The following is a 48,828-nucleotide window of genomic DNA, read 5'->3' on the forward strand; positions in this document are numbered from 1 at the left end:
GGCCGGCCTCCCACGCTTGCACAGATGCCAACTATGTCGCGAGACAGCTGCCCACTATGTCGTGAAATCAGACACTGCACCTGCCACTCTCTGTTCTGAGGCGGTCCAATCCGTCGTCTGCACTGAATGCAGCTATGCGCATCGGCGGCGGAGGCCGATCGATCATCGCCGGGTGATCGCGCGGCTGACCACCTCGGCCACTTCCTCTTCGGTCAGCGCGCTGCCCTCGATCAGCGTGTGGGACAGAACCGTCCGCACGACGACTTCGGCGGCGGCGACTGGGGTCAGCGCAAGTTGGTCCGAACTCGGTATCGCCTGGGCGACCATCGCCGCCACCGTCTGCACCAGGTTCAATCGGTCATTGCCGACAGGCAGCCCGGCATGCAGCAGCCAGTGCGGTTCGTGGTCGCGAATGTAGACGAAAGCCTTGTGATTGCGGAGATACCGCAGCGTGGTGGTGACGACAGCCGCCGTCTGCGCGGCGGGGTCGGCCTGAGCGTCAAAGGCGGCGAGCGTCGCGGCGATCATCGCGCCGATCTCCTGTTCAGCGATCGCGCCCAGCAGCCCATCTTTGTCGCCGAACTCGCGGTAGGCGGTGGCCCGCGAAACGCCGGCCCGCTCGGCGACCTGGCTCAAGGTCAACCGATCGAGGCCGCCCTCGGCGATCAGGTCCAGCGCGGCACGCACCAGTTGTGCCGACGAACGAGTCCTGGCCACGACTCTTTCTACCGCAGCACCATTGCTTCCCAACCCAAACTGAGACTAGATTGCCGATTAGTCTCAGCAGAGGAGTGTCCGTTGACCCAGACTCCGATCATCGCGACCGATGGGCCCGCACTGCCCGAACTCGATCGGTACCTCGCATCGCTTCCGGTCAGCGAGCGCGACCAGCTGATGGCCCAGCTCGCGACGCTCAGCGATGCCGACGTGCGAAGCCTCGGCGTCAGCGAACCCCAGCTGGCCGAGTACGGTTACCCAGTCGACGACATCGACGGAACTATTCCGCCCGGTCTCGACGGCACCCTGTACCGCAACGGACCCGGCCGCTGGCAGGACCACAGCGGTCGCCCTCTGCACCACCTCTTCGACGGCGACGGCATGCTCTCGGCCTTCACCATCGCCGACGGCACGGTCCACTACAAGAACCGCTACGTGCGGACCAACCACTACCTCGGCAGGACCGGGCTGAACCACATGGGCACCGCCGCGCCCGGTGGAGTCAAGTCCAACATCGGGCGTCTTCCACCGAATCTGGCCAACACCAACGTCGTTGAGCACGCGGGTCGGCTGTTCGCGCTGTGGGAAGGTGGGCCACCGCACGAAATCGACCCGCAGACATTGGAAACCATCGGTGTCCGCCGGTTCGGTGGTGAATTGCGTTGGGTGGGCTCGTACTCGGCGCATCCGTGCTTCTGCCCGCGAACCCGCGAGATGTTCAACTTCGGCGTCGAGTTCATCCCGCGACCGCATTTGCGGATTTATCGCACCGACCCGACGGGCCGCCTGAAGCACTTCCGCTCCGCGCGACTGCCCTACGTCGCCATGGTGCACGATTTCGCGCTGACGGAAAGCCATCTGGTGTTCGTGGTGTCACCGATCATCCCGGCGGCCCTGCCGGTTCTGTTGGGGCTCAAGCCGATGGGCGACGCCATGCGGTACCGGCCCGAGCGGGGCAGCGTGTTCGTCTTGGTGCCGCGGGACGGCGGCGAGATTCGCACCATCGAATACGACGCCGTCTTGATGTTCCACCTCAGCAACGCCTACGACGACGAGGGCGACACCGTCATCGACGCGATCACCTACGACGACGGGCGACTCTTGGGGCGCCTCAACCGATTCCACGTCGCGCCCCTCGATGACGCGCCCTCGACGTTCATGCGATACCGCATCACGCGTTCGGGACGTGTCCTTGCCGAACCGCTCTCCGGTCTGCCCTGCGAATTCCCCCGGCACAACGACGCATTCGAGGGCCGCAACCACCGCTACGCCTACCTCAACACGCGCCACCGTCTCGTTTCGTTCTACGACTCGATCACCAGGCTCGATCTGAGCGACAACTCCGCGGCGACGTACACCACGCCCGAGGCCGGAAACAGCTTCTGCGAACCGGTATTCGCCGCCAAACCCAACGCCACTGCCGAGGACGACGGATGGGTGCTCTCGGTCGAGTACCAATCGCGGACGCATACATCGCGGCTGGTGATCTTCGACGCGGCAGATGTCGCAGCCGGCCCGATCGCCGCCGCGAATTTGCGCCACCACATTCCGCAGGGCTTCCACGGCAACTTCGTCCCGCGACCTCGGTGACGGGGTGGGGTTTCGGGCGGTTCTGATGAACCGGTTATGACGCCGATCGGCGGTCGGGACGCCGCGGGACGGCGACCTTGGCGACCGACTCCATGGCCACCGCAAACCGCGGATAGATGACGGCCGGACCCACCCAGCGCGCGAGGAAGGTTCGCAGTTCGGCGCCCGTAGCGTGCTTCTTGTTGGTGTCGACGAGATACGAGTAGAGGATCCGCAGCAAGAACTCGGCGAGCTCGCCGAGTGCCTCCTCGTCGAACCCGTTTGCGCCCCAGTCCACCTCGTAGCGGTGCAGCATCGCGCGGCTGAAGGCCAGCGCAGTATCGGACGACAACGACGGTGTGAGCTCACCGCGCGACCTTCTGCTCAGGATGTAGATGATGCGATCGTCGCGGGACAGGTTCTCGATCGCGAATGCCAGCCCCTCGACCACGGCGGTGACGGCGTCGGTTTCGTCGCCCACGTGGTTGGCCAATTGGTCAAGGAAGCCGTCGCCGGAGCGCATCACGGTGGCCAGCAACAGCGCCTCGGTGCCCGGGAAGTAGCGGTAGACCGTCTGGCGGGTCACCCCCAGCGACCGCGCGACGTCGGCGATCCGCATCGCCGACCCGCGCTCGGCGATGATCTCGTCGGCGGCGTCGAGGATGCGGTTGATCGCCTCCTCGTCAGAGGCCGGTGTATTGCCCGACCAGCCGTGGCGCCGTGCCACTAGTCGCCCGCCTCCGCACCCTGCATGTGGCGATCCTATCGGCGGTGTTCGCCGCTACCCGGCTACGCCGACCGAGTACCACCGGGCGGCGCTTCTGGGCTCGTCGTCGAATCTGTCACACCAGCGTTCCGCGAACGGCGGAAGATTCTCGTGAGTCGGGTCATGGTTCGGCCCCTGTGATCGGACCAGGCCGGTCAGCATTGCGATCATCTCCTTCCTCGGGACGCCGGCGTAGGTGCCCTGCCCGGGCCCGGTCAGCTGTCGGGCGGCACGGGCCGCGGCGAGCAACGCTCGCGGAGTCATTCGGTCGGGCAGCAGGCGTCCGTAGTGGCCGCCGTCGGCTTCCGGCACATGCCTCTGGAAACCCCGGGCGGCGATTCCGGCGATCTCTCCGAGGTGCACGGCGACGGGGCCGATCGTCCTGGCGCGATAGAGAAAGTCGCCGTGCACGGCGTTGTACACCATCAGCGCGGAGCTGCGATGTTCGATCTCTTCGACGAAATGCCAGAGAAACAGCGATGCGACGCGTTCGTCGCCCGGCGCGAACAGCTTGTCCTCGTGGTCGAGGAACACCTTGAAGTAAGGCGTGAAGGTGTTCTCGATCACGGCGGTGTAGGCCAGCCGCCACGCCAAAGGTTTTGTGGCAGTGAGCCGATCGTAGGAGGCGAGCACCTCGTCCATCGTCTCCTGCAGCCCCGGCCACCGTCGGGCCAGCGCACGGAAGTGGCTCATGTGTGCCGCCGAGTGCTGTGCCTCCTGCCGCAGGTAAGCGTTCGCCTCCTCGGCTTGTCGCGGATCACGCATCAGCGGGATCGCTTCGCGGGTCGCGTCGACGATGAACTTCTCGAAGCCCGGCGCGAAGAAGGTGATCAAGTTGCACTGCATCGCGAACGCCGGTCGTTGCGGGTTCCAGTTGAAGGGCACGTCGTCGCCGCCGAGATCGAATCGGATGCGCCGCATCTTCAGGTTGGACATCGTCGACGGACTCCTCTCACCGAGTGGGTCGACCTATTCAGACCATACGTCTTGCAAATTGTGTATTCTTCGCGAATGGGCGGATTGGCAGAATGTGATGCTCTGCTCGGCCGGCCCTTCGACGATCCGGACGACGTGATCCGGGCTGCCGTCGCCGACGCGAGCGTGCCGGCCCTGCTGATGTCGATGGTCCACATGACCGGCGACATGGGCATGCTCGACGAAATGCCCGGCCCGTATGCGCTCATCGCGATGGACCTGCAGGGTGCCATGAGCGAACCCGACAAGCAGAAGGTGCGCGACCGTGCCGTCGAGGTGATCTGCGACTACCGCGACCGCGGATGCCCCGCGCCGTTCGTCCCGGACGCCGAGCAGATGCGGGCGATGCTGAATGTGATCTCGGCGGGGACGGTGACCGAGGAGTTCGTCGATTACGTCGCCGCGGACCTGCGTTTCACCGACGCCGACCAGTGTGGGCCGGTGCTGGCATCGACCGCGCAGCAGCGTCGCGACTTTCCGGTCGTCGTCATCGGCTGCGGTGAAGCCGGGCTGCTGGCCGGCATCAAACTCAAGGCCGCCGGTGTGCCGTTCACGATCATCGAGAAACGGTCCGCGGTCGGCGGCACCTGGCTGGCCAACCGGTATCCGGGCTGCCGTGTGGACATCGCCAGCCAGTACTACACCTATTCGTTCGAACCGACCGACCACTGGCGGCACTACTACGCCGAACAACCCGAGATCCTGCAGTATCTGCAGAACGTCGCCGACAAGTACGACATCGTGCCGCACGTGCGCTTCGACACCGCGGTCACCGGCGCGACGTGGGACGAGAACTCGGCAACCTGGCGGGTCACCGTCCGTGGCGCCGACGGGCGAACCGACGAACTGACCTCACGCGCCGTGATCTGCGCTGTCGGCCAGTTCAGCAACCCGGTGATCCCAAACATCAAGGGTGCCCGCACCTTCCGCGGACCGTCCTTTCACACCGCCGACTGGCATGACGACGTCGATCTGCGTGGCAAACGGGTCGCCGTCATCGGCGCCGGCGCCAGCGGGTTCCAGCTCGTGCCCGCCATCGCGGACCTGACCGAGCACGTCGATGTCTACCAGCGCACCCCGCAGTGGATGGCGCCCAACCCGATGTACCACGACGTCGTTCCCGACGGGGCCCGGTGGGCGATGCGGCACCTGCCGTATTACGCGCGGTGGCTGCGGTTCGTGTCGTGGTGGCCGATCGCCGACGCGCTCGACGAACAGGTCCGCATCGACCCGCACTGGGACAACGGCGGCTTGTCGTGCAACGCGTCCAACCACGCCATCCGCGAGATGTTCATCGCGTGGATGCGCAATTTCTGCACCGATGAGGACCTGCTCGAGAAGGTCACACCCAAATACCCGCCGATGGGCAAACGAACGTTGCAGGACAACGGAACCTGGCTCACCACGCTGCAGCGCGACGATGTCGAGTTGATCACCGACGGCATCGCCGAGATCACGCCCGACGGCGTCATCACCGTCGACGGCGTGCACCGCCGCGCCGATGTGTTGGTGTGGGCCACCGGTTTCGACGTCAACCATCAGCTCGGCCCGGTCAACGTGCGCGGTCTCGACGGGCTTGCACTCAACACCGCCTGGGGCGATTCGGCGTACGCGTACCTGGGCGTCACGGTGCCGGGATTCCCGAACTTCTACTGCATGTACGGCCCAGGCACCAACGGCGTCAACGGCGCCAGCATCATCTACAACTCGGAGTGCCAGATGCGCTACATCATGGGCTGCATCGACATGACGCTGGCCGGTGGGTACGACTCGGCGATGCCGCGTGCGGATGTGTGCGCCGACTACGACCGTTGCAACCAGGAACGCTTGAGCCAGATGGTCTACAGCCACCCTGCGATCTCGAGCAGCTACTACAAGAACTCGTCGGGTGGGTTGCCCACTCTGTACGGGTTCCGCATCTTCGACTACTGGCGATGGACGAGCCACCCCGATCCAGACGACTACGAACTGCGGAGCTCGGACAGGACCGCTGAACTCAGCCGACCTTGAGGTACTCGAGGATGGCGCTGCCGACCACTCGGGGCTGATCGACCTGCAAGAAGTGTCCGGCACCGGGAATCGTGCGCACCCGGCTACCCGGCGGGAGCGCGTCGATGACCCCGTCGAAGTAACCGGGCTGGACCGCGCCGTCCTGTTCACCTTGGAGTACGAGCAGCGGATGGCTGGGCAGCCTGAACCGGAACCGGTGCAGGCTCGCGTATCGCGCTGCGGGACGGGTGAATCGAACCATGGACCGGTAGTACGACACCGCTGCCTTGCGATGTACGAGCGAGGGCAGCGCGTCCAACGTCGCTGCGACACCGTCGCGCACGTCCACCCCTGGTGGCGACCAGTCCTTCCAGAGTCGGGGGATCACCCGGTGCAGCACCCGCTCCGGTATGAACGGCAGCTGGAAGAACAGCACGTACCAGCTGCGGCGCAGTTGGATCGCGGCCATCCGCAGATTCTGGGCGAGTCCGCGCCGCGAGTTGTCCATCGCCGCGAGCGGGGGTACCGACATCACGACATGCGCGGCGAACGGGGACCCCGGGTAGGCGGCGAGCCCGCTGGCGGTGAACGCGCCCCAATCGTGGCCGATCAGCACCGCGTCGGCCGGGCGGCCGAGGTGCGCGTGCAGGTCGACCATGTCGCACATCAGCGCGCCCAGGTGGTAGTCACCGTCGGGGGCCGGGCCCGTCGGGGCGTAGCCACGGGTGAACGGGGCGATCACGCGAAACCCGTTGTCCACCAGGATCGGTGCGAGCGTCCTCCAGCTGTGCGCGCTGTCCGGAAAGCCGTGCACGCAGATGGCCGGCCTTCCGTCCTCGGGTCCCCAGCTGAGCGCGCTCATCCGCAGCCGCGGGAGATCGAACTCGATGAGTTCCGGATCGGCCATTTCGTGACCATACATTAATTAGCATATGTATCGTGTGGTCACACGATCGGTGATGAGGAGCACAGGCTCGATGAGCTTCGACGTGGTGATCAGGAACGGCCGGTACTTCGACGGAACAGCGGGTCCGTCGGGGATCCGCAACGTGGGCATCCACGTCGCCGCGGACACCGACGAACCGATCGACGGCGTCGGGGAGATCGACGCTCTCCGGAAAGTGGCCAAGGCGGTAGCGGCCAATGGGTGACATCGACTACACGCAGGTCGACCCGGAACTGCGACGCGTCGCGCGGATCCTGCCGAAAGGTTATGCGCTGCACCGAGGTTTGGCGGTGCCGCGCGCATTGATGGCGCTCGCCGGGTGCACCGGGCGGATGCGTGGCGTCGAAGTGGCCCGCGTGAACAGCGACGTCGCCGTCCGTGTTCACCGTCCGCGCGGTAGCGCGCCGCCCGCTCCGGCGATGTTGTGGATCCACGGCGGCGGTACCGTGATGGGCTCTGCGGCGCAGGAGGATCGGTTCTGCCGGAAGCTGGCCAACTTCACCGACGTGGCGGTCGTCGCCGTGGATCACCGGCTCGCGCCGGAGCATCCATACCCCGCGCCGCTCGACGACTGTTACGCCGCACTGCAATGGCTCTCGGGGCAGCCGTGGGTGGATCCGGCGCGGGTCGCCGTCGGCGGAGTCAGCGCGGGCGGTGGGTTCGCCGCGGCGGTGGCGCAGCGCGCCCATGATCGCGGCGACGTCGAACTCGCACTGCAGATGCTGGTCTACCCGATGCTCGATGATCGGACTCCTGCGGAGTCCCGGCGCCGGGTGATGTGGACGGCGCGCGACAACCGCGCCGCCTGGCAGTGGTACCTCGCCGGTGCCGACCTCGAGGCGGCGGTCCCGGCGCGCCGCGCCGACCTGTCCGGGCTGGCCCCGGCGTGGATCGGCGTCGGGACCCTCGACCTCTTCCACGACGAATGCCGAGCCTACGCGCAGCGGTTGCGGGACGCCGGTGTCGCCGTCCGCGAGGAGGTCGCCGAGGGCGCCTTCCACGCTTTCGATCTGATCGCGCCGAATGCCTCTGTGTCGCAGCGCTTCTTCGCCAGTCAGGTCCGCGCGCTGCGCGCATCCCTTGTCGACGATCCCGTCCGTTACTGAGGTAATCCCGTGCCACGACAAGAAGCTCTCGAGCTCACCCGCCGCGTCCTGAAGCACTTCGAGAACGACAGCCTTGACATCGCCGATCGGGTGTGGCGCGAGCCGCGCAGCGCGTACGTCGACGGCGACCGTTTCGAGGCCGACGTCCGGATGCTGCGCAGCATGCAGCACGTGATCGGCTGGGGAGGCGAGGTCGCCGCCCCCGGCTCGTATGTGACGAAGGATGTGATGGGCACACCCGTTCTGGTGACACGGGCGCAGGACGGTGCGCTGCGCGCGTTCATCAATGGCTGCGCACATCGAGGTGCGCAGGTGGCCGACGGCTGCGGTGTAACGCGAACGCTCACCTGTCCCTATCACGGCTGGACCTACGGCCTGGACGGTCGGCTCAAGGGGGCGCCCGCCCGCACGATGTTCGCGGGAGCAGACCTCGAAGACCGCGGCCTGATCTCGTTGCCCATCAGCATGCAGGGTGGACTCCTGGTCGTGGGACTCTCGGCCGACGTCGATGTGTCGACGGCGCTGGACGGTATCGCGACGCCGTTGTCGGACTACGACTTTGACCGGGTGTTCCACGTGGAGACCCGGCGCTACGACATCGCATGTAATTGGAAGCTCGCTGTCGACGTGAACTTCGAGGGTTACCACTTTCCCTTCGTGCATGCCGACACCTTGGACCCGTTGGCGTCGAACAATTCGGTCTACGACATCTATGACCGAAATATCCGCTGGGCCTTCCCGTTCCGCGACATCGTGCAGTACCGAGATCTTTCAGAGGCCGACTGGCCCGACCAGTTCTTCGGCACCGTGGTGTACGGGCTGTTTCCCAGCTGCGTGCTGATCGAGGCGCCGGGCACGTCGCAGATGCTGCGCGCCTACCCGGGCAGGAGCCCGGACGAGACCGTGGTCTACCTGTCCATCTCGGCACCCGCGGAACCGGTCACCGACGACGAACGCGCCTGGTACAAGATGGGACTCGATGGCGCCGCCCAGGTTCTCGAAGGACAGGACTTTCCCATGGCAGAGGCGTGCCAGCGCGGTCTGACGGCCGGCGTCGACCACGTCGTCTTCGGCCGCAACGAAGCGCTGCTGCACCACCTCGCCGCCATGCGGAACCAAGCGCTGCTGATCTGAGGGAGCCAACCAGTGGGATTCTTGAAAGGCGACTCGCCGGAGCTCGACTACCCGTCGTGGCGCCACGGCAGTCGATCCGAGCGGCTCAAACCGCTGGTGCGGCACATTGCGGAGCGGGGAATGGGCAACCCCGACGTGCTCTACCTCGTGTACACCGTGAAGATCGCGCTCTTCGTGCTGGGCGGCATGTGTTTCGCGTTGGCCACCAACGGAATCGACGGGTGGACCAACCTCAGCTCGTGGTGGAGCGAGCCGATCGTCTTCCAGAAGGTCGTGCTGTGGGCATTGCTGTTCGAGGTGCTGGGACTCGGCTGCGGGTTCGGGCCGCTGACGGGCAAGATCAACCCGCCGATGGGCTCGGTGCTGTACTGGTTGCGGACCGGGACCATCCGGCTGCCCCCGTGGCCGGGTCGGGTGCCGTTGACCGGCGGCGACCGCCGCACCCCGTGCGATGTGGGGTTGTACGCCGCGCTGCTGATCGCGACGACCTACGCGCTGCTGTCGGACGGTACCGGACCCGTTGCGGCGCTGGACACCTCGGTCGGGCTGCTGCCGATGTGGAAGATCGCGGTCATCGTTATGCTGCTGCTGGTCGCCGGCCTGCGCGACAAGCTCATCTTCCTCGCCGCGCGCGGCGAGGTGTATGGCGCGTTGACGGTGACGTTCCTGCTGCCGGGTGCGGACATGATCGTCGCCGCGAAGCTGGTGATGGTCGCCATCTGGATGGGGGCGGCGATCTCGAAGCTGAACAAGCACTTCCCCTACGTCGTCGCAACGATGATCGGCAACAGCCCGCTGCTGCGGTCAAAACGGTTGCGCACAAAGCTCTATCGCGGCTACCCGGACGACATCCGGCCGAGCGGGATCCCGCGCCTGCTGGCCCACGGTGGCACCGTCATCGAGCTGGCCGTGCCGCTGGCGTTGTTCTTCTCGCATGGCGGAGCGCTCACCACCGCCGCAGCGACGGTGATGGTGATCTTCCATCTGGTGATCCTGACGTCGATTCCGCTCGGGGTGCCGCTGGAGTGGAACGTGTTCATGATCTTCGGTGTCGGCTCGCTGTTCGTCGCGCACGACGGCCTCGGGCTCGGCGACCTTCAGCATCCGTGGGTGGTGGCGGCGTTGTTGGCGGTGCTGGTCGCCGCCATCGCCGTCGGCAACCTCGACCCGACGAAGGTGTCCTTTCTGCCGGGGATGCGCTACTACGCAGGCAACTGGGACATCTCGACGTGGTGTCTGACCGCGTCGGCGACCGAGAAGATCCACGCGCATACCGCCGGGCTGGGCCTGCTGCAGCACAAGCAGCTCGAGCGGCTCGTCGGCCCGGAGAACGCGGAGATAACCATGCACCGCGGCCTGGCCTTCCGGGCGATGTACGCGCACGGCCGCGCGGTGGTGACGCTGCTGAACCGCGTCATTCCCCCGGGCCGCGAGGACGACTACGCCGTGGTGGAAGGGGAGATGGTCGCCGCATACGCGCTGGGCTGGAGTTTCGGCGACGGACATCTGCACAACGAAAGCCTGGTGCGGGCGCTGCACGCGCGCTGCCGTTTCGAGCCGGGTGAGGTGCGGGTGATCATGATTGATGGTCAGCCGATCCATCGGCAGCGCCAGCAGTATCGCCTGATCGACGCTGCGACAGGGGAATTCGAGCGCGGCACGTTCGAAATAGCCGATCTGGTCGTTCGCCAGCCCTGGCAGGACGATGTTCCACTGCGGGCGGTGAGCGCCCGCTCATCGGCGTAGGGCATCGCCAACAGCGCCGCGGGGTGCCACGAAAGTCGGTATGTCCTTGACCAGTGCCCGCGCAAGGTCCAGTGTTTGCATAGGCCAACCGACAGGGGAGGGCTGCTGATGAGCATCGACGACGAGCCCGTCACCACACTGGACGACCTGCGGGGCGACCTGGCGCGCCGGTACAAGTGGACACCGACCGGCGGCGCCTCGGTCGACCCGGCCATCGTCGACGCCGACATGGCGGCCCTCGACCGCGACGGCTACCTCATCTGGGAGAACCTGCTCAGCGCCGACGAGTGCGCGCAGATCAAGGAGACGGTCGCGCCGTGGCTCTCGCACACCGGGCGCAATGCATTCGAGGGGCGGCACACGCAGCGCGTCTACAGCCTGCTGAGCAGGACGCGGGTCTGCGACCGGCTGGTGGATCACCCGCGGGTCCTGGCAGTCCTCGACCGGCTGCTGATGGACAACTACCTGCTGTCGGCCCTGCAGGCCATCAACATCCAGCCCGGCGAGTCCGCGCAGATGCCGCACCACGACGACGGCTTCTACCCGATCCCGCGGCCACGCGAACCCCTTGCCGCCGCGACCATCTGGGCGATCGACGACTTCACCGCCGACAACGGCGCCACGGTTCTCTACCCTGGCAGTCACCGCTGGGGCAGGCGTCGCCCCGAACCAGACGACCCCGAGATACCGGTCGTGATGCCCGCCGGTTCCTGCGTCTTCTTCGTCGGGACCCTCTGGCACGGCGGCGGCGCGAACTCCGCCGGCAACGCGCGGCTGGCCGTCACCGCCCAGTACTGCCAGCCGTGGCTGCGGCCGATGGAGGCGTTCACGTTATCGATATCCCGCGATACGGCGCGCGAGGTTTCCGACGACATCCGCCGCATGATCGGCTACAGCATCCATCCGCCGTTCGTCGGCGCCGTCGACGGCCTGCACCCCCTGCGGCTGTTGGAGCAGCCGTAGGCGAAACCGCAGCCAGGGCTGTTCGTTGACCGGATCAACGACCCTGTGTGCAGTCTGGACGCTAGGACGCAATCCGGGTACCGGAAGTGGGCCCGGCGGCTCCCAGCGCTTCGGCCGGAAACAGCTGGTCTGCCAGGGCGAGCCAATCCACGGTCTGGTGTTCGGCGGGTTGGATCGCTTCCAGCATCGTCGGCTCCTGGTCGAGTTCTGGGGACCGCCGCTTCGGCGGTGTCTGTACTCAATGGTCGCGATGAAGCGGCGTCCGCGTAATGACAGCCGGGCCAGTTTTCGCTGCGCGAGCGAAAGCCTTTCCTATCCGCGAGGTAAGGGGCCGCCACTCAGAACGCGTCGGGGTCACCAGGCTCGGTCTCGAGCACCTCACGGTTGAAGATCATCATCTTGGCGAAGTAAAGCCCGCCCGCCGACACGACGCCGAGGACGATCAGGTCGGGGACCAGGGAGTCCGAGGGTGACATCAGCGCCACCAACGAGAACACCACCCAGACGATGGCGGCAATCGCGACCGGCACCTCGAAGCGCCCCAGCCCGAACGCACCCTCCCTGCTGCCCAACCGCTTTCGCACCGTCAGGTACAGCACGGTGATGGCTCCATAGATCAGCGCCGGCAGGATCGTCGACCCGACGATCAGCTGCAGCAGCGCCTGACCCGGCAGCGCCACCATGAGGGCGACACCCACGACGAACATCAGCACGGTCGCCGGAATCGGTGTCCGTGTTTTCGGGTTGACCCGCCGGAACAGGGTATGGCCGGGAAAGCGTGAATCGCGCGCCATGGCGAAAACGATGCGTGAGCACGACGCCAGCATCACCATCGCCGCACCGAACATCGCGAACGCGATACCCGACAACAGGATTCGCTCTGTGACGGGCCCCAGCTGATCGCGAATGATCGTTGCGACGGGTGATTCGCTGGTGCTGACCTCGGGGACGCTCTTGATCGCGACGGTGAGAATGAAGATGAAGATGAAGCCCAGGACAGCCGACGCGATCACCGAGGAGACGATCGCCCGGGGGACACTGCGGTACGGATCCTTGGCCTCCTCGGCCAGATTGGCCGCCGAGTCGAAGCCGACCAGCGTCACCAGTCCCATCACCATCCCCGCCATCAAGCCGCCACCGAGCGCGAAGTAGTCGGATGCGCCGGCGGCGACACCCCGCGAAACGACATTGTCGACGGTTCCGCTGCCGCTGTGCACCATCACCGCCGCCAAGACGATCACCAGCACGACGACGATCGTCAGCTCGAGTGCGACCGCGGTCGAAGTGACCACGCCGAGCAACCTGGTCGATGCGATGACGAGCACGGTTTGCATCGCCAGCAGCGCCAGCGTGATCAGCCGGGCGACATCCTCATCCGGTGCGATGCCCAGCAGCGGCATGAGCGCTTGACTGGCGAGCGCGTTGTCCATCGCCACCACTCCGATGGCAAGAAACCAGAACGTCAACCACCCGAAGAACCAGCCGACCTTCGGGTTCGCCAATCTCGACGCCCACTGGTAGGAGGACCCGCTGAGCGCGATGCGGGCGGCGAACTGGGCGACGACGAGCGCCACCAGTGTCTGCCCGATCGCCGCGACCAACCACAGCCAGATGCCGACGGGTCCCGAACTCTGAAGGACGGCACCATAACTGGCGAAGACACCGACGGCGACCGAGATGAACGCGAACGAGATCGCGAACACTTGGAACGAGCCGAGGCTCCGCTTCAGTTCGGGTGTGTAGCCGCATTCCCGAGACTCGTCCTCGGCGGACCGCCCATGAACAACGCCCTCTGCCGTCATCCGTTCTCCCTTCTGGATAGGTGAACAGTAAGGCACTCAATATTTCGCAGGCGTGAATTTCTGCGATTGGTCTCATCGCGGATCTGTACGTTCCGAAGAACGGTCCTCAGCCTCCGAAAGGTCGATGCTCATGACGGAGGTGGTAGCGGGTGCTGTACCTGGCCACGCTGCGCAGGTTCGAACGCGGTGCTCGATACCGAACCCGGAGAGATCTGAATGCTCTGCGTCGGTCGGCGTTTCGGTCATCCGGGTGTCAACCGCACCGCGGCGAGGCCTTCCCGCCGTACCGCCTCCGTGAACTCCTCGACGGACGGAATGCCCCCATCGCGAAACTTCAGGCCCATGGTCGTCTGCGCACGCTTGGGGCCGTAGGACTGTGCGAGCCGGTGCGCCAAACCGGCCACCTGCGCCGGATCGGTGATCAGATCGCCACGCATCTTCCGCGTCTTGCCTCCGTGCACCACCTCCGCGTCGGCGCCGTCCCGGAAATTGACTTTCCATGCGGCGTTGGCAAGCGCGTAGAGTCCGCCGTCGATGTGGTGCGCGGTCACCGGAATCGAGAAGTGCCGCCCGGATTTTCGGCCCCTGAAGTTGAGCACCATGAACTGGTTGCGCAACGGGCCCGCCAGCGGAGTGCGCAACAGGAACCGCAGCGACGGGTTGAGTACACGCATCAGCGCCTCGGGCGGATGCCCGGTGCTCACTGCCGGTATCTGGTCTGTCATTCGCTCACGGTATGACGAACCGAGCGATCACCGACCGGAATGCTCGCGTTGGCCGCCCGCTGCGGTCACGACTTCCACTTATTGGGGGACTAGAGCGATCCGAGGTCGTCGGGTACGTCGACGGCGTGCTCGCGCAGCGCCTCGAGCGAGATGATCTCGAGCGTGCGCTCATGCGTCGACGCCAGCACCACCGGCGCGGCGAAGCCGTCCTGGTAGGCCTTCAACCAATTCACCGCCGTGACGCACCAGCGGTCACCGGGCCGCAGGCCGGGAAAACGGTACTCGGGTCGCGGGGTGGACAGGTCGTTGCCGATCGACCGTTGGTGCTGCAGGAACTCCGCCGTCACCACCGCGCAGATGGTGTGGCTGCCGAGATCCTCCGGGCCGGTCGAGCAGCACCCGTCCCGGTAGAAGCCGGTCAATGGGTCAGAACTGCACGGCTCCAGCGGCTCGCCGAGCACATTGAGTTCAGCCACAAGTCGTCCGTCGTTTCGGAGGGTCTTAATATTCAGTACTACCCGAACATATTCGAGTGGACGAGGAGCATCCGGCATGGCCGCGCTCAGGACTGGCGACGGATTTCCCGACATCGTCGTGACCGCTGTGGCCTCGACGACAGCGCTGGCCACCGACGCCGAAGAGGCGTGGCGGCTGCTTCAGCAGGGCCGAAGCGGTATCCGCACGCTCGACAAGTGGTTCGTCGGCGAGTTCGACTCCCCGGTCCGGATCGGGGGTGCGATCCTCGAGAATCTCGACGAGCAACTGGACCGCGTCGAACGGCGCCGGACGTCGTACATGCAGAAAATGTCGACCGTGCTCAGCCGCAGGCTCTGGGAGATCGCGGGCAATCCCGACGTCGACACCCGGAGGCTGGCGGTGTCGGTCGGCCTCGCACTCGGCAGCACCGAGGAGATCCCGCTCCAGCACGATCTCTGGCGGCAGAAGGGCCTGCGTGCCGTGTCGCCGCTGACCATCCAGATGTACATGCCCAACGGAGCGGCCGCCGCGGTGGGGCTGGACCGAAAGGCGAAGGCGGGCATCATCTCGCCGGTGATGGCCGACGCATCCGGGGCCGCGGCCATCGCCCAGGGCTGGCGACACCTCGTCCTCGGCGAGGCCGACATGGTGATCTGCGGCGGGGTCGAGACCCACATCGAGGCCGTGCCCATCGCGGCATTCAGCCTGCAGGGGCTGTTGTCGACCAACAACGACGACCCCGCGGGCGCCTGCCGCCCCTTCGACAAGGACCGCGACGGCATGGTGTTCGGCGAGGGCGGCGCGTTGATGCTGATCGAAACCGAGGAGCACGCCAAGGCGCGCGGTGCGAAACCGCTGGCCCGGCTGATGGGCGCGGGCATGACGTCGGACGCCTATGACTTCACCGAGCCCGATCCCGACGGTGAGCGCGCCAGCGACGCGATCACCCGGGCGATCGAACTGGCCGGCCTGACGGCCACCGACATCGACCACATCAACGCGCACGCCACCGGGACCGTTCACGGTGATCTGGCCGAGGCCAGGGCCATCCGCAGGGCGCTCGGCGACCACTCGCCCGCGGTGTACGCGCCGAAGGCGGCGTTGGGGCATTCGCTGGGGTCGGCCGGCGCGATCGAGGCCGTGTTGACGGTCCAGGCGCTGCGCGACGGGGTCGTTCCGCCCACGCTCAACCTCAAGGACCTCGACCCGCAGATCGACCTCGATGTGGTCTCCGAGAGCCCGCGCCGCGGCGACTACCGCTACGCGGTCACCAACTCGTTCGGGCTCGGCGGCTACAACGTCTCGCTGGTGTTCGGCGCCTACTAGCGGCTATTTGGTCAGCGTGAACTGGCCGACGTAGCTGACGTTGCGCGAGAAGAAGTCCGAGCAGCCGCGCAGGTACTTCATGTAGCGGTCGTAGACCTCCTGCGACGTCGCCTCGATCGCCCGGTCCTTGGCGGCCTCCAGCTTCTCGGCCCAGGTATCCAGGGTTCGCACGTAGTGCGGGGTCATGTCGTCGAAGTCGGCGACGGTGAACCCGGCGTTCCCCGCGAACTCGTAGACGTCCTCGTCGCACGGCACGGCTCCGCCGGGGAAGATCTCCTTGGCGATGAACCGCATGAACTTCAGGTCAGACATCACGATCGGAATGCCCAACTCGGGCCACCGCTTGAGCGGGTGGCCCATGATCGTCTGCAGCACCATCCGGCCGTCGGCGGGCATGACGCGGTAGCAGGTGTCGAAGAAGGCCTTGTACTTGGTCTTCGGCCACGCCTCGAACGCCTCGATGGACACGATGCGGTCGACGGGCTCGTCGAACTCCTCCCAGCCCTTGAGCAGCACCCGCCGGGAGCGGTCCGTCTCGACCGCGTCGAGGATCTGCTGGCCCAGCGCATGCTGGTTGCGGCTCAGCGTCAATCCGACGACGTTGACGTCGTAGGTCTCGACCGCGCGCTTCATCACCGACGCCCAGCCGCAGCCGACGTCGAGCAGCGTCATTCCGGGTTGCAGATCGAGCTTGCCGAGCGCGCGGTCGATCTTGGCGTACTGCGCCTCCTCGAGCGACATGTCGTCACGCTCGTAGAACGCACAGCTGTAGGTCCGCGTCGGATCCTGAAACAGGCCAAAGAAGTCGTTCGAGAGGTCGTAGTGGGCTTGAACGTCCTCATACGCGACCTTCATCGTCGTCCCCGAACCATCCGACATGTTCCTTTGGCCTCCTATGCGGTTACGCGACCCCGACGACCCCGTAACGACCAAGCTTTATATCGCACTTTTCGTAAACTGACTAAGCAGCCGCCTTCTCGCAGGTGAACTGAGCGACGTCGGTGTAGCCGTCGCGGAAAAGGTCGGCACATCCGGTCAGGTATTTGCGGAAGCGCTCGTAGATCTGCTCGGAGGTGATCTCGATGGCCTCGTCCTTCTTCGCCTCGAGGTTCGCTGCCCAGGTATCGAGCGTCTTGACGTAGTGCGACTGCAGGTGCTGCTCACGGGTGACCGTGTAGCCGGCCTTGTTTGCGTGCTCGCGCACCATCGAGGCCAGTGGCAAACGTCCGCCGGGGTAGATCTCATCCATGATGAACTTGATGAATCTCACCCGGGACATGGTCAGCGGCAGGCCTTTTGCCTTGATCTCCTCGTCCTCGGGAATGATGATCGTGTGTAGCATCATCACGCCGTCGTCGGGCATCCAGTTGAAGGTCTTCTTGAAGTAGTCGTCGTACTTGTTGAAGCCGAAGTGCTCGAACGCACCGATCGACACGATCCGGTCGACCCGGCCCTCGAATTCCTCCCACGGCTGCAGCCGGACTTCCATCTTGCGGTCGCTCTTGATGTTGGCGAACCGGTTCTCCTCGATGTGGCGCTTCTGATTCTCCGAGAGCGTCAGGCCGATGACGTTGACGTCGTACTTCTCCACGGCCCGCTGGATCGTCGAACCCCAACCGCAGCCGATGTCGAGCAGCGTCATTCCGGGTTGCAGGCCCAGCTTGCCCAGCGACAGGTCGACCTTCGCGAGCTGCGCCTGCTCCAGCGTGTAGTCGTCCTTCTCGAAGTAGGCGCAGCTGTAGGTCTGCGACGGGTCCTGCCAGAGCTTGAAGAACTCGTTGGAGATGTCGTAGTGGAACTGGACTTCGTCCTTGTCCGACCCCCGGGTCTGCGCCGCGGATTTGGACAACCACTTCGACTGCGCCTGGTCTGTCGAGCTCTGCTGTGTATCTGAAGTTCCCACCACGGTCCACCCTTAGAAACTGATTGAGGGACGAATATTCGACTATCGCGCAGTTTTCTTCGACACGATGGTCAAACAGTACCTCCGAGGGTTGCGGTACCGGGCGGTGGCACCACGACATCGGGGTCTAGATTTTCGAATTCCTCGTCATCCAGCGCATCACCTGCCACCCGACGAACACGGGCAGCCAGATTGTCACCACTCGATAGAGAAGAACCGACGGCACGGCGACGGCGGCGGGCATGCCGAACGCCGCCAGGCCGCCGATCAGCGCCGCCTCCACCGCACCGATCCCGCCCGGTGTCGGTGCGGCCGAGGCCAGCGTGCCGCCGACCATCGTCACGACGGTGACCGTGATGAACGAGGTGTCACCGCCGAAGGCCTCGATCGCCGCCCACAGCGCGAACGCGTTACCCAGCGTCGTCGCCGCGCAGCCGGCCATGATGATCGCCAGCCGTCGCGGTTCCCGGGCCAGCGCGATGAGGTGGCCGATGACCTCCTCCAGCCGCGGCCGTACCGCCGTCGCCAGCCATCGCCGCAGCTTCGGCACCAGCAAGAACGTGCCGACCAGGCCGAGCAGCACGCCGCCGATCAGGTACAGCAGCGTCACGTTCGGGACGAACCGCGACAGGTCCGCCGACACGCCGGCGGCAGTGGAGAAGAAGATGAGCAGCCCCAGGTGGGTGATGACCTGGACCGACTGCTGCAGCGCGACGGCGGTGGTGGCGCGAATCGGGCTCACGCCGCCCTTCTGCAGATACCGCGCCGACAGCGCCAGCCCGCCCACTCCCGCCGGCGTCGTCGTGGCGGCGAACTTGTTGGCCACCTGCATGACGATCAGACCCCACAGGCTGACCAGACCATCGGCGCAGGCCCAAAGTGCCGCTGCCGCACCGAGATACGTCAGGCTCGTGGCGGCAAGGCCGAGTAACGCCCACCACCAGTTCGCGGTGCGCAGTTCGGTGACGAACGTCGGCACCGAGGACAGGAACGGATACGCGACGTAGACCAGCGCGGCCAGCAGGACCAGCTGGATCACCTGGCTGCGGGTGAACCGCGTGACGGTCTCGGTGCGGATCTCGTCCACGCGGGTCTGTCGTTTCACCTCGTCGCGGACGGCGGAGATGACGGCCTTGGGAGCGGTCACCGAATTGCGGATGCGCATCGGCATCGCCGCCATGGTCAAGCGCCGCGACGCGGTCAGGACCGTGTCGTTGCCGAACGCATCGATCGCGGCGCGCACCGCCGAACCCGCGTCGTAGAGATGCGTCGTCGTCACCAGCAGCTGGGCGATGTCGCTGCGCAACTGGGCGTCGGTGGCGCCGTACTCGGCGTTGTCGAATCCGCCGAACAGCACGGCGTCACCGTCGACGGTGATCTCGCTGCTGCGCAGGTCGCCGTGGGAGATCTGGCAGTCGTGCAGTTCGCGCAGCGACTCCCACACCCGGCCGACGGATATCGAGTCCACACATTCGCTGATCGGAATCCCGCGGGGTGGGGTGTGGGCGTACAGCGTCCAGCCCCGGTCCAGCGCGGCGACGGCGATCGTCGACGCGTTGGCGATCTTGAGCTCGCCGATCGCGATGGCCATCAATGCGCGGTGTTCGACGAGGCGGCGCATCGAGGCGTGCAGCGGTGCGGTCTCCCGGTCTCGTAGCCGCACTTTGCGCCACAGCTGCAGCAGCACACCGCCGCCGCGCTGGTGGGGCCCGTACAGTTCCATCACCGCCGCGGCCTGTTGGTCTTGGCAGGTGGCGGTGAGCACGAGCGGTCCGGCGCCGGCCGGGCGCACCACCCGCAAGCCGGTGACGATGCAGCCGCGCCGGGCCATCGCCCGCACGGCGCCGTCCAGCGGCACCTCCAAACCGGGGGTTCCGACCACCAGCACCACCAGGGCCCCGACAAACCAGCCGGCCGCCAGCCCGACGAGCGAGCGAGCCGGTACCACCGCGCTGACCACCAGGTGGATCGGCACGAACGCCAGCAGCAACGTCCACCACCACCGTCGCCATCGGGCGGGCAGCCAGGGCCCGGAGACGGTGAGCACCGCGGCGAGCATCGCGATCCAGCGCGGGTCGTCGACGAATTGGGAGGCGAACGTGTCGAGGCGTCCGGACAGGTCGAAGTGCCAGCGCGGCGCCGTCAGCCCCAGGCCGCTGATCGACAACGCGGATCCGGCGATGACCGCGGCCGCGGCGTAGGCGCCGAGCAGCTTCCACTGTCGCGACAGGATCAGGCTGACCAGGATGACGAACGGCAGCGCGACGATCGCGATGCCGTAGACGAGGTAGACGAGGTTGGCCTGGGTCGGGGTCAGGACCGCGACGATCTCGGAGATCGAGCGTTCAAGCGCCACCCACTCGTTGCGGGTGATCAGCGAGCCGGTGATGACGACCGCGAGGAACAGCGCGGCCAGCACGACGCGGACGATGTCGTTGGTCCGCCTCGTCAAAGGCTGCAGCAGGCTGCCGGAGACGGCGATGTCCCGTCCGTCAACGCGCATGTATCAACGATCTTCTCCGGTCGGGGGCCACGTCGGTAGCGACCCGCCGTCAACTTAGCCGCTGACCCGTGGAAAGCGACTCATTGGCGACCGGGGGCTCCGACGTCAGATCGCGTACTGCCTTGGCTCGTGCTGCACGGAGATCCAGTGCTCGGTGGTGAACTCGTCGACGGCCCACTGGCCGCCGAAGCGACCGATTCCGGACGCTTTCTCCCCGCCGAACGCGGTGTTGGCGTCGTCGTTGACCGGGGCGTCGTTGACGTGGGTCATCCCGGTGTCGATGCGGCGGGCGAAGCGCACCGCGCGCTCGACGTCGCGGCTGAACACCGCCGATGACAGGCCGTACTCGGTGGCGTTGGCCAGCCGCAGCGCGTCCTCGTCGCCGTCGGCCCGGATTACCGTCATCACCGGCCCAAACACCTCCTCGCGGGCGGTCGCCACGTCGTTCGACCCCGTGAGGATGTGCGGTGGCAGACACTGGCCGGTCGGGCCGAAGGGGTCGCCGCCGATCAGCAGCGAGGCGCCGTCGCCGCGGGCGCGCTCGAGCTTGTCCTGGACCGACTCCAGCTGCGAGGAGTTGATGATCGGCCCCAGCTGGGTCTCCGGATCGCGCGGGTCGCCGACGCGCAGTTGTTTGGTCCGGTCGACGAAGCGGTCGAGGAACTCGTCGAAGACGCGGCCGTCGACGATCGTGCGGTTGCCGATCATGCAGATCTGACCCTGGTGGAAGAACGAGCCGAACACCGCTGCCCGTGCGGCGAGGTCCAGATCGGCGTCCTCCAGCACGACGATGGGGCCGTTGCCGCCGAGTTCGAGCGCGGTGCGTTTGATCCCCGCCTTGGCCGCGATGCCCTCACCGACGGGCGTGGAGCCGGTGAACGAGACGACGCGCGGCACCGGATGCTGCACGATCGCGTCGCCGATGTCCGAGCCCGAGCCGATGACCACCGACAACAGGCCCGGGGGCAGGCCGGCCTCCTCGAAGATCCGCGCGAGCAGCAGTCCACCGGTGATCGGGGTGTCGCCCGCGGGTTTGAGCACCACCGCGTTACCGACCGCCAGCGCGGGCGCCACCGAGCGGTTCGACAGCTGCATCGGAAAGTTCCACGGCGAGATCACCGCGACCACGCCGACGGGCTCGCGGTAGATGCGGCTCTCCTTGCCCGGGATGTCCGACGGCATGATCTTGCCCTCGACGTGGTGGGGCATCGACGCGGCTTCCCACAGCACCGAGCGCACGAGGTTCCATTCGAGTTCGGCCTTGGCGACCGTCCCGCCGGACTCGCGGATCAGCCAGCCGGTGATCTCGTCCTTGCGCTTGCTCATCACGTCGGCGGCGTCGCGCATCACCTGGGCGCGGGCCATGGGCGGTTGTGCGGCCCAATCGCGTTGTGCGTCAAGGGCGCTGGTGTATGCCTCGTCGAGGTCGTCGGCGTCGGCCTGCGGAATCTCGGTCAGCACGTCGCCGGTGTAGGGGTCGGTGTCCTGCCGGGTCTTGCCGGACGAACCGGCGCGCCAGTGCTTGCCGATCGGCATCGTGTCGAAGGCGGGATAGGTGCTCATGGGCACTGCCTACCCAATACGGGTGGCGTTACTCGGGTCGCTGCGCTCGCCGCTTTTGCACCCGGGGGCGTGAATCGGCGACGAGCACAGCCGTAGACGCGAAATCGGCTGTTCCCAATCGCGCGTCCCGCTCGTACTCTATTAGGCATGAGTACAACAACAGCGTCGGCGCTGCCGCCGGGACCCCGGCTCCCGTCGTTCGCGATCCTGTTGCTGATGATGCGGTGGTGGCCGCAGATCGTGTCGCTCTGCCAACGCCGCTACGGCAGCGTTTTCACCTTGACGAACTCCATGGTCGGCTCGATGGTTTATCTCTCCGACCCGGTCGACATCAAGACGGTCTTCGCCGGCGACCCGCGGATTTACCATGCCGGCGAGGCGAATTCGATGTTGGCTGGACTGCTGGGGGACAGTTCGGTGCTCGTCGTCGACGATGAGGTGCACCGCGAACGCCGCCGGCTGATGATGGCGCCGTTCCACCGTGACGCGGTGGCGCGCCAAGCGGACGTGATGGCCGAGATCGCGGCGGAAAACATCGCCGGCTGGCCGGTGGGCGAGCCGTTCGCGGTGGCGCCGAAGATGTCGGAGATCACCCTCGAGGTGATTCTGCGGACGGTGATCGGCGCCAGCGACCCGGATCGGTTGGCCGCGTTGCGCGAGGTGATGCCGCAGCTGTTGAACGTCGGGCCGTGGGCGTCGGTGGCCATCGCCAAGCCGAAGCTGTTGCGACATCGACTCTGGCAACGGTTGCGGCGCAACATGGATCGCGCCGACGAACTCCTGTATGCCGAGATCGCGGACCGTCGCGCCGACCCGAACCTCGTTGAGCGCACCGACGCGTTGGCGATGCTGGTGCGCGCCGGGGTCGGCGACGGTGCCGGGATGACCGATCGCGAGCTGCGCGATCAACTGATCACGCTGCTGGTCGCCGGGCATGACACCACCGCGACCGGGTTGTCCTGGGCGCTGGAGCGGTTGACCCGAACACCCGATGTGTTGGCAAAGGCCGTGCGGGCGGCCGAATCCGGCGACGACGAGTATCTGGACGCGATTGCCAAGGAGACGCTGCGGATTCGCCCGGTCGTTCCCGATGTCGGCCGAATCCTCACCGAGCCGGTGCAGATCGCCGGCTACCGGCTGCCGGCGGGGGTGATGGTGGTTCCGAGCATCACGCTGGTGCACGACGACGCGGGCATCTATCCCGACCCCGGCCGTTTCGATCCGGATCGCATGGTCGGCGCGACGCTGAGCCCGACGACGTGGTTGCCGTTCGGTGGCGGCAATCGTCGTTGTCTCGGTGCGGGTTTCGCGATGGTGGAGATGCGCGTGGTGCTGCGTGAGGTGCTTTCACGCGTCGAGCTGGCGACAACCACGGCTGCGGGCGAACGGCAGAAGCTCAAGCACGTGATCATGACGCCGCACCGTGGTGCGCGAATCACGGTGTCGGCGAGAAAGAGTGGCGTGTCGACGGCAGCGGATCAAGCTGCATCAAGATCCGCCACCGCCGACACGTCATCCGCGGCGCAGAACTGATCAGGGGATGTCGGTGGCGGGCACGCTGCCGCAGCCGACCCCGGGAATGCAACCGGCGGCGCCCTGCGGTCCCGCCGCGCCGGACGGTCCGCCGGGAATGGCGCCGGCGGCGCCCTCCGGTCCGGCCGTGCCGCCCGGTCCACCCGGGATGGCGCCCGTCGCGCCTTGCGGTCCGGCCGCCCCCGCGGGGCCGCCGGGAATCGCGCCCGCCGCGCCTTCGGGTCCGGCGACGCCGGCCGGTCCGCCGGGGATCGCACCCGCCGCGCCCTCGGGTCCGGCCACGCCGGCCGGTCCGCCCGGAACAGCGCCCGCCACTGGCGGAGCACCGGGAGGCGGCGGCGGTGTCCACACACCCGGCGCGGGTGCGGGCGCCGGCGCGACCGCGCAGCCCGTGCCGGCGGGGTCGACGCAGCCCGAAGGGCCACCGGTCGGGAGGAACGTCGGCGAAGCAAAGCCTGCAGGCGCGGCAGCGATCGCGGCAGCTGCCGCACCGGCCACCAAGAGCGGTGAAAACTTCTTCAGGTTGGTCAACATGCCGGTGCTTTTACCACTGTCCGCAGAGCTCAAACCTCCAACTGCCGCGAGCGTCCGTGTCTGTGCAGTGACACGCCGCGCTCGGACGTACAAGGGCGGTCGCTCGCGGGGGTTGACTGACCGCGCGGGTTGGATGACCGCGGCGCGTTGACTGGCCGCGGCGGGTTGACTGGCCGCAGCGGGTTGTCCGCGGTGCTCGCGTGCGAACGGTCAGGGGCGGCGGTTCGCCGTCCCGCCGTCGGCGAGGCTGGCGATCTCGCGGTCCCATGCCGCGTAGCGCACCCGCCGCAGACATGGGCGCACGCCGAGGACCACCATCGCCGCCGCTGCCGTCACCGCAAGCCAGAACGAGATCGCCGCGACCGAGGCGTCGACCCCGGCGCGCCACCACGGATCCAGTGGCTGCGCCCGCCGACCGTCCGGGTTGACCGAGATGTCGATGGTCTGGCCCACTCTGACAATCTGGTCCCACTGGAAACGCTCGGTGTGCTGGACACCCGCGAACCGCCAATTCGCCTGTACGACAGAGACGTCGGTGTTCCGAAGCGGCGCGGTTGTCGCGGTGACGGTGGCGGTGACCGGGTAGCGATGCTGGGCCTCTGCCACGTATGCGCGGCCGCGTTCCTCGTGAATGGCCGTCGCCATCGCCCCGGCGACCGGTATGGCGATCAGCGAGGCCGCCACCGCCATCACGATCACGAGGGTCTCGATGCGATCGGTCATCCGCACGAGCGGATTTCGACCGAGCGCGTGGGTCATCCGCCAGTGCCACCACCCTCGTTGGACCGTCTGCATGACGCCTCCTCGGTCGTCCGAGGAATTGACCGCGGCCGCCTATCCAAACCTCCTTTCGCCCACTCCGCGAGCGCGCGCGTCGGCACACGACACGCCGCGAAAAATCAGCACTTCGCGCATGTTCGCACGGCGCCGGAGACCGGCGGGTCACCGGCAGCAACCTGTCCCACCGACCCACGCCACCCCGTCGGGGACACCGCCACGGCAGGCCCGAGGCCGCCTGCCGAGAACGGCGGAGAATATTAAGAGATTCTGGCAAACATGATGTAACTTCAATCGACACACCGATGCGGGGTTGGCCGCTGTCGAGGGGTTAATAGAGACGGTGGACGCGACACCATTCGGGCACTACCAGCTGCAGGAATTGATCGGCCGCGGCGGTATGGGCGAGGTCTATCGCGCCTACGACACAAAGACCGACCGCATCGTGGCGCTGAAGGTGTTGCCGCCCAGCATGGCCGCCGACGAGATCTTCCAGCAGCGCTTCCGGCGTGAGTCGCAGGCCGCCGCCGGGCTCAACGACCCGCACGTCGTGCCGATCCACGGGTTCGGCGAGATCGACGGCCGTCTCTACCTCGACATGCGCCTCATCGAGGGCCGCAACCTCGGCGCCATCCTCAGCGACGCCGGTAAACGCCCGCTCGACACCACGCTTGCGGTCAAGATCGTCGAACAGGTGGCGATGGCACTGGACGCCGCGCACGCCAGCGGGCTGATCCACCGCGACATCAAACCGTCGAACATCCTGGTCACCGAACGCCAATTCGTGTACCTCATCGACTTCGGGTTGGCCCGCAGCGCAGGAGAGAAGGGTCTGACCACCGCGGGCAGCACGCTCGGGACCATGGCGTACATGGCCCCCGAACGCTTCGAGGGCAAACCGGTCGACCAGACCGCCGATATCTACGCGCTGGCCTGCGTGCTCTACGAGTGTCTGACCGGCGTGCGCCCCTATCCCGCCGACAGCCTCGAGCAGCAGATCGCCGGCCACATGAACAAGGATGTGCCGAAGCCCTCAGCGGTCGATCCGCGGTTGGCGGCCTTCGACGAGGTCATCGCCAAAGGCATGGCCAAGACGCCGGCCAAGCGCTACCAGAAGGCCGGCGACCTGGCCGACGCCGCACGCCGAGCGCTCACCGCCCCGGTGCGCACCGCGGGTAGCGGCAGGCATCAGGCGCGACGGGCACCGGCAACGGCACGCGTCACGCGGGTGCCGCGCCGCGCGCTGGCGGTCGCCGCGTCCGTCGTGCTGGTCGCGGCGCTGGGCACGTTCGGCGTGCTGCAGTGGCGCAGCGGCCAGGACGGCAGCGCCAGACCGGCCAGCATCGAGGAGACCACGACGCCGCCGCCCGCCGCCGATGGCGCGGTGGCATCCATCGCGGCGACGGTGCCCGAGGACATCCGGTCGACGGGCAAGCTCGTCATCGGTGTCAACACCCCTTATGCGCCAAACGAATTCAAGGATGCCGACGGTCAGATCGTCGGCTTCGACGTCGATCTGATGAACGCGATCGCCCGGACGCTGGGCCTGGTTCCCGAATACCGCGAAACCGCGTTCGAGGCGATCCTGCCGTCGGTGCGGGCCGGCGACTTCAACGTCGGCATGTCATCGGTCACCGACACCAAGGAGCGCGAGGAGTCGGTCGACTTCGTCACCTACTTCCAGGCGGGCACGCTGTGGGCGCAGCGGGCCGGGTCCGCGTTCACCCCGGCCGAGGCATGCGGACTTCGAATCGGCGTGGCGTACGCGACCCTTCAGGAGACCGAGGAGGTTCCGGCGAAGAGCGAGGAGTGTGTGGCCGCCGGGTCGGCACCCGTCGACAAAGTCGTCTACGTGACGCAGGACGACCTGACCAAGGCGCTGATCAACGGCGAGGTCGACGTCATGGCCACCGATTCACCGGTCGCGGGGTTCGCGATCAAGACCTCGGGCGGCGCGCTGGAGGCCGCCGGGGACGTCTTCAACACCGCGCCCTACGGCTGGCCGGTGGCCCAGGGTTCCGGGCTGGCCGAGTCGCTGCGCCAGGCGTTGGCGCATCTGATCTCCACCGGCGAGTACCGCACCATCGCCCTGATGTGGGGCGTCGAGAAGGGCATGATCTCCACGCCGCAGATCAACGGCGCGACCCGTTGATCACGCGCTTCCAGCCGCACGTGTAACCTGGAGGCAGCCGTCTCCGGTCAGCAGCCATCTTTTGAACGCGATGGAACTGCGCTTTGACACCGCGCGCCACCTTCGACATCGGCCGCTGCGGAACGTAACGAAGGACTTGCTACATGCAGTCGAACGACCTGTTTTCACACCCTCAGAAGCCCGAGTTCGTCTCGAGCGAAGACCACTCCACCGAACCCGTCACCAATCCGGTGTTCTCCGACCGCCCAGAGCGCGGTCCGTCCACACCCTCGGCGTGAACGGCCTTACGGGCACGCGGCGGCTCGCCCGACCCGTCCGCCTCGTGCTCGCGCGCAAACTCGGCTCCGACATCGACGGCGCCTGGTGGCCGCACACCGGTTCGGTCGCCGGTGAGCTCCCCGAGCTGATCGAAACCCTGCACAAGACGCTCGGCGAAATCATCGACATTCGGGTGAATTGGGCGGCCACAGAGGGCACCCTGGACTTCAACTCGATCCTGTCGAGCACCCGTACCAAGAATTCCGGCCCGCGCCGGCCCCATCGACTGATGGCCGTCGCCGGACGCTCGGCCTCCGTGAAACTCCTTGTGATACCGCATATGACGACGCCCGCGCTCGGTGCGATGGTCATGCGGTGCGCGGTCGGCAAAGCGAACACCGGCTCACCGGACTGCGAGCAGTGGAGCGAAGCCGCGGGCACGGTCATCCGGGATGCGCGGTCCGACAGCGTGGCGTGGATGGCCCAGAGCTGACCTTTCAGCGCACGACGATCGTGTGCTCGCCACGCGGCACCAGTTCGCCGATCACCGGCGCGCCCGGAATCTCCCCGGCGATCAGCAGACCACCCGAGGTCTGCGCGTCAGCCAGCAGCAGCGCCTCATCTTCGTCGATGGCGGTCAGATCGACATGCGGTGACACCCAGTCCAGGTTGCGGCGAGTTCCGCCGCTGACATAGCCCTGCGCCAACGCATCTCGCGCGCCGTCGATGTAGGGCACCGCCGCGCTGTCGATCACCGCGGTGACACCGCTGGCGCGGGCGAGTTTGTGCAGGTGGCCGAGTAACCCGAAACCCGTTATGTCGGTGGCGCATTCGACACCGGCGTCGACGGCGGCCCGTGCGGCATCGGCGTTCAGTGTGGTCATGACCGCGATCGCCTCCGGGAACGTCTCACCGGTGTTCTTGTGCCGGCTGTTGAGCACCCCGACGCCCAGCGGTTTGGTCAGCGTCAGGGGGACACCGGGTTTGCCTGCGTCGTTGCGCAGCAACCGCTTCGGATCGGCGACACCGGTGACGGCCAACCCGTACTTCGGTTCCGGGTCGTCGACGCTGTGTCCGCCGGCCAAGTGGCAGCCCGCGGCCCGGCACACATCCAGGCCGCCGCGCAGGACCTCGCTGACCAACTCGAATGGCAGCACGTCGCGCGGCCAGCCCAACAGATTCACCGCGACGACCGGGCGCCCGCCCATCGCGTACACATCCGACAGCGCGTTGGTGGCCGCGATCCGCCCCCAGTCGTACGGGTCGTCGACCACCGGGGTGAAGAAGTCCGTCGTCGCGATCAGCGCCAGCCCACCGCCTGAACCGACGCCGTCGATGCGCACCGCAGCCGCGTCGTCACCGTCGTCGAGGCCCACCAGCAGCTCCCCGACCGGGTCGCGCGGTGCTGCGCCGGTCAGGCCGCGGACCACGTCCTCCAGCTCGCCGGGCGGGATCTTGCATGCGCAGCCTCCGCCGTGGGCGTACTGGGTCAGTCGGTAGGTCATCTGCTCCGTCACAGCCTCCATGCTGCCTGGCATGATCGTGCGGTGGGTCAGGGAGGCGTATCCGGTCTGGTGACCGGCGCGGTCTTCAAAATCGCTGAGCGGCAGATTCTGTCGCTGGCGGGTTCGATTCCCGTCCGCCTCCGCCACCCCTTGCGGTGATCAGCCGTCCCACACAACCAGGCCGTCGTCGCGAACCCGCGCCCCCTCCGACGGCTCGTGCGGCACGAGCCGACCGTCGTGCATGAGGTGCATGACCGGCACCGAGAACCGCAACACGGCCACGTCGGCGACGATCCGCCGGTGGCATCGCCACCACACCGACTCGCTGCACATCATCGCGGTGTGTTGGCGCCGCGACTGTTCCACCAGCTCGCCCATGGCGTCGCCGAATTCGTCGGTGCGCGTGTACGCGGCGTAGGCGGCGAACTGCTTGACCCGCCACCACGGATCCTCGGGTTCGGAGCCCGCGGGCAAGCTTCTGCGCCCGCCCAGTCGCTGCTCCCAGCGGTAGACCACCCCGGCTTCGGGGGCCCATTCGCTCATGGCGGTCTTCTCGACGTCGGGGTTGTGCCTGCTGTTCGGATAGCGGCGAATGTCGACCAGCGCCTCGACGTCGGCCTCGCCGAGCAGCCTCGCGAGCTCCGTCTTGTCGAGCGCACCATGTCCCACCGACGTCAACACACCATCGGTGTACCCGATCGACGCGGTTGCGCCATGATGGCTTCATGCGAATTCGGTGCGTTCTGTTGCGCTGGCCGCAACATCGCGCACCCAGATCACAGGGGCGACGGTGACCGATCCGCGACGACGGGTGCCGCGCACCGACGCGCTGCTCGCCGACCCGCGCCTGGTCCAGGCCTCGCGAATGCTGGGCCGCACGCTCGTGAAAACCGTTGTGGGACAGTCGCAGCAGCGTGCGCGGGACGGTGTGATCGGGCCGGAGCAGGTCGCCGACGACGCGGTTGCCTCGTTGCCTCCGAGCGCGGCGACATTGCGGCCGGTGATCAACGCCACCGGCGTTGTCGTGCACACCAACCTGGGACGTGCACCGCTGTCCAAGGCGGCGGTCGACGCGGTTGTTACCGCCAGCGGTGCCACCGACGTCGAGTTCGACCTCGAGACCGGGCGCAGGGCCCGGCGCGGGCGCGGCGCGCTGGCCGCGCTGGCGCATGCTGTCCCGACGGCCGGCGGCGTGCATGTGGTCAACAACAATGCGGCCGCGCTGTTGCTCACCGCGATGACGCTGGCGCCCGGCAAGGAGATCGTCGTCAGCCGCGGTGAGCTGATCGAGATCGGCGACGGCTTCCGCCTGCCCGAACTGATGGAGTCGACCGGCTCGCGCATCCGCGAGGTCGGCACCACCAACCGCACCCACCTGCGCGATTACGCCGACGCGCTCGGACCCGACACCGGTTTCATCCTCAAGGTGCACCCGTCGAATTACTCGGTCACGGGCTTCACCTCGACGGTCGGCGTGCCCGAACTGGCCGAACTCGTCCGGGGCGAGCGAAGCGACGGGAAGAAGGTCGTCCCCCTCGTCGCCGACATCGGCTCGGGCCTGCTCACCCCGCATCCGCTGCTGCCCGACGAACCCGACGCGAGCACGATGCTGCGCGACGGCGCCGACGTCGTCACGGCCAGCGGGGACAAACTGCTCGGTGGGCCCCAGGCCGGCCTGCTGTTCGGCGAGGCCGAGCTGATCGAGCGGTTGCGCCGTCATCCCGCCGCGCGGGCGTTGCGCGTCGACAAGATGACGCTCGCTGCGCTGGAGGCGACGCTGGTCGGCCCGCCACCGCCGGTCATGCAGGCGCTTGACGTCGACGTCGCCGATCTGCGGGCCCGCGCGCGGAAGCTGGCCGCTCAGCTCCCGGGAGCCGAGGCCGTCGACTGCACCGCCGCGGTGGGCGGTGGCGGCGCACCCGAGGTCGCACTGCCGAGCGCGGCGGTCAGCCTTCCGGAGTCCTACGCCGCGCCGCTGCGGACCGGCACACCCGCGGTGGTCGGCCGGCTGGAGGGCGGTCGGTGCCTGCTGGACCTGCGCACGGTGGCACCCGGCGACGACAGCCTGCTCGCTCAGGCGGTGCTGGCGTGTACGTCGTAGCGACCGCGGGCCACGTCGACCACGGCAAGTCCACGCTCGTCGAACGCCTCACCGGGATGTGGCCCGACCGGCTTGTCGAGGAGCAGCGGCGCGGCCTGACCATCGATCTCGGCTTTGCGTGGACCACGCTCGACGGGCGTGAGGTCGCGTTCGTCGACGTGCCGGGCCACGAGCGGTTCGTCGCGAACATGCTCGCCGGATGTGGGCCGATGCCCCGAGACAGTCCAGTGGTTTTCGTCGTCGCCGCGACGGAGGGCTGGATGCCCCAGTCTGAGGAACACCTCGACGCGCTGCGGGCGCTCGGCGTCCGGCACCTGCTCGTCGTGATCAGCAAGGCCGACCTCGCCGACCCCGCGCGTGCGCTGGCGCAGGTCAGAGAGCGGCTCCCCGACGCGCCGGTGGTGCTCGGCACGGATCTGGAAGCCGTTCGGGCCGCGGTGATTTCACTTGTCGACGCGCTGCCGTCACCCGACCTCGATGCCGATGTGCGGCTGTGGGTGGACCGCTCGTTTACCGTCCGCGGCGCAGGAACCGTGGTGACGGGGACGTTGGCGGCGGGCACGTTGCGCGTGGGTGATGAGCTCGAACACGCGGGGCGACGGGTGACGATTCGCGGCCTACAGTCGCTCGGTCAGGATCGGCGGGAGGTCGGTGCCGTCGCCCGGGTCGCGGTGAACCTGCGCGGTGTCGACCGCCAGCAGATCGGCCGCGGCGACACCATCCGGACGCCGGGCGCGTGGCTGCAAACCACCGAAATCGACGTTCTGTTAACCGAACCCGGTGAACTACACCGACAATTGGTGCTGCACATCGGATCGGCCGCGGTGCCGGTGCAGGTGCGACCGCTCGGAGCGGCGGGTGCGCGACTTCGGCTGACGCGTCCGCTGCAGCTGCGAATCGGTGACATCGGGTTGTTGCGTGACGCGGGCGAGCACCGTATCGCCGCAGGCGTGGAGGTGCTCGACGTGCGGCCGCCCGCGCTGCGGCGTCGCGGTGCGGCCCGCGAGCGTGGCGACGAGTTGGCGACAGGACGCGTCCGCCCGCCACCGTGCGCGCACGTAACCGAACTGCGCGCCATGGGTTTTGGCGCAGACGGCACTCGTATCGGGGAGTGGATCGTCGACGACGACTGGTGGGCTCAGCGCCGCGAGCAGATGACCACGGCGCTCGACGACTGGACGGCCGGGCACGACATCGCGGCGGGAATGCCACTGGAAACCCTGCGGCAGCAGTCCGGTCTGCCCGCCGCCGAACTCCTGCTCGCGCTGTTGGACGGTACCGGACTTCAGGTGGCCGACGGAGTGGTGCGACGCCCGGACGCGGAGCTGCCCGCCCGCGTCGACAAGGCGGTGCGCACGGTGGAGGAGTGGTTGGCGGCCGAGCCGTTTCGAGCGCCGGAGTCCGACGAACTCGCCGACCTGAACCTGGGTCCGCGGGAACTCGCGGCAGCGATCCGGGCGGGCCGGCTGACCAGGATCGCCGACGGCGTGGTTCTCGGCCCCGATGCCGTCGACCGCGCAGCAGAGATCCTCGCGACGCTTCCACAACCGTTCACCGTTGCCGAAGCCAAGCGCGCGCTGAACACCACCCGGCGGGTCGCGGTGCCGCTGCTCGAACACCTCGATGCGCGAAAGCTCACTCGCCGCAGCGCCGACGGCGCCCGAACGGTTCGTCCGCAGCAGCGCTGAATTCACAGGAGCGCTGAATTCACAGCAGCGCTGAATTCACAAGTCTCATTAGCTCCACGAGCTCCACCAGTCTCACCAGCCTCCGGTGGGTAAGCATCGCAGTTGACCACCTCAGAGCGAATCATTCGCTTGGAGCGAATAATTCGCTGATAGCCGGGCAGCATCGAAGGGCTCCCTGCTAGAGGCTGATGAGGCGGCTGTGACTGCGCTCGCCCCGTCACAACCCCAATTCGCTCAGACCGGGATGGTCGGCGGGTCGCGGACCGGAGCGGTCCCAGTGGAACAACCGCTGCGCCTCGGTGATCGCGACGTCGTTGATGCTGGCGTGGCGCGTCTTCATCAGCCCGTCGGCGGCGAACTCCCAATTCTCGTTGCCGTACGCGCGGAACCACCGGCCCTGGTCATCGTGGTATTCGTAGGCAAACCGGACGGCGATGCGGTCGCCGCCGTAGGCCCACAGTTCCTTGATCAGTCGGTACTCGAGTTCCTTCTGCCACTTGCCGGTCAGGAACTCGATGATCTGCTCGCGGCCCTGAAGGAAGGTCGACCGGTTTCGCCACCGGCTGTCCGGTGTATAACCCTTCGCGACGCGCTCGGGATGGCGGGTATTCCAGTTGTCCTCTGCGGCACGCACTTTCGCAACAGCAGTGTCATGGGTGAATGGGGGCACCAGCGGCGTCGTGCTCATCGCATGTCCTTCCTGCGGTCCGTGCTCCGCGTGACGGCGCGAGTACGGTACACCCCGATCATGAGACTTTAAATACAGAACCGCACGTTCGGCCCCGGTATTCCATCGCGCGGCTAGCGTTCGGCCTTGATCACCTGCGCCAAACTGAACTGCCACCGCTCGACCAGCCGGAAACCCATGTCGTGGCTGACCGCGAACGCTCGCGTCCCCCCGAAGAGCGGGCCGGGAGGGATCGCCACGCCCTCTTCGTGTTCGGGGGCGCCCGGGTCGGCCTGCGTGATGATCCAGACGACGGCACAGTGTTCGAGCGGTCCGACCGAGGCCTCGGGGATCAGGTTGGTGTCGAAGACATCATGGCGGTCGACGGCGCGCTGCCACAGGCTGACGTCGACGAGGCCGGTGTAAGCGTCGGGACGCGCGGCCATCAGCGGCCGCATCGGAGCGGGATGGAAGGTGACGGTGTCGTTGACCAGAAGACAGTCGCCGGCGGCGGCCTTCGCCGAGATCAGGTCGGCCACCGGGCTGTAGTCCATGTCGTACTTTGCGTACGGACCACGTTGCACGGCAACAAAAGTGGGAGCCGCGACCACGGCGAACACCAACACGACCGCAGTCGCCACCCACGCCGAACGCGCCACCACCATGATGCAGACGCCGAGTAGCAGCGCCATGGCGGGCGCGGTGAAGCACAGATACCGCGGCGTGTACAGCGGTTCGCGCACCGCCGAGTACGCCACGATCAGCGCGGTCGGGATCACCAACCAGGCGACGGCCAGCACGACCGCTTCTCGTTCCCCGACACTGGGACGACGCGCGAAGGCCCACACCCCGATCGCCGCGAGCACCACCGCCGCGGACAACGCCGCGAAATACGGGTTACGGTCGAAATACTGTTGAACAGCAACATCTTCGAACGTGCGCAACCCAATCAGCGTTATCCAGCTGATCTGTTGGGCCTGCCCGGCGACGACCGCGACGAACGGCGCCATCACCGCGACGCCCACACCCGCAGCAGCCGCAAACGGCAGCACCACAGCCCGGCGGCGCCGGAACGCCAACACAAAGACCGCGTGCGCGAGAACCAGCAGCGCCAGGTAGACGTCGAACAGAATCGACACGGCCAGCAAGCCGCTGTATCCCACCCACGCCCAACGTGATTCGCGTCCCGCAGCCCAGATGAGCAGCACCGCCAGCCAGACCGCGAGCATCATCGTCAGCGCATACGGGCGCGCCTCGATGCCCGCCCACGTCGCCCGGGGCAGGACCGCGCACACGACACCGGCCACCACCCCGACCGCCCGCGACGACAGTTGCCGACCCAGCACCACCACACCGGCCGCGGCGGCCCCGACGGCCAGGCCGCTGGGCACCCGCGACCAGAACTCGGTCGGCGGCACGATGGTGAACCAGCCGTGCATCAGCACGTAGTACAGGCCGTGTACGGCGTCGACGTCGCCGAGCATCTGCCACAGCGCCGACAGCGGCCGGCTGTAGGACGCCGAGATCGTGGCGGCCTCGTCGTACCAGAACGACGGTCGCGCGGCGCCCGCGAGGCTCACCGCGGCACCGACGATGCCGACGAGCAGTGGTTCCAGCCGCGCGAGCCGTCCGCGGGCGGAGACGTCTACCAGACGCGGATCCAGTCGATGAGCATCACCGACGGGTACGGTGCCCGGCGCGGATCCCCGCCCCCCGAACCACCGACCGCCAGGTTGAAGATCGCCTGCAGCCAGTAGCCGGGGATGCCGAACGGCCACCGCAGGTCGCCCGGCCTGCCGTGGACGGGAATCGGCTTGGCCGGAACGGTGAAGTACGGCTCGGCGCCGTCGGTGTAGTCACGCCAGAAGCGGAATCCGTCCTCGCTCCACTCGGTGCGCCAGGTGTGCCATGCGGGATCCACCAGGTGCGGAATCGACATGCCCTCCCACGTCTTGCCGTTGGAGGCGGCGTGGACGGTTGTCCCCGGCGGCCACGACTCGTTGCCGTAGTACTCGACGATGTCGATCTCGCCGTCGGGCAGCGGATCCTGGTTCAGCAGCCAGTAGGCCGGCCACAGGCCCGGGTGCATGCAGTCCAACTTGATGCGCGCTTCCCACGTGGTGCCGATCTGGCCGCGGAAGTGGCTGAGCACCTTGCCGCTGAAGTACTGGTCGCCCTCCTGGGTGGCGCACAGCACGAGGTTGGAGTTGCCGTCGACGAACACGTTGCGCCGGTCGTCGCGGTAATGGCCCACGATCGGCGGGTTCACTGGGTCGTCCCAGGATTGGACGATCCACTTCGACGGGTCAGGCGCGGAGCCGGCGGGGCCGTCGAACTCGTCGACGAACAGGTAGCCGCCGGTCGCCGCGTCCGGCGGCGGTTGCGCCGGCGGCGACGGCCGAACCGGCGAGGCGTTGGCCAGCGGCGAGGATAAGGCGGCCGCACCAACAGCGGCGGCTCCGGTCATCATCATCAGGGTGCGACGGTCGATTTCGGCCACAGCAGCACCATAGAGGGTGCCAACCATGATCGGGTCGAGTTGCCGCCACCGTGGCGCCCATCGCGGTCATCCGACGACGACGGCCGTGCCCGCTGCACCCCTCCTGACAAGGCGCAACGCCGACATAAGTCAGCTTCGTGGCAACTGCGCCCGTAACGCGGTTTGATGGGGGTCGCGTCGGGTAAGGAGGCAACTGTGGACCTCAAGGGGCTGTTCGGGTCGTGGCCGGTGTACCGCCAGCTCACGGGTCAGGACCCGTTGGGGCGCGGCCGGGCCGCCCAGTCGAAGCGCTCGATGGAGTTGACCCCGCGCACCGTCGACGCCGACCGGGTCGCGCACTCCGTTTGCCCGTACTGCGCGGTCGGGTGCGCGCAGAAGGTCTACGTCAAGGACGAGAAGGTCATCCAGATCGAGGGCAACCCCGACAGCCCCATCTCGCGAGGCCGCCTGTGCCCCAAGGGTTCTGCGAGCAAGCAGCTCGTCACGGGTCCGCAACGGCTGACCAAGGTGCGCTACCGGCCGCCGTATGCCACCGAGTGGCAGGAACTCGATCTGGACACCGCGATGGACATGGTCGCCGACCGGGTGCTCGACGCCCGCGAGAAAGGTTGGCAGCAGTTCGACGCGGACCGCAACACGCTGCGCCGCACCATGGGCATCGCGAGCTTGGGCGGCGCAACGCTGGACAACGAAGAGAACTACCTGATCAAGAAGCTTTTCACCGCCTTGGGGGCGTTACAGATCGAGAACCAGGCGCGTATTTGACACAGCGCCACGGTTCCCGGTCTGGGAGCCTCCTTCGGTCGCGGCGGGGCGACGGACTACCAGCAGAACCTCGCTAATTCGGACTTCATCGTGATCATGGGTTCGAACATGGCCGAGGCCCATCCAGTCGGATTCCAGTGGGTGGTCGAGGCCAAGGCGGGCGGCGCCAAGGTCGTGCACATCGACCCGCGCTTCACCCGCACCAGCGCGCTGGCCGACCGCCATCTGACGCTGCGGGCGGGCAGCGACATCGCGTTCCTCGGCGGTGTCATCAACTACATCCTGAGCAACGACCTCGACTTCCGCGAGTACGTCACCGCCTACACCAACGCCTCGTTCATCGTCGACGAGCGGTTCGCCGACGCCGAGGACCTCGACGGGTTGTTCTCCGGCTACGACGACGAAACCGCCTCCTACGACCCGTCGACGTGGCAGTACGAACGCACCGACCCCGAAAGCGGCGGCGCCGAGGCCAAAGAGCACGCGGCGGCCGACGAAAGCGGGTCCGGCGGGCCGCCGGTCGAGGGTGGGGCGGGCCAGATCCCGAGTGATGCGACGCTGCAGCATCCACGCTGCGTCTACCAAATCCTCAAACGGCATTACGCCCGCTACACACCGGAGATGGTCGAGCGCGTGTGCGGTGTGCCGGCGTCGGAGTTCCTCGACATCGCGCGGGCCTGGACCGAGAACTCCGGCCGCGAGCGCACCGCCGCACTGGTCTACAGCGTCGGGTGGACCCAGCACACGATGGGCGCGCAGTTCATCCGCGCCGGCGCGATCATCCAACTGCTGCTGGGCAACATCGGCCGCCCCGGCGGCGGAGTATTCGCGCTGCGCGGGCACGCCAGCATCCAGGGCTCGACCGACGTGCCGACGCTGTTCAACCTGCTGCCCGGCTACCTCGCGATGCCGCACGCCGGTCAGGAGACGCTGGCCGATCACCTCGACGACGTCAAGAGCCGCAACCAGAAAGGCTTCTGGCACAAGGCCGATACCTACATGGTGTCGCTGCTCAAGGAGTACTGGGGCGAGCACGCTACCGCCGACAACGACTTCTGCTTCGACTACCTGCCCCGCATCGACGGCGACCACGGCACCTATCGCACGGTGATGGACATGGTCGACGGCAAGGTGTTCGGGTACTTCCTGCTCGGGCAGAACCCGGCGGTCGGATCCGCGCACGGACGGTTGCAACGCCTCGGCATGGCCAACCTGGACTGGCTGGTGGTGCGCGACCTCGTCGAGATCGAGAGCGCGACGTTCTGGAAGAACGCGCCGGAGATCGAGACCGGCGAGATCGACCCGGAAACGTGTCGCACCGAGGTGTTCCTGTTCCCCGCGGCCTCGCACGTCGAGAAGTCCGGCACGTTCACCCAGACGCAGCGCAAGCTTCAGTGGCGCGAACAGGCGGTCGAACCGTCGGGCGATGCCCGCTCCGAGCTCTGGTTCTTCTACCACCTGGGTCGTATTCTGCGCGAAAAGCTCGCCGGCTCAACCGATGAGCGCGACCGACCGGTGCTGGATCTGTCGTGGGACTACCGGTTGGACGGTGACGAGCCGTCGGCCGACGACGTGCTCCGGCGCATCAGCGGTGTCGATCTGACGACGGGTCGCGCCGTCGACAACTATCTCTCGCTTAAGGCCGACGGCTCCACCATGTGTGGCTGCTGGATCTACAGCGGCGTCTACGCCGACGAGATCAACCAGGCCGCCCGCCGGGAGCCCGGCGATGACGCGCAGTGGGGCTGGGTGTGGCCGATGAACCGCCGCGTGCTCTACAACCGCGCGTCGGCCGACTTGCAGGGCCGGCCGTGGAGCGAGCGCAAGAAGCTCATCTGGTGGGACGCCGAGAAAGGGGAGTGGACCGGCTACGACGTCCCGGATTTCGAGAAGAACAAGCCGCCGGACTACGAACCGCCCGATGACGCAGACGGTGTCGAGGCGCTGCGCGGCGACGACGCGTTCGTCATGCAGGCCGACGGCAAGGGCTGGCTGTTCGCGCCCAACGGTGTGCTCGACGGACCGTTGCCGACGCACTACGAACCGCACGAGTCGCCGATGGCCAATGCGCTCTACCAGCAGCAGGGCAACCCGGCGCGCAAGGTGTACGGGCGCGCGGACAACCCGTCGAACCCGTCGCCGCCGGAACTGCACGGCGAGGTGTTCCCCTTCGTCTTCACCGCCGCACGGTTGACCGAGCATCACACGGCGGGCGGGATGAGCCGCCAGCTGCCGTATCTGAGCGAGCTGCAGCCGGGCCTGTTCGTCGAGGTGTCACCGGAACTGGCGGCCGAACGCGGTCTGACGCACATGGAATGGGCGCACGTGGTGACCAGCCGCTCGGCAGTCGACGCGCGGGTGTTCGTGACCGATCGGATGCGACCGCTGCGGGTCGAGGACCGGGTGGTGCATCAGGTCTGGATGCCGTACCACTGGGGCAGCGTCGGGTTGATCGACGGCGACGTCGTCAACGACCTGCTCGGGGTGGTCGCCGATCCCAACGTGTTCATTCAGGAGAGCAAGGTCGCGACATGTGACATCCAACCGGGGCGTCGGCCGCGGGGACCGGCGCTGCTGCAGTACATCGCGATGTACCGCGAGCGTGCCCGCATCACCCCCGAGACGGGCACCAACCTGGACACCACCGAGCCGTCCGAAGACCACACCGAGGAACAGCCATGAGCCACAACAGCTTCTACGGCCCGCTCGACGACGTGGCCGCCGATGCGGGATACGGTGAACATCCCCCGCGGATGGGCTTTTTCACCGACACCTCGGTGTGCATCGGCTGCAAGGCATGCGAGGTCGCGTGCAAGGAGTGGAACGAGGTCCCTGTCTCTGGGGATGGGGACGGTTACAACCTGCTGGGGATGTCGTTCGACAACACCGGTGAGCTGGGCGCGAATTCGTGGCGCCACGTCGCGTTCATCGAGCAGCCGTCGGGCGGGCGAGGCTGGGAAGGAGAAGACCGGCAGGAACGCGTGGACTTGGGAATGCCCGGCTTCGAGCGCCCCGGAGACACGATGAGCGCCGAGACCCGGCAGGACTTCCGCTGGTTGATGAGCAGCGACGTCTGCAAGCACTGCACTCACGCCGGCTGTCTCGATGTGTGCCCGACGGGCGCGCTGTTTCGCACCGAGTTCGCGACCGTCGTTGTGCAGCAGGACATCTGCAACGGATGCGGTTACTGCGTGTCGGGCTGCCCGTACGGGGTGATCGAGCGGCGGGAGGGCGACGGCCGCGCCTGGAAGTGCACGCTGTGCTACGACCGGCTGCGCGACGGGCTCGAGCCGGCCTGCGCGAAGGCGTGCCCGACGGACTCCATCCAGTTCGGCGTGCTCGACGAGTTGCGTGAACGGGCCGCGTTGCGCGTCAACCAGTTACACGAACGCGGCATCACCGAGGCGCGGCTGTACGGTGAGGATCCCAACGACGGTGTCGGCGGCGACGGTGCGTTTTTCCTGTTGCTCGACGAACCGGAGGTGTACGGGCTGCCGCCGGATCCGGTGGTCCCGACACGCGACATGGGCGCGATGTGGCGTTACGCGGGTATGGCGGCGTCGGCGATGATCGGCATCGCGGTGTCGTCGTTCTTCGGCAGGCGCAGCTGATGCCCCGCGAACAACTCGCCGTGCCGCAGGCCGAGTTCCGCTCCTACTACGGCAAGCAGATCCTCAAGAGCCCGGTGTGGGACTGGAGAATCGCGGCGTACCTGTTCTGCGGCGGGCTGTCCGGCGGCTCGGCGATGCTCGCGGCGGGCGCGGACCTGACGGGACGGACCGATTTGTGCAAGGTCACCCGAATCGGTTCGCTGGTCAGCATTTTGGCCAGCCTGTACTTTCTGATCGCCGACCTCGGGCGGCCCGAGCGGTTCCACCACATGCTGCGGGTGGCCAAACCGAGCTCGCCGATGAGCATGGGCACCTGGATCCTCTCGGCGTACGGCCCGGGGTCGGGCGTGATCGCGGTCGCGGAACTGATGCCGCGTCGGCTGCGCCGCACAGCGCTGGGCCGCCTGGTGGAAAGGGCGGCGCGACCGGCCGGGCTGTGGGCGGCGGCAACGGCGCCCGCAGTGGCGTCGTACACCGCAGTTCTGTTGTCGCAGACGGCGGTTCCGGCATGGCGGGAGGCCCACCCGTATCTGCCGTTCGTGTTCACAGGTTCGGCGGCGGCCAGCGGCGCCGGGCTCGGCATGTTGTTGGCGCCCTACGACGAGGCCGGTCCGGCGCGGCGCATGGCCGTGCTGGGCGCGGGTATGGAGGTGGCGGCGTCGCGGGTGATGGAGCGGCGACTGGGCTTGGAAGGTGAGGCGTACACCACGGGGCGTCCGCACCGGCTGCGCCAACTGTCCGAGGCGCTGACGGTCGGGGGAGCCGTCGGGGCGGCGGTCGGACGGAACCGATCGACGATGGTCGCCTCGGGTGCGGCGCTGCTCCTGGGCAGCGCGCTGCAGCGATTCGGTGTGTTCGAGGCCGGCGTGGCCTCGACGCGTGACCCGAAGTACGTCGTGGTGCCGCAGCGGGAGCGCGTGGATGCGCGCGAGCGCCTACGCACGAGAATGCACTGAGGGCTGTTCACGACCGACCACGACCCTGAGTGCGGTCTGGCCCATAGGACCGTGAACAACATCCATCCGACCGGGTGCTCGGTCGGATACCGTGTCCGTCCATGACCGTACCGACCACCGAAGCGCAACCGCCGCGGTCGACTCCCGCCCAGACCAGGCGGGCGATCTGGAACACGATCCGCGGCTCGTCGGGCAACCTCGTCGAGTGGTACGACGTCTACATCTACACGGTGTTCGCCTCGTACTTCGAAGCACAGTTCTTCGACGAGTCCGAGAAGAACTCGACGGTGTACGTGTATGCGATCTTCGCGGTCACCTTCGTGATGCGCCCCGTCGGATCCTGGTTCTTCGGACGGTTCGCCGACCGGAGGGGACGGCGCGCCGCGCTGACGGTCAGTGTGTCGCTGATGGCGTTCTGTTCCATGGTGATCGCACTGGTGCCGTCGCAAGCGACCATCGGGGTCGCCGCGCCGATCGTCCTTGTACTCGCCCGCCTGGTACAGGGGTTCGCGACCGGCGGTGAGTACGGGACGTCGGCGACCTACATGTCCGAGGCGGCGACCCGCGAGCGTCGCGGCTTCTTCTCGAGCTTCCAGTACGTGACCCTGGTGGGCGGGCACGTGCTGGCGCAGTTCACGCTGCTGGTGCTCGACGCGTTCCTCGACGAGGACCAGCTGCACGACTTCGGCTGGCGCATCGGTTTCGCGATCGGAGGGGTCGCGGCGGTCGTGGTGTTCTGGCTGCGTCGCACCATGGACGAATCGCTGTCCGAGGACGTCATCGAGGCGACCAAAGCCGGCGAGGACAAGGGTGCGGGCTCCATGCGCGAGTTGTTCACCCGCTACTGGAAACCGCTGCTGCTGTGCTTCCTGATCACCATGGGCGGCACCGTCGCGTTCTACACCTACAGCGTCAACGCGCCGGCGATCGTGAAGACCGCCTATAAGGGCGAAGGTATGACGGGCACGTGGATCAACCTGATCGGCCTGATCTTCCTGATGCTGCTGCAGCCGGTCGGCGGGATGGTCAGCGACAAGGTCGGACGCAAACCGTTGCTGCTGTGGTTCGGATTCGGTGGGCTGGTCTACACCTACATCCTGATCACTTATCTGCCCGAAACACGTTCGCCGCTCACCTCTTTCCTGCTGGTGGCGGTTGGATACGTCATCCTCACCGGCTACACCTCGATCAACGCGCTGGTCAAGTCGGAGCTGTTCCCGGTGCACGTTCGCGCGCTCGGCGTCGGGGTGGGCTACGCGTTGGCGAACTCGATGTTCGGCGGCACGGCGCCGTTGATCTACCAGGCGCTCAAAGAACGCGACCAGGTGCCGCTGTTCATCGGTTACGTCACCGTGTGCATCGCGATCTCGCTCCTCGTATACATCTTCGCGCTGAAGAACAAGTCCGAGACGTTCCTGGACCGCGAGCGGGGACACGCGTTCGTCCGCTGACGTTCAGCCGCCCCTCGACGGAGGTGGCGCCCGCATGGAGGTGGCACTGTCATGACCAGATCCGAAACAATGCGCCGTGCGGCGGTCCTGACCGATTTCGGCGACAGCAGCCGATTCGCGATCGCGCAGCTGCCGATGCCGACTGTGCGGCGGCCCGATGAAGTGCTGGTCGAAGTCGCCGCGACCAGTGTAAATCCGATCGAGTGGAAGATGCGCGAGGGTCTGGGCTTGCCGAAGTCGTTGTGGCGCCGACTCATTGGCTCGCCGATGATCCTCGGGCAGGACTTTGCCGGGGTTGTCCTTGAAGCCGGTCCGGAGGCCGACGGCTTCCGGCCGGGCGATGCCGTGATGGGCGTCAAACCGATAGCGGGAAGCTACACAACGCATCTCACGATCAGGACGAGTGGGCGCCGTGCGGCGATCGTTCACATACCCCGTGGTGTGGCCCACGACGACGCGGCGCTCGTTCCGTTCGCTGGGCTCGTCGCGTATGCGGGTCTGGTCACTTACGGCGGTCTACGTCCCGGGGCAAGCGGCAGTCGCGTGCTGGTCGTCGGCGCCTCCGGTGGCGTTGGGCACTTGGCCGTGCAGATCGCGGTCAAGGGGCTGGATGCCGAGGTCGTGGGAGTATCGAGCTCACGCAACGAAGCCTTCGTCACCGGACTCGGCGCGCAGACCGTCGTGCCATATGATCGCATCGCCAAGTCCGAGTACCCCCAACGTTTTTCGGACTGGGCGCACAGTTTCGACCTCATCCTCGACTGCGTCGGCGACGACAGCTACTACACCGAGCTTGCCCCGTGGGCACTCGAGGCATCGGGGCGGTATGTGACCGTGGCGTTGCCGTCGCTCCAGCCGGGGCGGCCGGGCGAGGACGTCGGGCTGCGAGAGGGGGCGGTCTTGATAACGCGGTTGGCACGCCGTTATGCGACGAACCGGTATCGCCTGGTGCCCGGACTCTTCGGCTTGCCCGCTCGAGAGGGGCTGCCGAAGTTGGCGCGCTGGATGGCGGAAGGTCAGCTGGTACCCCGAACCGCGTCTGCCTATCACTTGGACGACATCGCTGCCGCGCATCACGAAAGCGAGGCCGGCCGCACAGTCGGGAAGATCGCTGTCCACGTCTCCGACGCGGGCCGGGCATCATCGGCTAGCTGAAGCCGATCAGTACGAACCCAAACCGCCCACGAGTACTGCTAGACACGAAACACGCGATGTCGCAGTGTAGTTGACTGATTTGCGGAGTGTTCAGTTTGTGCTTGGTGGTGGCTGGGGTTCGTAGGGGTCGTACCATTTCCATTGGGCGCGTTCGCCGCGGGGTCCGGGGCAGGGTGGGACCGTTGGTGGTGATCCGGTGGGTGGGTGTGCGAGTGATCCGGGGTCCAGGGGTTCGCCGTCGCTGCCGGTGACGCGGAGTCGGTCGGCGGGGCCGGTGATGATGATCTGACCGCGGTGGTGCATGCGGTGGTGGTAGGGGCACACCAGCACCAGGTTGTGCAGTTCGGTGGGTCCGCCGTCTTCCCAGTGCACGATGTGGTGGGCGTGCAGCCCGCGGGTGGCCCAGCAGCCGGGTACTTGGCAGGTGCGGTCGCGGTGTTCGAGTGCTCGGCGTAGTCGGCGGCTGATCACCCGTGTCGAGCGTCCGGATCCGATGACTTGGCCGTGACGTTGGAGCCATACTTGGCAGGTGGTGTCGCACAACAGCATGCGCCGATCGGCTTCGGATAACACCGGTCCCAGGTGCGGCCAGGCTGCAGGTTTGTCCAGGTCCAGGTGCACGATGACGGTGGTGTGTTGATCGTGGGGGCGTCGAGCCGCCTCGGCGTCCCAGCTGGTGTGCACGAGGCGCATGAACGCATCGGCAAGGGTGGGAAACGGCGGGCGGCACCGCAAATCGCCGAGCTGTCGGCGTTCGTGGGTATTAGCGCCGGTGTCGGGGCCGTGGTCGGCGGTGTGCTCGCCGATCAGCGCGTCGCGGTGTGATTGCAGGGCGGCGTCGAATTTGGCGGCCTCGAGGTGAGGCAGGGTGATGCGGTAGGTGGTGGCTTGCTCGCCGACGGTTTTGCTGATGCCGCGCGGGGGGTCGCGGTGGTCGGGTTGGGGGCGCGGTTCGAGTTTGATAGCGAACCGTAGTTGGTTGACCGTGGCCACCGTGGCCATCTCGGCGTAGTGCTCATCAGAGCCCTCCCCGGCGTACTGGGCGATGACCCCGACCTGATCCAGCGACAGGCGGCCCTGGCGCATTTCGGTGGTGCAGCGCGGGAACTCGTCGAAGCGCTGCGCCACGGCGGCCACGTTTTTGGCGGTGGCATCTGCCATGCCCAGTTTCCAGGCCACCAGCGCTTTGACCGAGCGCACACCTTCGGCGTGTGCCCACAGCCCGTCGCGGTCGATCTCGGCAACGAGCTCCACGATGCGCCCGTCGATGGCGTTGCGCTGTCCCGACAACTCGGCCAACTGCCCCAACAGGCCCACAAAACGCTCGTGAGGGCCCACATCCACCTGGACATCCGAAGCAGAAACCGACATGACCACATCATCACAGAAGGGTCCGACAATTCGGCGCGTCAATCCTCCAGCGCCCGGCCCACGATCAACGGATCAGGCTCACCGACCACTTCCTCATCCTTGTCGTCATAATCGAAGCGCGACAACAGGTATCGCATCGCATTGATCCGACCCCGCTTCTTGTCGTTACTCTTCACCACGATCCAGGGTGCATAGTCGGTGTCGGTCGCGACGAACATCTCTTCCTTAGCCCTGGTGTACTCCTCCCAGCGGTTAACCGCTTCCATGTCCATCGACGAGAACTTCCACTGCCGCAGCGGATCGACCAACCGGATCGCGAACCGCGTCCGCTGCTCGGCCGGCGACACCGAGAACCAGAACTTGGTGAGATGGAGCCCCGAGTTCACCAGCATCTCCTCGAACGCCGGTGCCTGCCGCATGAACTCGGCATGCTGTTTGGGCGTGCAGAAGCCCATCACCCTCTCCACGCCGGCGCGGTTGTACCAGGAGCGGTCGAACAGCACCATCTCCCCGCCGGTCGGCAGATGCCTGACGTAACGCTGGAAGTACCACTGCGACTTCTCTTCCTCCGTCGGCTTCTCCAGCGCGACCACCCGTGCGCCGCGTGGGTTGAGGTGCTCCATGAACCGTTGGATCGAGCCGCCCTTACCCGCCGCGTCCCGGCCCTCGAACACGATGACGTGGCGCGCGCCGGTGCGCTTGCTCCAGTTCTGCAGCTTCAGCAGCTCGATCTGCAGGCGCCGTTTGGTCCGCTCGTATTCATCGCGACTCATCCGCTCGTCGTACGGATACCGTTCGCGCCACGTCTCGACCGGCTTGCCGTCGCGGTCGAGCAGGACCGGATCGTCTTCGTCCTCGTCGTTGACGGTGTATCCGTGGTCGTCGGTCGACAGCGCGTCGAGGTCGATCTCCGAGTCTGCAGTCGTCATGTCCCGCTCCTAACGACGTTCGCCTACCCGCAGGGCAGCGCCGTCAATCGCGCTAATCTCTGCGGGTGCGGCTTCTCCGCGCCGTCGCCGGCGCCCCGTTCAGTTTCGCGTGGCTGCTCGTCTTGCTCGTCACGACGCGTGTGCAGCGCTCGGCCGGACATCGGGGCTCGCGACGGATCCAGCGCAGGAACTCCACGAACCTGCGCCGGCTGCGCAGCGAACCCCATCGGGTGCTCACCACCAGCTTGTTCTGGCTCGACGACCACAGGTGGTGGCCCTACGCCCCGGTGTTCGTCGGTGTCGTCGCGCCGGCGGAGCGCCGATTGGGTTGGTGGCGTTGGCTTCTCGTCGGCATCTGCGCCCACGTCGTCGCCACCTACGTCGGCCAGAGCTATCTGCGGTTCCTCATCCGCAAGGGGCGCGCGCCGCAGCGGCTCGAGAACGCCCGCGACGTCGGGGTGAGCTACTTCGTCCTCGGGGTGGCCGGTGCCCTGTCGGGTTACACCCGCAGGCCGTGGCGCTCCGGTGCCCAGACTGTGGCCGCGCTGGCGCTGGCCGGTAACGCCGCCGCCCGGCCCACGTTCACCGAAGTCGGCCACCTGACCGCGTTCCTCGTCGGCCTCGTGGCAGTGCCGCTGGCACCGGATCGCGACGGCCAGCCGTACCCGGGCATACCCCGACGAGCACCCGAAACCCGATAACAGCTCGGGTGCGTTACAGGTTCACTCCGGTATTCGGCGGCGGCGGGTACTGCCCGTAAATGCCCTCCGGATCTCCTTCGGCGTACAGCCTGGCCTGGTGATCGGCACGGGCGGCCAGGACATCACGGCGATACTGCTCGCGAAGCTCATGAGCCTTCAACTCGGCGGCGGTCTTCTGTTTCCAGAAGAAGAACCCGCCCGCGCCGACTAGCAGAACCAACACAACGAGCAACCACGGATGCTGGGCGACGTTGCCGAGCACGATGAGCCCGAGAACCACGCCCGCGACGATGAGTGGAGTCCGGGATCTCTTGCTCACGGTCACACCACCGGGACCACCACCCACCGCGACCGACGTGCCCGACGACCCACTGAAGACGGCGCACAGAATCCAGATCGGAACCCACAGCCCGCAGGAAAGAATCGTCAGTATGAGATGAAGCGCGTGGTTTGCTCCTCCGCCAGATGACACCGCCACGGCAACAGCGGATGGTGCCGCGACGCTCGGTGGTGGCGTCGGCACGAAGTGCTGCGTCCACCGCTGACCGTCGTAATAGCGCTGCCCCGGCTGGCCGCTGGGATCAGGAAACCAGCCGGCGTTCACTGCCCACACCATTCTTCTCGGGACACAGTGCCCCCCTTCGTCGTCGACGGTCATCGATCTGCCAACCGATCCGACGCCCGCAATTCCACGAGCAGTGTCTGAAGTGCCCGCGACGGCACTGGAACTTCTCGCGTAGTCGATATGCACGACGCCGGATCGGCCGGCCCGGTTCAGAAGTTACGGAACGTCGGTGACCCTGGAATCAGGGATTTCCCTATGATCAGTTTGCTGGCTGATCGCGCGACGGCTTTTCCGCACTTGCCCGGCCGATCAAGGCGACGGGGCGTATGACACCCCGCTGACCTCAGCGCATCGACGCGAAGGTTTCACAACCTCCACCTCGGGAACGATGGGGCCATGGATTGGGAATGTGCCGTTGTCGGGGGCGGGGCCGCGGGGCTGAGCGCCGCCCTCGTCTTGGGGCGGGCGAGGCGACGCACGGTCGTCATCGACGCCGACGAGCAGAGCAACCGGGCCTCGAATGTCATCGGCGGTCTGCTCGGCTACGACCAGCGTCCCCCCGCCGAGCTGTACGCACAAGGACGCCGCGAGCTGACGGCCTACCCCAGCGTCGAGTACCGGCACGGCCAGATCGTCAGCGGCCGCCCGGTCGACAACGGCTTCGTCCTCGAACCCGACGATGGCGATCCCATTCTCGCCAAGAGGGTCCTGCTCGCGACCGGCATGCAGTACTGCCCGCCGGACCTGCCGGGACTCGCCGAGCTGTGGGGCACCTCGGTTTTTCAGTGCCCGTTCTGCCACGGCTGGGAGATGCGCGACAAGCGGCTCGCCACCATGGCCGCCGGCGAAGAGGCGATGCACTCCGCGCTGATGCTTCGCGGCTGGAGCGACGACGTCGTCCTGCTGACCGATGGACGCACCGACCTGTCGCCCGCCGACAAGAAGGTGCTGCAAACCGCCGACGTCACCATCGAAGACCGTCGCGTCGTCGAATTGCTCAGCGAGGACGGCAAACTGAGCGCGATCGCGTTCGCCGACGGCGACCGGCTGCCCCGCGACGGCCTGCTCGTCGAGGCGCCCCTCAAGCAACGCTCACCGCTCGCCGACCAGCTGGGGGCCGCGTGCACTCCCGGCCCCCTGGCCGCGGACACCATCAGCATCGACCCGATTCACCGCACCGAGGCCAGCGGTGTGTTCGCCGCCGGCGACCTCTGCAGCGAACAGCCCTATGTCGCAGGCGCGATCGCCGCGGGATCGAAGGCGGCGATGATCATCGTGCAGAGCCTGCTGGCCGACGAGTTCAGCCTGCCGTACCCGCCGATCTAGCTGTACTGACCTGAGAGGTTAGGTACACGACTGGCTGGTGGCTGACCGCCGAGTGCTGTGTGGCCGCGGTGGT

General features: G+C 67.1%; 42 protein-coding genes, 1 tRNA gene and 1 pseudogene. 22 read left to right on the forward strand and 22 right to left on the reverse strand.

From position 1 onward, the window contains the following. Positions 1–162: 162 nt before the first annotated feature. Positions 163–717 carry a TetR/AcrR family transcriptional regulator gene (locus tag AU197_RS14335; RefSeq protein WP_064403376.1) on the reverse strand — a complete coding sequence of 185 codons (555 nt, stop codon included), beginning with the start codon at positions 715–717 and terminating at the stop codon, positions 163–165. Positions 718–798: 81 nt separating this feature from the next. Here AU197_RS14335 and AU197_RS14340 point away from each other — a divergent pair, with 81 nt between their 5' ends. Then, positions 799–2,307, forward strand: a complete 1,509-nt coding sequence (locus tag AU197_RS14340; RefSeq protein WP_064403377.1) for a carotenoid oxygenase family protein — start codon at positions 799–801, stop codon at positions 2,305–2,307. A gap of 34 nt (positions 2,308–2,341) precedes the next feature. Here AU197_RS14340 and AU197_RS14345 read toward each other — a convergent pair whose 3' ends face one another. Next, positions 2,342–3,013, reverse strand: a complete 672-nt coding sequence (locus AU197_RS14345; RefSeq protein WP_064403378.1) for a TetR/AcrR family transcriptional regulator — start codon at positions 3,011–3,013, stop codon at positions 2,342–2,344. A gap of 54 nt (positions 3,014–3,067) precedes the next feature. Continuing rightward, entirely contained in the window at positions 3,068–3,988 is a 921-nt protein-coding gene (locus AU197_RS14350; RefSeq protein WP_064403379.1) for a metal-dependent hydrolase, read from the reverse strand. 75 nt (positions 3,989–4,063) lie between these two features. On the opposite strand from AU197_RS14350, the gene AU197_RS14355 reads away from it, so the two are divergent. Next, on the forward strand, positions 4,064–6,037 hold the full coding sequence (locus AU197_RS14355; protein ID WP_064403380.1) for a flavin-containing monooxygenase: 1,974 nt from the start codon (positions 4,064–4,066) through the stop codon (positions 6,035–6,037). Here the strand turns inward: AU197_RS14355 and AU197_RS14360 are convergent. Next, entirely contained in the window at positions 6,024–6,923 is a 900-nt protein-coding gene (locus AU197_RS14360) for an alpha/beta fold hydrolase (RefSeq protein ID WP_064403409.1), read from the reverse strand. The two genes, AU197_RS14355 and AU197_RS14360, sit on opposite strands and share 14 nt — an antisense overlap. A 70-nt stretch (positions 6,924–6,993) precedes the next feature. On the opposite strand from AU197_RS14360, the gene AU197_RS26465 reads away from it, so the two are divergent. The 5 genes from AU197_RS26465 to AU197_RS14385 all read left to right on the forward strand — a co-directional run bounded on the left by AU197_RS26465 (position 6,994) and on the right by AU197_RS14385 (position 11,911). Then, entirely contained in the window at positions 6,994–7,167 is a 174-nt protein-coding gene (locus tag AU197_RS26465) for a hypothetical protein (RefSeq protein ID WP_197415545.1), read from the forward strand. Continuing rightward, positions 7,160–8,068 carry an alpha/beta hydrolase gene (locus tag AU197_RS14370; RefSeq protein ID WP_064403382.1) on the forward strand — a complete coding sequence of 303 codons (909 nt, stop codon included), beginning with the start codon at positions 7,160–7,162 and terminating at the stop codon, positions 8,066–8,068. The genes AU197_RS26465 and AU197_RS14370 overlap by 8 nt, the downstream gene beginning before the upstream one ends. Before the next feature lie 9 nt (positions 8,069–8,077). Then, entirely contained in the window at positions 8,078–9,202 is a 1,125-nt protein-coding gene (locus AU197_RS14375) for an aromatic ring-hydroxylating oxygenase subunit alpha (RefSeq protein ID WP_064403383.1), read from the forward strand. 12 nt (positions 9,203–9,214) lie between these two features. Beyond that, positions 9,215–10,948: a DUF3556 domain-containing protein gene (locus AU197_RS14380; RefSeq protein ID WP_064403384.1), complete on the forward strand. Its 1,734-nt coding sequence runs from the start codon at positions 9,215–9,217 to the stop codon at positions 10,946–10,948. Positions 10,949–11,056: 108 nt separating this feature from the next. Then, positions 11,057–11,911 carry a phytanoyl-CoA dioxygenase family protein gene (locus AU197_RS14385; RefSeq protein WP_064403385.1) on the forward strand — a complete coding sequence of 285 codons (855 nt, stop codon included), beginning with the start codon at positions 11,057–11,059 and terminating at the stop codon, positions 11,909–11,911. 338 nt (positions 11,912–12,249) lie between these two features. Here AU197_RS14385 and AU197_RS14390 read toward each other — a convergent pair whose 3' ends face one another. The 3 genes from AU197_RS14390 to AU197_RS14400 form a co-directional block, all read right to left on the reverse strand. Further along, complete coding sequence (locus AU197_RS14390) at positions 12,250–13,713, reverse strand: APC family permease (RefSeq protein ID WP_064403386.1); 1,464 nt, start codon at positions 13,711–13,713, stop codon at positions 12,250–12,252. Between the two features lie 242 nt (positions 13,714–13,955). Next, positions 13,956–14,438, reverse strand: a complete 483-nt coding sequence (locus AU197_RS14395; protein ID WP_064403387.1) for a hypothetical protein — start codon at positions 14,436–14,438, stop codon at positions 13,956–13,958. A gap of 89 nt (positions 14,439–14,527) precedes the next feature. Then, the gene (locus AU197_RS14400) at positions 14,528–14,914 is read right to left on the reverse strand and encodes a DUF2237 family protein (RefSeq protein WP_064403388.1); all 387 of its coding nucleotides are present in this window, start codon (positions 14,912–14,914) and stop codon (positions 14,528–14,530) included. 76 nt (positions 14,915–14,990) lie between these two features. Between AU197_RS14400 and AU197_RS14405 the strand changes: the two genes are divergently transcribed. Further along, the gene (locus AU197_RS14405; RefSeq protein WP_064403389.1) at positions 14,991–16,241 is read left to right on the forward strand and encodes a KasA/KasB family beta-ketoacyl-ACP synthase; all 1,251 of its coding nucleotides are present in this window, start codon (positions 14,991–14,993) and stop codon (positions 16,239–16,241) included. A gap of 3 nt (positions 16,242–16,244) precedes the next feature. On the opposite strand, the gene AU197_RS14410 is transcribed toward AU197_RS14405, so the two are convergent. The 4 genes from AU197_RS14410 to AU197_RS14425 all read right to left on the reverse strand — a co-directional run bounded on the left by AU197_RS14410 (position 16,245) and on the right by AU197_RS14425 (position 22,210). Then, positions 16,245–17,120, reverse strand: coding sequence for a cyclopropane mycolic acid synthase family methyltransferase (locus AU197_RS14410; RefSeq protein ID WP_197415541.1), 876 nt, complete (start codon positions 17,118–17,120; stop codon positions 16,245–16,247). A gap of 82 nt (positions 17,121–17,202) precedes the next feature. Continuing rightward, a complete protein-coding gene (locus AU197_RS14415) occupies positions 17,203–18,147 on the reverse strand; it encodes a cyclopropane mycolic acid synthase family methyltransferase (RefSeq protein ID WP_064403390.1) in 945 nt (314 codons plus the stop codon). 124 nt (positions 18,148–18,271) lie between these two features. After that, on the reverse strand, positions 18,272–20,647 hold the full coding sequence (locus AU197_RS14420; RefSeq protein ID WP_064403391.1) for a lysylphosphatidylglycerol synthase transmembrane domain-containing protein: 2,376 nt from the start codon (positions 20,645–20,647) through the stop codon (positions 18,272–18,274). A 105-nt stretch (positions 20,648–20,752) separates the two neighbouring features. Further along, positions 20,753–22,210 (reverse strand): aldehyde dehydrogenase family protein, encoded by a 1,458-nt coding sequence (locus tag AU197_RS14425; RefSeq protein WP_064403411.1) that lies wholly within the window; start codon positions 22,208–22,210, stop codon positions 20,753–20,755. Between the two features lie 147 nt (positions 22,211–22,357). Between AU197_RS14425 and AU197_RS14430 the strand changes: the two genes are divergently transcribed. Next, positions 22,358–23,743, forward strand: a complete 1,386-nt coding sequence (locus AU197_RS14430; RefSeq protein ID WP_064403392.1) for a cytochrome P450 — start codon at positions 22,358–22,360, stop codon at positions 23,741–23,743. Here AU197_RS14430 and AU197_RS14435 read toward each other — a convergent pair whose 3' ends face one another. Both AU197_RS14435 and AU197_RS14440 read right to left on the reverse strand, forming a co-directional pair. Beyond that, the gene (locus tag AU197_RS14435) at positions 23,744–24,277 is read right to left on the reverse strand and encodes a hypothetical protein (protein ID WP_064403393.1); all 534 of its coding nucleotides are present in this window, start codon (positions 24,275–24,277) and stop codon (positions 23,744–23,746) included. It lies immediately after the preceding gene. A 210-nt stretch (positions 24,278–24,487) separates the two neighbouring features. Continuing rightward, positions 24,488–25,072 (reverse strand): Rv1733c family protein, encoded by a 585-nt coding sequence (locus AU197_RS14440; RefSeq protein WP_156434426.1) that lies wholly within the window; start codon positions 25,070–25,072, stop codon positions 24,488–24,490. A gap of 325 nt (positions 25,073–25,397) precedes the next feature. Here AU197_RS14440 and stpK7 point away from each other — a divergent pair, with 325 nt between their 5' ends. The 3 genes from stpK7 (at position 25,398) to AU197_RS14450 (ending at position 27,957) form a co-directional block, all read left to right on the forward strand. Beyond that, positions 25,398–27,206, forward strand: coding sequence for a serine/threonine protein kinase StpK7 (gene stpK7, locus AU197_RS14445; RefSeq protein WP_064403395.1), 1,809 nt, complete (start codon positions 25,398–25,400; stop codon positions 27,204–27,206). A gap of 143 nt (positions 27,207–27,349) precedes the next feature. Next, on the forward strand, positions 27,350–27,484 hold the full coding sequence (locus tag AU197_RS26775) for a hypothetical protein (RefSeq protein WP_286145562.1): 135 nt from the start codon (positions 27,350–27,352) through the stop codon (positions 27,482–27,484). Beyond that, positions 27,481–27,957 carry a DUF5994 family protein gene (locus AU197_RS14450; RefSeq protein ID WP_064403396.1) on the forward strand — a complete coding sequence of 159 codons (477 nt, stop codon included), beginning with the start codon at positions 27,481–27,483 and terminating at the stop codon, positions 27,955–27,957. Before AU197_RS26775 ends, AU197_RS14450 begins: the two co-directional genes overlap by 4 nt. 4 nt (positions 27,958–27,961) lie before the next feature. Here the strand turns inward: AU197_RS14450 and selD are convergent, their stop codons facing one another. Continuing rightward, a complete protein-coding gene (selD, locus tag AU197_RS14455) occupies positions 27,962–28,969 on the reverse strand; it encodes a selenide, water dikinase SelD (protein WP_064403412.1) in 1,008 nt (335 codons plus the stop codon). A 51-nt stretch (positions 28,970–29,020) separates the two neighbouring features. On the opposite strand from selD, the gene AU197_RS14460 reads away from it, so the two are divergent. Beyond that, positions 29,021–29,115: transfer RNA gene (locus AU197_RS14460), tRNA-Sec, on the forward strand. 13 nt (positions 29,116–29,128) lie between these two features. Here the strand turns inward: AU197_RS14460 and AU197_RS14465 are convergent. After that, entirely contained in the window at positions 29,129–29,650 is a 522-nt protein-coding gene (locus AU197_RS14465) for a DUF488 domain-containing protein (protein ID WP_064403397.1), read from the reverse strand. Positions 29,651–29,759: 109 nt separating this feature from the next. Between AU197_RS14465 and selA the strand changes: the two genes are divergently transcribed. Together selA and AU197_RS14475 are read left to right on the forward strand one after the other, a co-directional pair. Further along, positions 29,760–31,070, forward strand: coding sequence for an L-seryl-tRNA(Sec) selenium transferase (gene selA / locus AU197_RS14470; RefSeq protein WP_064403413.1), 1,311 nt, complete (start codon positions 29,760–29,762; stop codon positions 31,068–31,070). Continuing rightward, a complete protein-coding gene (locus AU197_RS14475; RefSeq protein WP_064403398.1) occupies positions 31,058–32,758 on the forward strand; it encodes a selenocysteine-specific translation elongation factor in 1,701 nt (566 codons plus the stop codon). The genes selA and AU197_RS14475 overlap by 13 nt, the downstream gene beginning before the upstream one ends. Positions 32,759–32,975: 217 nt before the next feature. Here the strand turns inward: AU197_RS14475 and AU197_RS14480 are convergent, their stop codons facing one another. The 3 genes from AU197_RS14480 to AU197_RS14490 form a co-directional block, all read right to left on the reverse strand. Further along, positions 32,976–33,446 (reverse strand): nuclear transport factor 2 family protein, encoded by a 471-nt coding sequence (locus tag AU197_RS14480; protein WP_064403399.1) that lies wholly within the window; start codon positions 33,444–33,446, stop codon positions 32,976–32,978. A gap of 113 nt (positions 33,447–33,559) precedes the next feature. Next, positions 33,560–35,077 carry a glycosyltransferase family 39 protein gene (locus tag AU197_RS14485; protein WP_064403414.1) on the reverse strand — a complete coding sequence of 506 codons (1,518 nt, stop codon included), beginning with the start codon at positions 35,075–35,077 and terminating at the stop codon, positions 33,560–33,562. Continuing rightward, a complete protein-coding gene (locus tag AU197_RS14490; protein WP_064403415.1) occupies positions 35,071–35,916 on the reverse strand; it encodes a glycoside hydrolase family 16 protein in 846 nt (281 codons plus the stop codon). The genes AU197_RS14485 and AU197_RS14490 overlap by 7 nt, the downstream gene beginning before the upstream one ends. Positions 35,917–36,090: 174 nt before the next feature. On the opposite strand from AU197_RS14490, the gene fdh reads away from it, so the two are divergent. From fdh to AU197_RS14520, 5 genes are all read left to right on the forward strand, one after another. Continuing rightward, entirely contained in the window at positions 36,091–39,372 is a 3,282-nt protein-coding gene (gene fdh, locus AU197_RS14500) for a formate dehydrogenase (RefSeq protein ID WP_231744931.1), read from the forward strand. Further along, positions 39,369–40,301, forward strand: a complete 933-nt coding sequence (locus AU197_RS14505) for a 4Fe-4S dicluster domain-containing protein (RefSeq protein ID WP_064403401.1) — start codon at positions 39,369–39,371, stop codon at positions 40,299–40,301. The genes fdh and AU197_RS14505 overlap by 4 nt, the downstream gene beginning before the upstream one ends. Further along, a complete protein-coding gene (nrfD, locus tag AU197_RS14510; RefSeq protein WP_064403402.1) occupies positions 40,301–41,257 on the forward strand; it encodes an NrfD/PsrC family molybdoenzyme membrane anchor subunit in 957 nt (318 codons plus the stop codon). The genes AU197_RS14505 and nrfD overlap by 1 nt, the downstream gene beginning before the upstream one ends. A gap of 101 nt (positions 41,258–41,358) precedes the next feature. Beyond that, a complete protein-coding gene (locus AU197_RS14515; protein ID WP_064403403.1) occupies positions 41,359–42,708 on the forward strand; it encodes an MFS transporter in 1,350 nt (449 codons plus the stop codon). A 51-nt stretch (positions 42,709–42,759) separates the two neighbouring features. Continuing rightward, positions 42,760–43,863, forward strand: coding sequence for an NAD(P)-dependent alcohol dehydrogenase (locus tag AU197_RS14520; RefSeq protein ID WP_082696678.1), 1,104 nt, complete (start codon positions 42,760–42,762; stop codon positions 43,861–43,863). A 90-nt stretch (positions 43,864–43,953) separates the two neighbouring features. Here the strand turns inward: AU197_RS14520 and AU197_RS14525 are convergent, their stop codons facing one another. Beyond that, positions 43,954–45,234, reverse strand: coding sequence for an HNH endonuclease signature motif containing protein (locus tag AU197_RS14525; protein ID WP_064403417.1), 1,281 nt, complete (start codon positions 45,232–45,234; stop codon positions 43,954–43,956). A 38-nt stretch (positions 45,235–45,272) separates the two neighbouring features. Further along, complete coding sequence (ppk2, locus tag AU197_RS14530) at positions 45,273–46,163, reverse strand: polyphosphate kinase 2 (protein ID WP_064403405.1); 891 nt, start codon at positions 46,161–46,163, stop codon at positions 45,273–45,275. 65 nt (positions 46,164–46,228) lie between these two features. On the opposite strand from ppk2, the gene AU197_RS14535 reads away from it, so the two are divergent. Then, positions 46,229–46,864 carry a rhomboid-like protein gene (locus AU197_RS14535; RefSeq protein WP_082696679.1) on the forward strand — a complete coding sequence of 212 codons (636 nt, stop codon included), beginning with the start codon at positions 46,229–46,231 and terminating at the stop codon, positions 46,862–46,864. 13 nt (positions 46,865–46,877) lie between these two features. Here AU197_RS14535 and AU197_RS26640 read toward each other — a convergent pair whose 3' ends face one another. After that, a complete protein-coding gene (locus tag AU197_RS26640; RefSeq protein WP_231744933.1) occupies positions 46,878–47,183 on the reverse strand; it encodes a hypothetical protein in 306 nt (101 codons plus the stop codon). A 195-nt stretch (positions 47,184–47,378) separates the two neighbouring features. Beyond that, positions 47,379–47,522: pseudogene (locus AU197_RS26645) on the reverse strand (DUF2510 domain-containing protein); the annotation flags it as partial. A 303-nt stretch (positions 47,523–47,825) separates the two neighbouring features. Between AU197_RS26645 and AU197_RS14545 the strand changes: the two are divergent. Then, a complete protein-coding gene (locus AU197_RS14545) occupies positions 47,826–48,755 on the forward strand; it encodes an NAD(P)/FAD-dependent oxidoreductase (protein WP_064403408.1) in 930 nt (309 codons plus the stop codon). The last annotated feature ends 73 nt before the right edge of the window (positions 48,756–48,828 follow it).

This window comes from Mycobacterium sp. IS-1590, from assembly GCF_001500025.1.
Classification (GTDB): domain Bacteria; phylum Actinomycetota; class Actinomycetes; order Mycobacteriales; family Mycobacteriaceae; genus Mycobacterium.

Bases quoted from the DNA above. Each gene is read 5' to 3' on its own strand.
- AU197_RS14350 (WP_064403379.1), bottom strand. From the start codon at position 3,988: ATGTCCAACCTGAAGATGCGGCGCATCCGATTCGATCTCGGCGGCGAC.
- AU197_RS14355 (WP_064403380.1), top strand. From the start codon at position 4,064: ATGGGCGGATTGGCAGAATGTGATGCTCTGCTCGGCCGGCCCTTCGAC.
- AU197_RS14360 (WP_064403409.1), bottom strand. From the start codon at position 6,923: ATGGCCGATCCGGAACTCATCGAGTTCGATCTCCCGCGGCTGCGGATG.
- AU197_RS26465 (WP_197415545.1), top strand. From the start codon at position 6,994: ATGAGCTTCGACGTGGTGATCAGGAACGGCCGGTACTTCGACGGAACA.
- AU197_RS14370 (WP_064403382.1), top strand. From the start codon at position 7,160: ATGGGTGACATCGACTACACGCAGGTCGACCCGGAACTGCGACGCGTC.
- AU197_RS14385 (WP_064403385.1), top strand. From the start codon at position 11,057: ATGAGCATCGACGACGAGCCCGTCACCACACTGGACGACCTGCGGGGC.
- AU197_RS14390 (WP_064403386.1), bottom strand. From the start codon at position 13,713: ATGACGGCAGAGGGCGTTGTTCATGGGCGGTCCGCCGAGGACGAGTCT.
- AU197_RS14395 (WP_064403387.1), bottom strand. From the start codon at position 14,438: ATGACAGACCAGATACCGGCAGTGAGCACCGGGCATCCGCCCGAGGCG.
- AU197_RS14405 (WP_064403389.1), top strand. From the start codon at position 14,991: ATGGCCGCGCTCAGGACTGGCGACGGATTTCCCGACATCGTCGTGACC.
- AU197_RS14410 (WP_197415541.1), bottom strand. From the start codon at position 17,120: ATGTCGGATGGTTCGGGGACGACGATGAAGGTCGCGTATGAGGACGTT.
- AU197_RS14420 (WP_064403391.1), bottom strand. From the start codon at position 20,647: ATGCGCGTTGACGGACGGGACATCGCCGTCTCCGGCAGCCTGCTGCAG.
- AU197_RS14425 (WP_064403411.1), bottom strand. From the start codon at position 22,210: ATGAGCACCTATCCCGCCTTCGACACGATGCCGATCGGCAAGCACTGG.
- AU197_RS14430 (WP_064403392.1), top strand. From the start codon at position 22,358: ATGAGTACAACAACAGCGTCGGCGCTGCCGCCGGGACCCCGGCTCCCG.
- AU197_RS14435 (WP_064403393.1), bottom strand. From the start codon at position 24,277: ATGTTGACCAACCTGAAGAAGTTTTCACCGCTCTTGGTGGCCGGTGCG.
- AU197_RS14440 (WP_156434426.1), bottom strand. From the start codon at position 25,072: ATGCAGACGGTCCAACGAGGGTGGTGGCACTGGCGGATGACCCACGCG.
- AU197_RS26775 (WP_286145562.1), top strand. From the start codon at position 27,350: ATGCAGTCGAACGACCTGTTTTCACACCCTCAGAAGCCCGAGTTCGTC.
- selD (WP_064403412.1), bottom strand. From the start codon at position 28,969: ATGACCTACCGACTGACCCAGTACGCCCACGGCGGAGGCTGCGCATGC.
- AU197_RS14480 (WP_064403399.1), bottom strand. From the start codon at position 33,446: ATGAGCACGACGCCGCTGGTGCCCCCATTCACCCATGACACTGCTGTT.
- AU197_RS14505 (WP_064403401.1), top strand. From the start codon at position 39,369: ATGAGCCACAACAGCTTCTACGGCCCGCTCGACGACGTGGCCGCCGAT.
- nrfD (WP_064403402.1), top strand. From the start codon at position 40,301: ATGCCCCGCGAACAACTCGCCGTGCCGCAGGCCGAGTTCCGCTCCTAC.
- AU197_RS14515 (WP_064403403.1), top strand. From the start codon at position 41,359: ATGACCGTACCGACCACCGAAGCGCAACCGCCGCGGTCGACTCCCGCC.
- AU197_RS14520 (WP_082696678.1), top strand. From the start codon at position 42,760: ATGACCAGATCCGAAACAATGCGCCGTGCGGCGGTCCTGACCGATTTC.
- AU197_RS14525 (WP_064403417.1), bottom strand. From the start codon at position 45,234: ATGTCGGTTTCTGCTTCGGATGTCCAGGTGGATGTGGGCCCTCACGAG.
- ppk2 (WP_064403405.1), bottom strand. From the start codon at position 46,163: ATGACGACTGCAGACTCGGAGATCGACCTCGACGCGCTGTCGACCGAC.
- AU197_RS14545 (WP_064403408.1), top strand. From the start codon at position 47,826: ATGGATTGGGAATGTGCCGTTGTCGGGGGCGGGGCCGCGGGGCTGAGC.